We start from the raw sequence: 56302 nt of genomic DNA on the forward strand, positions 1-56302 counted from the left end.
GGCAACGAGGGGGCGGGGCATGGGGAGGGAAGGAAAAACGGGAAGTGGTGGGCGCAAACCTGCACCAGGCACCGGGATTTGGGCCCGCCCGCAGGCTGGCGGGCCGCCCGGCAACCTTATGCCGCCGCGCGCAGTTTCTTCCATCCCGCCCCGCTGCCGCCCTGGCAAACAGGCAAGTAGCCGCAACCGGCTCACGGGCACCTTTCGCTTTCCGCATGATTATCGAACGAAAAACCTTCTCCTACAGGGATAAAGTACTCATTGAAAAGGTGCTCATAAGCACCCCTTACAGGTACGAGGCTATTTTCCACAACGAAGGCTGCTTTATCCAGATTAGGGGCGCGGGCACCAAGCTGCTTTCGCCCGCCGACAACCTGCTGATAGAAAACCAGGAAGCAGTGCTCATGAAGTGCGGAACCTACTTTTTGGATTTTATTCATAAGATAGCGGGCGATACCATGGAGGTTTTGGCCATCCATTTATACCCCGATATTCTCCGGCAGATATACAGTACCGAGTTACCCGCCCTCCTTGAGAAAAGGGCCTACATGGGCCAGAGCACCATTATTGCCAATGAAATCATTATTTCCCGGTATGTCGAATCCCTGGAATTTTACTTCCAGAACCCGGCGCTGGTCAACGACGATTTGCTGGAGTTAAAAATCAAGGAGCTGGTGCTGCTTTTGGTGCAGACCAAAAATGCCGCCTCTATTCTGGAGCTGGTAACCGACCTGTACTCTTCCCGCACCCTCAACCTGAAAAACATCATCGACCTGCACAAGCACTCCAACCTGAGCCTCGAAGAGCTGGCCGCGTTGTGCCACCTCAGCCTATCGGCTTTTAAGCGGGCATTTAAAAAAATGTACGCGGACAACCCTACGCATTACTTCATCCGTGAAAAGCTGAAAAAGGCCAAGGAGCTGCTCACCCTCTCCGACTTAGCAATTGGTGAAATCGCCTACGAAGCCGGCTTTAATGACCCGCTCTATTTTACCAGATTATTTAAGAAAAGAGAAGGCATTACGCCCACCGCTTTCCGGGCCACGCACGCGCTGCCCTCGCTGGAGGGCAATGCTGCGGGGGCACCCTAACGCTGCCGGAACCGGCCGGCGGCCCCTGGCGCGGCCCGGCCACGCGTGACCCGAATGTCCATAACGTAGAACGCATTATCCAGTTGGCCGCTTGGGGCCGCTGGTACCTTTGGGTTAAGAAAGACGCCACCAAAAAGCTCCCCGATTGGGGCGGCGCTTATTCCTGCTTAACCCAAAGACCATGAGCACTTTCCCCATTCATACCCTCGAAACGGCCCCCGAAAAGAGCAAGCCGTTTTTGGAAACCTCCCTGAAGTCGTTCGGTATGATACCCGGCCTGCACGCAGCGCTGGCCGAAGCCCCCGGCCTGCTGGAAGCCTACCAGATGTTGCACAAGCTGTTCACCGAATCGTCGTTCGACAACGACGAGCAGACGGTGGTGTGGCAAACCATCAACGTGGAGCACGCGTGCCACTACTGCGTGCCGGCCCACACCGGCATTGCCCACATGATGAAGGTGGACCCCGCCATTACGGAGGCCCTGCGCAACCGCACGGCGCTGCCCACCAAAAAGCTCCAGGCTTTGCACGATTTCACGTTGCTGATGGTCCGCAACCGGGGCCGCGTTTCCGAGCAGGAGCTGCAAGCCTTCTACGCGGCTGGCTACGCCCAGCGCCAGGTGCTGGACATCATCCTGGGCCTGTCGCAGAAGGTAATCAGCAACTACACCAACCACGTGGCTGAAACGCCAGTGGATGAAGCTTTTAAGAAGTACGCCTGGCAGCCGGCAACGGCCTGAAGCTGCGCTGGACAAACCAGCAAGTTGCCAAGCACCGCCCCGACTGCGTGGTTGTGCAGAGCGAGTCGGCCGAGTTTACCCACGAGCTGCGGGCCGAGCGCACGCCCGAGGTGCAGCTGGACAATAAGCTGCGCTTCCTCTCCCTGGATTTGCTCTATGCCCACCACCCCGACGGCGAAGTGTGCGCCTACCTGCATAAAAACGGCCTGAGCCAGCAGGAGTACGACTGGTTTATGGCCGGCGAGCCGCCGGGCTACCAGATTATGGGCAACGACTACTACGGCCGCAACGAGCGCATGATTCTGCCCGATAGTGAGGTAGTGACGGCCACCGATGTGCTGGGTTGGTTCAACATCACCCACGAGTACTACCTGCGCTACCGCAAGCCGGTCATGCGCACCGAAACCAACGTGCTTGACCCCAATGAGGCCCCCGTTTGGCTTTGGAAGCAGTGGGCAAATGTTTGCAGATGCGTAATGTCGGTGTACCCGTGCTGGGCTTAACGTGGTATTCGCTTATCGACCAGGTGGACTGGAACATCGGCCTGGCCCGCAAGGAGGGCACCGTGAACGGCTGCGGCCTCTTCGACCCGGACCGCAACCCCCGGCCCGTGGCGGAGGCCTACCGCAAGCTGCTACGCGAGTACGGCAACATCACCATTGTGCCCCACGGCGAGCTGTTTGAGCAAACCAGCCGCCCAGCCACGCTCAAGGTAGACATGTAGCCGGCCGTAGTTGCTACTGCTCTTCCCAACTTACCGATGAGCACGACCACCGTAGCCCAGCTGCTTGACCAGCACCAAGCCTGCGGCCGCTATTTTGACGTGGACGGCGTACGCGCCTTCGCCCTCGACTACGGGCAAGGCGAGCCCGTGCTCTGCCTCCACGGCGTGCCCACTTCTGCCTGCCTGTTTCGCAAAATGCTGCGCAGCCTCGAAGCCCAGGGCCTGCGCGGCATTTCTGTGGACCTGCCGGGCCTGGGCCTCACGGGCCGCCCGGCAGACTTCGACTACACCTTCCGGGGCTTTGCCCGTTTTCTGCACCGCGCCACCGAGGCCCTGGGTCTGCAGCAGGGCTACCACCTGGTAGTGCACGATATCGGCGGGGCCATCGGGCTGGCTTTGGCCGCCGACCATCCGCTCGCCCCCTGCGGGGCAGGCCGAAAGCAGGGTTGTCGGGGGCAGTAGGTTGCCACTGAGGAGCAGGTGCCTACGCGGGCAGCAGGCGACTGGAGCCGGGCCGGGCAACTGGCGAACAGGGCCGGCAGTCGCGGTCTCACTGGTGCCCTTGCCGCCGCCACCCGGTTTTTTTTGGTCTTTTTAGGCCCGGGCCCCAACCAGCGCGTTTTTTTTCCTCGTAGGTTGTAAGGTTGGTAGTCGGGGCGGCGACAATCGGACCAGGGCTACCGCCGCCGGCTGGCGGGGCCAACTTATTTCGCACCCGCCCGTTTGGGCACCTACTCTTTTGGCCCTACTTCCCACCACCCGCATTGCCGTTCTGCTCTTCACCCGCTCGGCGGGCGAGGAAGGAGCGCGCAAGCGATTCTTGAGCCACGGCACCCGTGCCGACAACGCGGCGGTGGCCGCCCGCCTCATCGAGCACGCCACCGCCACGGCCCGCCGGGCCGGCGTCGATTTTGTGTGCGTAGACTCGGCCCAGCAGGCCGGGGCCACGTTTGGCGAGCGGCTGGCCGGGGCCGTGCGGGCCACCTTCGCGCTGGGCTACGAGCACCTGCTCATTATTGGCAACGACTGCCCGCAGCTTACCGCGGCTTGCCTGCGGCGGGCCGTGGCGGCGGTGCAGGCCACCGGCGCAGTGCTGGGGCCCGCCACCGATGGCGGCGTGTATCTGCTGGGCCTGTCGCGGGCCTTGTTTGAAAGTGCGGCCTGGCTGGCGCTGCCCTGGCAAACCCAGCACCTGGGCGCGGCCCTGCGCCGGCAGCTGCGGCGGCTGGGCGCAGTGGTGCACCAGCTGCCCGCCCTGGCCGACATCGACGATGCGGCCGGCCTGGCGCGGGTGCTGCGGCAGCCCCTTGCCCGGCCGCTGCGGCGCGGCCTGCACCGGCTGCGCACCACCCGGCGGCGCGGGGCGCGCCCCGCCGGGCCACGGGCCAGCCAGCGGGGCCACCTGGCCGCCCGCCCCCACCGAGGGCCGCCGGCCCGCTGAAACTTCCGATGATTTGCCGGTCCGGGGTCGGGCGGGGCTGCTTATGGGCGGCCGCGCCCGACCCTGACCGGCCCACGCGTTTCGTTTCAGCTTGCTTGCAGCCATTTTTATGAATAGATTTTTCCCGTTTATAGCCCTTTTGGTGGGCTTGTTATTGCCCACTTTGCCGGCCTGGGCGCAGGTCGATTTGGTGGTGTCAGTGCAGGATATTGCCCGCCGGCCGGTGGTGGGCTTGCCGGTGCACCTCGACAATGCCGCCATCGGCTTCAGTACCGAGCAGCCCACCGATGCCCAGGGCAAGGCCCGCTTCCGGGGCCTGAGCACGGCCGGCAGCTACGCCGTGAGCACCACCGTGAGCGACAAGTACCAGGCCGTGCGCGAAGCCAGCCTGGTGCTGCGCGCCAACTCCAGCCCCAGCGTGACGCTGGTGCTGCCCAATATCAGCACCCAGGAGCTGGCCGGCGTGGTGGTGCGCGCCCCCAACAACGCCACCACCATCAACACCCAGAACGCGGAGGTGTCGTCGGAACTCTCGGCCCGCGAGCTGCGCGAGATTCCGATTGAGGCCCGCGACATCACCCGCGCCCTCTACCGCCTGCCCAACGTGACGCTGGCCACCGGCTTCTTCTCCGAAGCGCCCAACGTGAGTATTAATGGGGCCAATGGCTTGTATACCAATTACTTGATTGACGGCCTCGATAACAACGAGAATTTCCTGGGCGGGCAGCGCTTCGCCATTCCGGTGGGCTTTGCTCAGGGCGTGAGCGTGCTCACCAACAACTTCTCGACCGAGTTTGGCAACTCGGCCAACGGCATCGTGAACGTGACCACCAAGTCGGGTTCCAACAACCTCTCGGCCGAGGCGTTTTACCTCACCCGGCCCGGCCCGGGCATTGATGGCAAAACCGCGTTTCCGCAGCGCGACCTCTCGGGCAACCAGGTGCAGAACGGCTTTCAGCGCCAGCAGTTTGGCTTTGCCGTGGGCGGGGCGCTGGTGAAGGACAAGACGTTTTTTTACCTGAACGCCGAGCAGACGTTCGACCGCAAGGACAACGCCCTCACCTCGCCCGCGCTGGGCGTGGCCGCCACGGTGCGGGGCCAAAACCGCTTCACCTACCTCTCGGGCAAGCTCGACCAGCGCTGGACGGACCGGTTCCGGTCGTCGCTGCGGGCCAACGTGGGCATCGTGAACATTGCGCGCCAGGGCGGTGGCCTCGACGGCGGCGTGGCTTTCCCCTCCACGGGCAATAAGCAGGACCGCAACTCGGTGGAAATTGCCAGCCAGAACATTTACGTGGGCCGCAACTTCACTTCGGAAACCGATTTGCAGTACGCCACTTTCCGCTGGAACTACGCCGGGGCCGACAACCCTAACAGCCCCGACGTGACCGTGCAAGACCCTGCCGGCCAACCCATTGCCGTACTCGGCCACCCCGGCTACCTCTTCGACTCGCACCAGCGCACCTGGCAGGCCCAGCAGAAATTTACGCTCGTGCAGGGCCGCAATACCTTCAAGGCGGGCCTGGGCCTCATCAGCACCGCGCACCTGCTGTACGGCGGCGGCAACCCCAACGGCAGCTACACCGTGCGGCTGAACCCGACGCAGCTGGCGGCGCTGGCCGCCCGCAACCTGGGCCCCGGCCTGAGTATCAACGACGTGCCGGCCGATGCCCAGGTGCTCAACTACAGCGTGGAACTGCGCCCGGCCTCCTTCGGCACCACCCAGAACCTGTACAATATCTACCTCGAAGACCAGGTGGCCGTGACCGACCGCCTGAACGTGACCCTGGGCCTGCGCTACGACTACGACAACCTCTCGAAGGGTGGGGCCGAGCACGGCGACCGCAACAACGTGGCGCCCCGCGCCAACTTCAACTACCGGCTCACCGAGCGCAGCGCCCTGCGCGGCGGCTACGGCCTGTTCTACGACAAGATTCTGTACACCGTGTACAGCGATGCGTTGCAGCAGAACACGACCTCGGCCGACTACAAAGCCCAGCTGCGCGAGCTGGTGCGCGTGGGCGCGCTGCCCGGCAGCACCAACGTGGACCGCATCACCTTCGATGGCAACCTGAGCGGCAGCGCTGCCAACGTGGCCTACCTGCAAGGCCCCTCGGCCAGCACCCTGCAAGGCCAGCGCGCCAGCGTGCCCAGCCTGGAGCGCCGCATTCTGAACCCCAACGGCTACCAGAACCCCTACTCGTACCAGAGCACGCTGGGCTACCAGTACCAGGTCAATCGTAAAACGCTGTTATACGTGGACTTGATGTATAATCGCTCCTACGACCTGTTTCGGCTGCGCAACGTGAATGCCGTGTCGGACTACGCCCAGACCGACCCCAACAACGTGACCGTGCGCACCGCCGCCCAGGCCAACGCCACCCGGCCGGTGCCCATTCTGGCCGATGGCAGCGCCCTTATTGGGGGGCAGCGCGTGCCGGGCGTGGCCACCAACGTGGTCGAAACCGAGTCGGCGGGCCGCTCGCGCTACGCGGCCGCCAGCTTCAACATCCAGCACGATGCCGGGGACGAGAAGTTTGGCTACCGCCTGGTTTACACGCTTTCGAACCTGAAAAACGACACCGAGGACGTGAACTTCCGCGCCGCCGACGCCAACAACTACGGCCCCGAGTTTGCCAACTCCATCAACGACCGCACCAACGTTATCAATGCCATCGGCAGTTACTATCCCATTAAGAACCTGCGCTTTACGCTGGCGGCGCTACTGCAAAGTGGTCAGCCCGTGAACCGCGTAACGGGGACTTACCTGGTGCCCGGTACCACCAACGTATTCACCAACGACCTGAACGGCGACGGCAGCTCGTTTAGCAGCGCCTACCTCGGCAACGCCGACCGCTACCCCGGCGAAAGCCGCAACTCCGACCGCCTGCCCTGGTCCAAGACCTTCGACGTGGCGGCGCAGTACACGCTGCACTTTGGGGAGAAAACCAGCCGCGTGGAACTGACCGCCGACGTGTTTAACGTGCTCAACACCCAGAACCTGAGCGGCTACGCCAACAACGCCACCCAGAGCAACCAGATTCAGACCGGCCCGGCCGGCTCGGGTATCATCCGGCGCAACGCGAGTGCGCCGCGTCAGTTCCAGTTTGGCCTGCGCTACGCGCTGTAAACGTTGCTGGCACGTCATGCGGAGCGAAGCGGAGCATCTCTACCGCTTCGTTGCAACAGTTCGGGCGAAGCGACAGAAGTGCTTCGACTACGCTTCGCTCCGCATGACGACCTTTTAGACGCACACTTTTCTATGAAAAAAATATTCTTCCTGCTTTTGTCCGCTGCCACCTTGCTTGCCGGGTGCGGTACCGCCCCGAACGAAGCGCGCACGCCGCAGCAAACCCTGGCGCAAAGCTGGCCGCAGATTGAAAACAAGGGTAAAAACCAGCCCGTGACGCTGGTGATGTGGCAGGGCGACCCGCTCATCAACCAGTACATGAACACCTACGTGAAGCCCGAGGTGCAGCGCCGCTACGGTATTGAGCTGCAGCTGGTGGCCGGGCAGGGCGCGCAACTGGTGCAAACGCTGGCCGCCGAGCAGCAGGCCAACCAGCCCAGCGAGGCCGACATGGTGTGGATAAACGGCGAAACCTTTTACCAGCTGCGGCAGGTAGATGCGCTGCTGGGCCCCTTCGTGGAGAAGCTGCCCAACGCCCGGCTGCTGGATTTGCAGAACCCCTTCATTAACACCGACTTCCAGCAGCCCATTGCTGGTATGGAGTGCCCCTGGGGCAACGTGCAGTTCAACATTATCTACGATTCGGCGCGGGTGGCGCAGCCGCCCCGCTCGTTTGCCGAGCTGCCGGCCTACCTCAAGGCCCACCCCGGCCAGTTCACCATCCCCAACGAGTTTACGGGCATGACCCTGCTCAAATCGTGGATGATAGCCTTGTCGGGCAACCCGGCACTATTCCGGGGCAAGTTTGACGAGGCCGTGTATAAAAAGTGGTCGGGCGAGCTGTGGCGGGTCATCAATACCAGCAAGCCCTACTTCTGGAAGCAGGGCCAGACGTTTCCCGAGCAGTTGGCCCTGCTGCACCAGCTTTTTGCCAACGGCGAGGTGGCCTTCACGTTCTCCAACAACGACGCAGAAGTGGATAACAAGGTGAACCAGAAGGTGTTTCCGGCCACGGCCCGCGCCTACGTGCCCCTGCCGGGCACTATTCAGAACGCCCACTACCTGGGCGTGGTGCGGGGCGCCCAGCACCCCGAGGCCGCCCTGCTGGTCATCAATTTCCTGATTTCGCCCGAGGCGCAGCTCAAGAAGATGGACCCCAACGTGTGGGGCGACCACACGGTGCTGAACCTGGCGGCCCTGCCGGCAAGCCAGCGGCAGCAGTTCGAGCGGCTGCCCTCGCGGCGCTACGCCCCGCGGCGCGCCGCCATTCAGGGCCGCGCCCTGCCCGAGCCCGACCCGGAGTACATGACCCGCCTGTTCAAGGATTTTCGTACCTATATCATTGAAAGCCATGCCGTTCCGGCTTCCTAAGCTGCTGCTGGGCAGCTACGGCCTACTGGTGGTGGGCCTGCCGCTGGCGGGGCTGGCCTACGCCCTGCTGGGCAGCGTGGGGCTGGCCGGGCCGCTGGCGGCGGGCTGCACGGGCCGCTACTGGCTGGCGCTGGGCCACGACACGAGCCTGCTCTACGCCGCCCTGTACAGCGCGGCCGTGGCGGGCGCGGTGCTACTGCTGTCGGTGGGCCTGGCGCTGGCCCTGGTGCTGGGCGCGCAGGCCTCGCTGCGGCGGGGGCCGCTGCTGGGCCTGCTCTACGTGCCCCTGCTGATGCCCACGCTGGTGATGGCCTTCTACCTGTTTCAGCTGCTGAGCCGGGCCGGCTGGCTGGCCCGCGTGAGCTACCAGGCGGGGCTCACTGGCCGGCTGGAGGACTTCCCGGAGCTGGTGCAGGACGCGGCTGGCGTGGGCATTGTGTTGGCGCAGGTGCTGCTCACGTTTCCGTTTCTGGCCCTGCTTTTTCAGGCCATCTACCAGGAAAGCCGCCTCGACGACTACTACCAGCTCACGCGCACGCTGGGGGCCAGCGCGGGGCAGTTTCGGCGGCGGGTGGCCCTGCCGCTGCTGCTGCGCCGGGCCGCCCCCACGCTGCTGCTGAGCGCGGTAGCCACCCTGGGGGCCTATGATATTCCGCTGCTGCTGGGCCGCCCCTACCCCCAAATGCTGTCCGTGTACCTCACCACCCGTTTGCAGCGCTTCGACTTGCGCGAACTGCCGGCCGCCTACCTGGCCGGCTTCGTGGTGGCGGGCGGGCTGCTGGTTTTGCTGGTGCTGGCCCTGCGCACTATCCGTCGCCATGCGCTCTAACCTCCTTTTGGGCACGCTGGCCGTGCTGTTCTTCGTGCCTTTTGTGCTGCTGGCGCTGCTGGCGGTGGGCGAGGGCTGGCGGTTTCCGGCGGCGCTGCCCCCGGCCTACTCGCTGGCGGCCGTGCGCGGCCTGCTGGGGCCGGGCACCGACCTGCTGGCCGGCCTGGGCCGCAGCCTGCTGCTGGCCGGTACGGTGGCCGTGGTGGCCACGGCCGGGGGCTTTGGGCTGGCGCGGGCCATTGCCCGCTCGGCCTGGGCGCGGCACTGGGAGGTGGCCAGCTACCTGCCCTACGCCCTGCCGCCGGTGCTGCTGGCGGTGCTCATTCAGCCGTTTATTATTCGCCTGCACCTGTCGGGCTCGGTGGGCGGGGTGCTGCTGGGGCTGCTGCTGATGGCCCTGCCCTTTGCCACGCTGCTGCTGCGCAGCTTCTGGACGCGGCAGGCCACCGAGTACGAGCAGCTGGCCCGCACGCTGGGCTGCACGCCGGGGCAGGCGCTGCGCCAAGTGCTGCTGCCGCTGGCGTGGCCCCTGCTGCGCACAGCGCTGTTTCAAACATTTTTGCTGGCCTGGTTTGACTTTGGCCTGACTAATGTGCTGAGCGTGGGCAAGGTGCGTACGCTTACGGTGCAGGTGTTTGCCTACGTGGGCGAGGCCAATGCGCCCCTGGCGGCCGTGGCCAGCCTGCTGCTGCTGCTGCCCCCGGCGCTGCTGCTGCGCCTCAACCGCGCCGCGCTGCTGCGCAAAAATCCGTAGCCTTCTTTCCCCTCTTTCCGCTGCCATGCTCCACGCCCTGCTTATCTCCAACGGCCTTCAGGGGCTCGAAAAGTACTACGTTTCCAATGCGCAGGTGCAGTACACTACCTGCCTCGTTACCAAGGACTTCAGCCCCGACCTGCTGCCCTACGACCTGCTGGTGGTGCCCAACGGCTCCGACCACGTGGCCCTGCTCAAAATCAAGGATAACGTTCGCGCGTTTCTGGCGGCGGGCCGGGCGCTGGTGTGCTGCGACGGCTTCTTTACGGCCTGGGTGCCCGGCAACCAGTGGGTGATGGACAACGCGCGCCGCAGCCAGGACGTGCGCTATTCCTGCGGCACCGACCGCCACGGCCTGCTCGCGGGCCTCAACCTCGACGAGCTCAACTTCTCGCACGGCATGAGCGGCTGGTGGGCCTGCGGCTACATCCAGGCCGCGCCGGGCGCCGAGGTGCTGCTGCACGATACCTGGCAGCGCCCCATTGTGGTGCTCGACGAGGTGAGCACGCCCGGCCGCCTGCTGCTCACGGCCAGCGGCCCGCTGGCCGATGTAAGCTACGCCGGCCAGCCCGACAGGGCCCCGGTGGCTTTGTACCGCAATTTCATTCACCTGCTTTCCACCTCTACCGTTCCCGCTCATGGCTAAGATAGGCTTGATTTTCAACGGCGTATGGTCGCACTACGCGCTGGCCACCGCGCCCAAGTACCGCGACTTGTACCGCCTGCTCTACATCCACGACCTCGACGCCGAAGCCGTGCGCGGCCTCGACGCGCTGGCCATTCCGTTTCAGTCTAACCAGGCGGTGCTGACCGAAAAGCAGGCCGTTATCTACGACTTTCTGGCGGCGGGCAAAAAGGTATTTCTCGAAGGCGACTCCTCCACGGCCTGGCTCGATGCGCAGTGGGAAGACCGGCCCGTGAACAACTACTGGTGGGTGGCCGACCCCACCAACCCGCCCGTGGCCACCACCAACTTTGGCCACCCCGTGTACCAGGGCCTCACGCCGCGCCAGGCCTGCTGGCACACCCACGGCGTATATACCCGGGTGCCGGCCGCGGCCGAAATCATTCAGGCCAATGCCGCCGGGGAGGTCATTACCTGGCAAACCCACCAGCACGGCGGCACCCTGCTGGCCACCACCCTCGACCCCCTTGTGGAGCACGGCGTGCAGCAGATTACCCACCTCGACCACTACGTAGACCGCCTCACCGAGTGGCTGAGTGGCGTGTGCCCCGCGCCCGCCCGCCTCACCATCGACGCCGCGGCCTACGGGGCCGGGGCCCGGCTATGAGCCCGCGCCCGCCAGTGCGGGCCGGGCGCTTTTTGTTCTGTTTTGTTTGCGGGGCACCCGCCCGGGCCACGCCCCGGCGGCTTCCCGCTACCCCTCCCTTATGCTGCTAACCGTCTCTCATCTTTCCAAAAGCTTTGGCAGCCAGCCGGTGCTGCGCGACATCAGCTGCGGGCTGGCGGCCGGGCAGGTGCTGGCCGTGCTGGGCCGCTCGGGCGGGGGCAAAACCACGCTGCTCAAAATACTGGCCGGCCTCGAAACCCCCGACGCCGGCATGGTGTTGCTCGACGGACACGACCTGCGGCCGGTGCCGCCCAACGAGCGCCAGCTGGTGTACCTCTACCAGGAGCCGCTGCTTTTTCCGCACCTCACGGTGTTCGAAAACGTGGCCTTCGGGCTGCGCATTCGCCAGGTGGCCAAGGCCGAAATAACCCAGCGCGTGGGTGAGATGCTGGCCGAGCTCGACTTGGGGGCCCACGCCCAGAAGGCGCCGCACCAGCTCTCGGGTGGGCAGCGGCAGCGGGTGTCGTTTGGGCGGGCCCTCATCATCCGGCCGCGCCTGCTGCTGCTCGATGAGCCCTTTGGCAACCTCGATGCCCAAACCCGGGCCGATATGCAGCAGCTTTTTTTGCGCGTGAGCCGCCAGCACCAGATTACCTCGCTCTTCGTGACCCACGACAGCCGCGAGGCCCTCACCGTGGGCACCCATTTTGGCTACCTCGACCGGGGTATTCTCACCAGCTTTCCCAGCGTGCGCGAGTTTGTGCAGGACCCGCGCACCAGCATTGCCGCCGAGCTTTCTTTTTGGGAGTCCATTCAGCAAACGGCGCTTCGAGAAAAAATATGAACGTTCTGCTGCGACAGGCGCAGCAGAACGGCTTGATTAGTCGTTAAAAACCAACTAATGAAAACCGATTTCAACCACTGCGAGTCTGTGTACTGGGTGTTTACCCAGCTCTGCAACGACAAGTGCGACCATTGCTACAACAATTCCGGGCCGCAGGGCACGCGCATCAGCGCCCAGGATTGCCTGCGCATTGTGCGCAACCTGCCCGACCAGGTCGACCGCCTCATCCTCTCCGGCGGCGAGCCCATTGCCGACCGCGTGAAGCTCTACCTCATCCTCGATGCCATTCAGGAGAAGTACCAGGGCCGCACCCAGGTAATGCTGCAAACCAACGGCGACCTGCTGACCCCCGAAATCCTCGATTTGCTGATTGAGAAGGGCGTCACCCGCTTCGACATTGCCAGCATCGACCGCTACCACAAGGCGGCCGGCGCCCGCCTCATGACCCTGGCCGACCTCTTCGAGAGCCGCGGCGTGAACGGCGACGACCACGACCCACTCATCGAAAAAGACCACATGCTGGTGGCCAGCCACCGCCTGAGCTGGGGCTACTGGGGCGCGTCGGAAGACATGTGGCTGGGCGGCAACTGGGCCCGGGGCCGCGCCCTCGAAAAGGACATCTGGCTGCGCGACCCCAGCCATAATTTCTGCGCCATCCTGTCCGGGGCCCGGGGCTTTTTGGGCGGCACCGAGCTGCCCCAGGAAATCAGCATTCAGCTTTGGAAAATCAATCCCTGCTGCCCCGGCACCAAATTTCCGCTCGGCGATGCCCGCCAGGAAAAGGTGGCCGACGTGCTGCTGCGCGCCTCCCAATCCGAAATCATGCAGCGCCTCAACGAGGGCGACCCCTGGAAGATGGGCGAGTCCATCGGCGTAACGGAAGCCCACGCCCTGGCCCGGGGCCAGGACCTCCAAAACGTGTGCCGCTGGTGCGACGAGTTTTTCGAGCAGCACTTCGAGGGGCCCATGCTGCCGCTGGCCAAGCTTGCCCCGGTAGGGGCGGCGTAGGTCATTGCCGCCAGGCTGGTTTTTCTCAAACAAGCAGCCGGCAGCCAGGCAGCCTTATCGCCCTCCGCGAGGCGCTTGCGGAGGATGCAATTATTCTATTTAAGTACTTTAACCTCCTTATTATTATGGCATTACCTGTGTTCTCCTCTCCCTTGCTGCGCCGCTTCGACCGGTGGGCGGGGCCGGTGTTGGCCGTGGCCGCCCTGGGCCTGCTACTGCTCGAAACCCGCCGGCCCCTGCGCCGCCGCACGCTCCCCCGGCCGCGGCGGTGGCTGCGCAACTCGCTCATTGCCGCGCCCTCGCTGCCGGCCATGCGCCTCACGCTGCTGCCGGCCATGGTGGGCCTGGCCCAGGCCTGGGCCCCGCGCCAGCCGCTGCTGGCCCGCCTGCCCGAGCCCCTGCGCCTGGCGGCCGAAGTGCTGCTGCTCGATTACCTGGGCTACACCTGGCACCGCCTGCTGCACGCCCCGCTGCTGTGGCGGCTGCACCGCGTGCACCACTCCGACCTCGACATGGACCTGACCACGGCCTGGCGCTTTCACTTTGGCGAGATGCTGGCCAGCATTCCGTGGCGCGCCGGCGTGCCGGCGGTGCTGGGCGTGCGGCCCGCCACGGTGCTGGGCTTCGAAGCTGTGTTTGAGGCCTGCACGGCCTTTCACCACAGCAACTGGCAGCTGCCTTTTGCCGTGGAGCACCAGCTGGTGCGCGTGCTGGTGACGCCGCGCGCCCACGGCATTCACCACTCGCAGGTGCAGCGCGAAACCGACAGCAACTTCGGCGTCGTGCTCACCCTCTGGGACCGGCTGCACCGCACCCTGCGCCTGAACGTGCCCCAGCAGGCCCTCACCATCGGCGTGCCCGCCTACCCCACCGCCGCCGACCTGCCCGCCCGCCGCCTGCTGGCCCTGCCCCTGGAGCCGCTACGGCCCTGGGCCCGCCCCGATGGCTTAGTGCCCGGCCGCCCCGAGCTGGCCGGCCCGCTGCACGAGCTGGTGCCGTAGGGCCGGCGGCCCTACGGATTTTCGGGGGTGGCCGGCCCGCCAGTAAAGAGGGAGGGGTGTAAGTATAAAATATTGATAGACAATAGTTTATGCTTACACCCCTCCCTCTTTTTAGAAGCTTACTGGAAGTGCTTAGCGTGCTTTATCTCCGAAGTTGTTTCTGCGCAAGACTTAAGTATTTGTTGGTGAATAACTTATGCTAGCATGATTAACTCCGCAATATGGAAAGAGTCAACATACCATTACGAAGTGAGTCGGCTAACTTATAGCAATTTGGTGAACCGAATAACCCAGCGGCGCCCTTTTTCCTTCCTCGGGGCGCCCGCGGCCGACTGCCGGGGCACCACTCGACTTTGCGGCCTGCAAAAACAGCCAGTTCGACCGCCTGGCCGACCTTATTCGGGCCAACGTGGACATGAGCAAGGTTTACGCCGACCTGCACCGCTAAAGCGGTTTTCCAGTCGGCGCATAGGCCCCGGCTGCGCCGGCGGACCGGGGCACGACCAGCCAGGCGGCACCTGCTCGGGTCGGCCGGCTTTTTAACCCCAGTCACCGAATTCAAAATGCTCCACGGCGGCGTCGCCTGGCGGTTAGCCTGGCAGTTTGATAATCGGCACAGCAGCCCCAATGCCAGCTACCCCGGGACCACCCTGGTCCGCCTCAACCGCGCCGTGTGCGCGGTGCTGGTGGCCGGTATTATCGGGCTATTATGGCGGCGCGCCCGGCGTGGCGAGCACCAGCAATTGCTCCGCAAACGCCGGGTTTTCGCCCCAGTACAGGTGCACGTAGGAGGCCCACACGTTGCCCTGCCGGTAGAGCTGCACGGGCACCGCCGCGCCCTTGGCGTTGGTGATGGCGGCCGGCGCGGGCGTCAGGCCGTGGTCGGTGAGGCTCGAATAATGAAACTCGTGCCCTTTGATAGTCAGACCATTATACGCTACCGACCGGTAGCCGAGCGTCATTTGGGCCGGGGCCATGGAGGTGGTACAGGGCAGCACGCCCGCCATGGCAAAGGCCTGGCCCTGCGCATCGAGCAGCTGCTGACCCAGGTACATCAGGCCGCCGCACTCGGCGTACGTGGCCCCACCCCCGGCGCAGTACGCGGCAATGCTGGCGCGCATGGGGGCGTTGGCGCTCAGCGCCCCGGCAAAGAGCTCGGGGTAGCCGCCGGGCAGGTACAAAAAATCGGTGCCCGCGGGCAGCGCGGCATCGGCCAGCGGGCTGAAATACGTGATTTCCCCGAGCGCCGCCAGGGCCACTAAATTTTGGTGATAGGTGAAGGTGAACGCCGCATCGCGGGCCACGGCCAGGCGGCGGCGCGGGGCGGGGCCAACTGGGGCGGGCAGTAGCAGCGGCGCAGCGACTGGCGCGGCCGTGCGCGTGGCGGCCAGCAGGCGGTCGAGGTCCACGGTGTGGGGCAGGGCATCGGCCAGGGCCTCCACAATGGCTTCGTACTGGATAGCCGTATCAATCGACAAGCCCAGGTGGCGCGAGGGAATAATAAATTCCTGATTGTTAGGCAAATAACCTAGCGGCTCCACGCCCACATCTTCGCAGGCCTCGCGCAAGAAATGGTAGTGCGTGGCTGTGTTTACGAAGTTAAAAATGGCCCCGACCAGCCGGATGCCGGGGTAAAAATTCTTGAACCCAAACAGCAGCGGGGCCACCGAATAGGCCATCGCCCTGGCATCGACCACCAGGATAACCGGGATGCCCAGCTGCTCGGCCACGTCGGCGGCGCTGCCGCGCATGCGGTCGGCCCCGTCGAAGAGGCCCATCACGCCCTCCACCACCGCCACATCGGCGGGGGCGGTGTAGTGCGCGTACGTGGCCTGCGCGTGCCCCACCGAGGCCATAAACAGGTCGAGGTTGAGGCTGGGGCGGCCCGCCGCCTGCGTATGGTGGTGGGTATCCAGGTAGTCGGGCCCGCACTTGAAGGGCTGCACCACCAGGCCGCGCCGGGCCAGGGCCCGCAGCAAACCCAGCGTGAGGGTGGTTTTGCCGCTGCCGCTGCTGGGCGCAGCCAGCAGAAACTGGGGCTTTTCGGAAGGAATAGGGAGCATGGGAAACGCGAAGGGCGCGACCTCTGCCGGCCGCACCGGGGCCGGGCCAGCCGACGCAGCCCGCGCCCTGCCCGGCCCGTGCGCCCGTTTTTTATGTAGAAATCGAGATGCCTTTTTACGTGATTTCGGGCGGCCCCGGGGCTGGCAAAACTACGCTGCTGGCGGCTTTGCGCCGGGCGAGCTTCGCGGGGGCCGATGAGGTAGCGCGCCAGCTCACTCGGGAGCAGGTAGCGCTGGGCAGCGGGCTGGCGCCGTGGCTCGATTTGGCGGGCTTTGCTGAGCTGGCGCGGGCGCGCACGGTGGCAAACTTACCCGGGCCTCCGTGGCGGAGCGCGGGGCCTTGGTGCGGGCGGTGGTCGGCCGGCAGGGCGATGGGGGCCAGCGGCGGCGCGGCCGGCAATAGTGCCTACCTTCGCCCCAGCAAATGGTAGTCGTTTCCGCGGTGCGGGGCGGCTTTAATAGGGAATCCGGTGTGAATCCGGGACAGTCTCCGCTGCTGTAACCCCCCTCACTAAACCGACTGATAATCAGGCGCCACTGTTTCCTGCGGGAATGGGAAGGCCATCAGCCGGCGGGGAAGTCAGAAGACCTGCCACCTGCTTCATACAGTCCCAGCTTTCGGCAGAAAGGCTCGTCGCACCATGCTCCACTCCCCGCTACCCCCCGGCCGTGCCGGTGGTGTACCCTCGCTTTTCTTATTCCGCCGCGGCCTCGTGCTGGCGGCCCTGCTGCTGGCCGCGCTGGCGGGCCAGGGCCAAACCGCCGCGCCGCGCGCCCGGCCGGCCCCAGTGGCCGCGCCCCGCGCCAGCACGCCGCTGCGGGCCAGCGCCGCCATCCCCAGGGGGCGCACCACGGTCAATTTCGCCAAAGGCTTTACCATCAGCTATATAAAGGGTGGCAAAGTGGTGACCATCCTGAGTCCGGTTGAGCAAAAAACTACCGCTACCCGCTACCTGCTGGTGCCCCGCGGGGCGGCGCGCCCGGCGGGCTACGCCGGTGCCATCGTGCTGGAGACGCCCATTCGCACGCTGGTGGGGCTATCGTCGATGCACGTGGCGCTGGTCGATTTTCTGGGGGCCGCCGATGTGCTGGTGGGCCTCGGCAACCTCCAGTACGCCTCGGCCCCGCGGGTGCGGCAGCGCATTGCGGCCGGCAAAATTATGGAAGCCGGCCAGGGCAAAGAGCTTAACAATGAGCAGCTTATTGCCCAGCACCCCGACCTGGTGATGGCCACCGGCTGGCCCGGCGAGGGCCTCACGCGCTACCAGACGCTGCAAGCGGCCGGGGTGCCCGTGATGCTCAACTCGGAGTGGGTCGAGTCGACGCCGCTGGGCCGCGCCGAGTGGGTGAAGGTGCTGGCCGCGCTGCTCAACAAGGAGGACCTGGTCAACCAGAAGTTTGGCCAGGTGGCGCGCGAGTACCAGCGGCTGGCGGCCCTGGGCCACCGGGCGGCCCACAAGCCGACCGTGGTAGTGGGCCTGCCCTTCAAGGATGTGTGGTACGTGCCCGATGCCGACAGCTACATGGCGCAGTTTCTGCGCGACGCGGGCGCCACCTACCAATGGAACAAAACCAAGTCGCCGCAGGGCAGCCTGGCGCTGTCGTTCGAAACGGTGGCCCCGGTAGCCCTCACCGCCGACTACTGGCTGCACACGGGCACCGCCACCACCAAGGCCGAAATACTGGCCCAGGATGGCCGTTACGCGGCCTTTGCGCCCTTCAAAAATGGCCACCTATACAACAACAACCGCCGCACCAACGCCCAGGGCTCCAACGACTACTGGGAATCGGGGGCGGTGCGGCCCGACCTGCTGCTCTCCGACTTAATCCGGATTTTGCACCCTGAGCTGGTCCCTACCTGGCAGCTCTACTATTACCAACCCGTTAAATGAGGCCTGTGCAACCTGAGGCCCCCGCCCTTGCCCCGGTAGCGGGCGCGCGCCGCCCGGCCACCTGGCTGGTGGCCCTGGCCGCGCTGGTGCTGCTGGGCTTCGTGCTCGATATTGCCCTGGGGCCGGTGCGCATTCCGGTGGCGGCGGTGGTGAAGATTCTGCTGGGCCAGCCCACTGGCAATCCGGCCTGGACGTTTATTGTGCGCGAAATTCGCCTGCCCAAGGCCCTCACGGCCCTGGTAGTGGGTAGTGGGCTGGCCGTGAGCGGCTTGCAGATGCAAACGCTGTTTCGCAACCCGCTGGCGGGGCCCTCGGTGCTGGGCCTCACGGCGGGCGCGGGCCTGGGCGTGGCCGCCGTGATGCTGGCCGGCGGCGGCGTGGCCAACGGCTTTGCCATTCGGGCGCTGGGGCTGGGCGGCAGCTGGGGCCTAGTGCTGGCGGCCACCGCCGGCGCGGCGCTGGTGATGGGGCTGGTGCTGGCCCTCTCGGCGCGGGTGCGCGACAACGTGGTGCTCCTCATTGTGGGCCTGATGATTGCGAGCGTTACCGGGGCCATCGTCAGCCTGTGGCAATACTTCAGCGCCCCCGAGCAGATTCAGGAATACCTGCTCTGGACGTTTGGCTCGCTGGGCGGCGTGGTGGGCAGCCACCTGGCGGTGCTGGCGGCCGTGGTGGGCGTGGGCCTGGTGCTGGCTTTTGCCTCGGCTAAGCCCTTGAATGCCTTGCTTTTGGGTGAGAACTACGCGCGCAGCATGGGCCTGGTGGTGGGGCGCTCGCGCACGCTCATCATTGCCAGCACGAGCTTGCTGGCGGGGGCCATTACGGCGTTTTGCGGGCCCATTGGCTTCGTGGGCATTGCCGTGCCGCACCTCACGCGGGCCCTGCTGCGCACCGCCGACCACCGCCTGCTGCTGCCCGGCACCTGCCTGGCCGGGGCCGCCCTCACGCTGGCCTGCGACTGCGTGGCGCAGCTGCCCGGCAGCCAGACCTCGCTGCCGCTCAGCGTGGTAACCTCGCTGCTGGGCGCGCCGGTGGTGCTGTGGGTGGTGCTGCGCCGCCAGAATATCCGCTCGTCTTTCTCCTGATGCTGCTCCCTCCTCCCGCGCCCCTGCTGGTGGCTACCGACCTGGTGGTAGGCTACTTTGCCGCCAAAAAGCAGCCCCGCCCCGTGGCCGGGCCGTTGCAGCTGGCCCTGGCCCCCGGCGAGCTGGTGTGCCTGCTGGGGCCCAACGGGGCCGGCAAATCAACGCTGCTGCGCACGCTGGCCGGCTTGCAGCCCGCTCTGGGCGGCCAGTTGGCGGTGGGCGGGCAGCCGCTGGCCGCGCTGAGCGCGCCCGAGCGGGCGCGCCAGCTCAGCATTGTGCTCACCGACCGCCTCGACGCCGGCAACCTCACCGTGCGCGAGCTGGTGCGCCTGGGCCGCCACCCGCACACCGGCTGGCTGGGCGGCCTCTCGGCCCACGACGAGGCGCAGGTGCAGGCAGCGCTGGTGGCCACCGGCACCGCGGCGTTTGGCCCGCGCCCGGTGGGCGAGCTCAGCGATGGGGAACGCCAGAAAGTGCTGCTGGCCCGTGCCCTGGCCCAGGATACGCCCGTGGTGCTGCTCGACGAGCCCACCGCCCACCTCGACCTGCCCAACCGCGTGGCCCTCATGCGCTTGCTGCACCGCCTGGCCCGCCAAACCGGCAAGGCCATCCTGCTCTCGACCCACGAGCTGGACCTGGCCTTGCAGGCCGCCGACCGCATTTGGCTGCTGCCCGCCGTGGGCGCGCTGCGCACCGGCACGCCCGAGGACTTGGTACTTAGTGGCACCTTTGCGGCGGCGTTTGTGCACGAGGGGCTGGCCTTTGACGCGGCTACCGGCACCTTCGCCCTGCACGCGCCCACCGGCCCGGCCGTGCAGCTGCTGGGCAGCGGGGCCGCCGCATTCTGGACGCGCCGGGCGCTGGAGCGCGAGGGCTTCGTGCCCACCACCGCCGAGGCCAGCCTCTGCGTGCGGGTGCCCCACGCCACCCAAACCGCCTGGCTGAGCCAGGCCGCCGGCCAGCCGCCCCAGGCCCACAACTCGGTGGAAACCCTGCTGCGGGCGCTGAGCCAATTAAAAGACAGTTAGCTACTTACAAACAATATTCGACTCTCTTCGCGCCCCCTCACCGGTACGCGCTACTTACCGCCCGGCGGGGCACCCCGCCGCGCCGCGGCGGGCGCCGCCTGGTGGGCCCGATGGCCACCGATGCCGCAGGCCCCGCCATTGTGGCCTACGTCAACCGCTTGCCGTACCTGTTTTTACGGGCGCGCGTGCCGAGACAAACCAGGCCGGCGTAGCCGAGAATAAGTGGTAACTAACCTAATACAAGCACTTTAAGAACGCCTACGACGCTACCACCCCCCCCCGCCCCTACTGCCTGATGCCCTGGAATATTACCGCCCCCGATACGGCGATGGCCGCCGCCATTGACCACAAAATAGCCACCAAAACCAAGCCCCTCGGCTCGCTGGGCCAGCTCGAAACCCTGGCCCGGCAGGTGGCCCTGGTGCAGCAAACCCTGACGCCCACGCTGCGCCAGCCGCACGTGCTGGTTTTTGCCGCCGACCACGGCATTGCCCAGGCCGGCGTGAGCCAGTACCCGCCCGAGGTAACGCACCAGATGGTGCGCAACTTTGCCGGCGGCGGGGCGGCCATCAACGTCTTCTGCCGCCAGAACGGCCTGGGCCTCACCATTGTGGATGCGGGCGTGCGCGGCAGCTTTGCCGACCTGCCCGCCGTGCGCAACGAGAAAATAGCCGAGGGCACCCACAACTTTGCGCAGGCCCCGGCCATGAGCGCCGCCCAGTGCGCCGACGCCCTGCACCGCGGCGCCCGGCTGGCCGACGAGCAACACACCGCCGGCTGCAACGTGCTGGGCCTGGGCGAGATGGGCATCGGCAACACCTCGGCGGCGGCCGTGCTTATGCACCTGCTCACGGGCCGGCCGCTGGCCGAGTGCGTGGGCCGCGGCACCGGCCTCGACGCGGCCGGCCTGGCCCGCAAGCTGGCTACCCTCACGCAGGCCGTGGCCGCCCACCCGCCAGTGGGGCCCGACCCGCTGGCGGTGCTGGCCACCTTCGGCGGCTTCGAGATTGCGCAACTGTGCGGGGCCATGCTGCGCGCCGCCGAGCGGCGGATGCTACTGCTCATTGATGGCTTCATTGCGTCGGCGGCGCTGCTGGTGGCGGCCCGGCTGGCCCCGGCGGTGCTGGCCTACTGCGTGTTCAGCCACGAGTCGGGCGAGCGGGGGCACCGCCTGCTGCTGGCCGAGCTGGGCGGGCAGCCGCTGCTGCGCCTGGGCCTGCGCCTGGGCGAAGGCACAGGCTGCGCGCTGGCCTATCCGCTGGTGCAGGCGGCCGTCGGGTTCCTCACCGAAATGGCGTCCTTTGAGAGCGCCGGCGTGCGCGACGACTCTCTTATTTAGGCTTTTTGGTGGTTTTTATGGTTTCCTGGCTGCGCGCCCACCTTCGATTGCTGCTGCTGGCCACGCAGTTTTATACCCGGCTGCCGGTGCCCGCGTGGGTAGGCTATTCTGATGAAATGCTTAACAAGGCCACGGTTTATTTCCCGCTGGTGGGCTGGCTGGTGGGCGGCGTGGCGGCGGGCGTTTTTGCGGGGGCCAGCTTCCTGTTTCGCAATGCCGAGGTGGCGCTGCTGCTGAGCATGGTGGCCAGTATTCTGCTCACCGGCGCTTTTCACGAAGACGGCTTTGCCGATGTGTGCGACGGGTTTGGGGGCGGCTGGACGGCGGCTAAAATCCTGGCCATCATGAAGGATAGCCGCCTGGGCACCTACGGCGTTACCGGCCTGGGGCTGCTGCTGGCGGGCAAGCTGCTGGCCCTGCGCGGGCTGCCCCCGGCCGCCGTGGTGCCCGCCCTGCTGCTGGCCCACCCGCTCAGCCGGGCCACGGCGCTTACTTGCATTTACAGCCACCGCTACGCCCGCGCCAACGAGGACAGCAAGGCCAAGCCCGTGGCCAAAAAAATGAGCGCCCCCGAGCTGGCCGCCGGCCTGCTGCTGGGTGCGCTGCCCCTGCTAGCCTACGCGGCCTGGCAGCGTAGCCCCGCGCTGCTGCTGGTGCTGCTACCGCTGGCGGCCGTAAAAACGCTGCTGGCCCGCTACTTTCAGCGCTGGGTTGGCGGCTACACCGGCGACTGCCTGGGGGCCATTCAGCAGGTGGCCGAAGTGAGTATCTACCTTTTTCTACTGGCTGGTTTCGCATGGAAATTTATCTGATTCGCCACACCGCCGTGCAGGCCCCCGGCATTTGCTACGGCCACCACGATGTGCCCCTCGCGGCTACGTTTGCCGCCGAAGCGGCCCAGCTGCTTCCCAAGCTGCCGCCCGCGCCCTACCGCGTAGTCAGCAGCCCCGCCCAGCGCTGCGTGGCCCTGGCCAAAACTGTGGCCTCCGCGCCAACCCTGGATGAGCGCCTGCGCGAAATGAACTTTGGGGCCTGGGAAAACCGCCTCTGGGCCGAGCTGCCCCCCGCCGAAACCACGCCCTGGATGGCCGACTACGTGACCCTGGCCCCGCCCAATGGCGAAACTTTTGGGGCCGTGCAGCAGCGGGCCGCCGCGTTTTTAGCCGAGCTGGCGGCCACTGCCCCCACCGGGCCCACGCTGGTTTTCACGCACGGCGGCACCATTCGGGCGCTGGTGTGCCACTGCCTGGAAATTCCGCTGCGCAACGCTTTTCAGCTGCAAATTGATTACGCTTCGGTAACCAGGCTACAATTTCAGTACGGGCGCTGGCAATTGATAACACTCAATAAATGAAGTAGTTAACTTAGGCAGGCACCTTGTTTCCGGGGGCGGCTTCCGGGGGCGGAGCAGAACCCAAAACTGCCCGGACTCACCCAACCACGCTGGGCAGAGGCCGGCAAGCTTCGGCCATAAAAAAAAGGCGGAGCATAAGCTCCGCCTTTTTTAGTGCTGCGCCGGCCGCCGTAGTTTATTGCGGCAGCGTGAGCAGGTAGCCAATGGTGAAGTTGGCATCCCAATCGAACACAAACTGCTGGCAACCAGTAGCTTTGGCAATAGATTTGTAGATATTGAGCCCGGCCTTTGACTTGGCATTATCCAGCTGGTAGGTGTCGGCCGCTTTCAGCACGGTGTAGCGCTCCTTGCCGCTGCGCACCTTCTTGGCCATCTCAAACGGCACGCCCCCAATAATGAAGCAGGTTTGGCGCAGGGCGGCGGGCACCTGCTCGGCTTTGGCCTTCACGTCGGTGGCCACCGTGGCATCGGCCGTGCCGTTGCCGAAGTACTTGGCCCCGTAGGTTTCGACCGACGTGGGCGCACCGCCGGCCAGCCACGAAATCTTGGTGTTGCCCGAGCCAATATCCGTCACAAACGCCTTGCCGGCGTAGGCGGGCGGCAGCACCGACCGCAGCCCCAGCACACCTTCCTTTTCGGGCGTCACGGTGTTCACCACGTAGTTCAGGCTCTTCAGGGCCTTGATGATGATGGCCGTGCCCGCGGCCTTCTGGGCCCCGGAGCTCACCACGAAATGAATGTCGCGGCCGCCCACGCCGTAGTCCAGCATCTGGCCGATGTAGGCTTTCAGGCCCTTGCGCACATCGTCGTCGGAGGCCATGTTTTCCAGCACCAGGCTATTGCCAAAGTCGGCTTTTTCCAGCTTCCAGCGGCGGTCTTTGTCAATGCGCACGATAAACGAGTTGAAGCCGCTGGCGCCCAGCTCTACCACGCCCTTGAGCTTGCCGTTGACGGGGGCGGGCGCTTCGTAGGCAAAAGCCGCCGCCGCACTACCCTTGCCGAAAGGCGTACTCCCGGTTTCGGCGTCTGTTTCGCCAGCCGTATCCATTTCCGTGTCCGTTTCGGTGCCAGGTGCCGGGCGGGTGGTAGTAACCACTGCCGGCGCGAGGCGGGAGCCAGCGAAATAGCGGAAGCCAAAATACACGGCGGCTACCACAATAAGCGTAATGATTAGCCGGCCGGCCAGGGTGATGCGTTGCATAGAAAAAAAGTAAGGTGAAGGAGAAGAAAGAGGTAGTGCCGGGGCGGGGGCAACGCCCGGCTGAAGAGCTAATTAAGCAGGTCCTGGTAGCCCGCATCTTTGGCCGGAAAGCGCTCGGCCCCGCGGGCACTCAGCGTGGTGGCCTGGGGTGGGGTGTCGAGGCTCACCAGCTTAAACTCGCCCTGGTTATAGGCCTGTAGCATGGCCTCGCCTTTGTCGGAAAGAATGCCGTTTTGCACATCTACCGAATTGATAAAATCCATCGACATATCCATGGCGCGCTTCATTTCGCCCAGCTTCTGGCTCATATCGTCCTGGATGTACTCCAGCGACTCATCAAAGTAAAACTTCTTGTCGGGGTCGCCCTTAAAAATGCTCACCGCCGTGCGCAGTGCGCTGGAGCTCTCCTTCACAATCTTGTATTCGACCTCCTTGAGGCGCACCTTGATTTCGGTTTCCTTGATGATGTAATCGGCGCTCCGATTGACCTTTTCCATAAAGGCGAGTACCATTTTGATGTTGCGCTGCAGGGGCAGCAGCTTCTCGTTCATCTGCTGCAAGCCCGCGCCCTCGATGGTAGCCAGCTGCGCGGCTTCCTTCATACCGGGCCGGTCGGCCAGGCTGGTAGCCTTGTTGGCCTCGGCAAATTTCTGCTTGATTTCGTCGTTGTTCTCGTTGATTTTTTTATTGAGCTTCACCATCTGCCCGGCCAGAGTGTCAATCTGGCCCTGCATTTTCTGGCGCTTCTGCTTGAGGTCTTCAATGTAGATTTTGAGAATGGCAATGGGGTCGAGCTGAATAACGAGCCCGGTAATTTTGCGCATCAGCGTCTTAAACAAGAAAAAGAGCCCGGTGCGGATGTCGCGGCTCGTGGCCAGAAACACCAGCAGCGCCAGCCCCCCCAGCAGGAAAGCCAGGTGCAGGGTGTTGGTAGCCACTTCGATAAGGAATTTCACTACCTCGTTGAAGTAGAACAGGCCCGCGCCGACCAGGGCCGCCAGCACCACCAGGCCCAGCACCCCCTCGGGGCGCGCCCAAAAGGAGCGGCGCTCGGCATCGGTGGCGACGCCGAGCTGCGTGAAATCAGGAGTTGCCATACGGAGAAGATGAAGAAGGAATGAGGAAGCCAAGATAGGCTTTGGGTACTAGTATTGGTGGCCCGGTGGGCCGTTGCGCGGCCTCACTGCAAGTACTGCGTGATTTTGGTGAGGTCGTCCTGAATACGCTGCGTGAAGTGCGCGTACGTAGCCTCGTAATTGAGCCGGTTTTGGTTGAGCCGGCCGCTTTGCTCGGTTACCTCCCCCCCGATGGCCGCCAGGCGGCCATTATTGGCGGCCAGCTTTTGCTCTGTTTCGGCCAGCTGCCGGGCCAGGGCCTCGTTGTCGGCCTGGAGTTGCTGCTGCTCTTTTTGCAGCCCCCCCACCCGCTCGGCAATGGCCGTTTCCACGCTTTTGCCAAAAGCGTCGCGGTCGGCCCCCAGCACCGTGAGGTAGTGCTGGCCGGTGGTGGCAAGCGCGGCCACCTGCGGCGCCCCGCCCATGGCCTTGTAGCTGGCCCAGGCCGCCTGAAACTGCTTCTCTTCAGTTAGCCCCAGTCCCGCCAGGCTGCGCAGCGTTTCGCTGAATTCGAAATAGTCGGGGCCGGGCGGGTTGTTGTGAGCCAGCACGCCGGCCAGGTGCTCGGCAAACTTGGCATCCGGGGCCGGCCCCGCGGCGGCCGGCGGCGCACTTGGGGCGGGAGGCCCGGCACCCGCCGGCACCCTGGGCCCGTTGCCGGGGGGCGGGGGTGAATTGGCAGGTTCAGCGTCTTTAATGAAAAAGCTGAGAATCTTATGGCCGAGATTATCTGGTTCAGGCATAGCGTCGGGAGCAAGGTAGCGGGCGCAATGTTACAAAGTTGCACGGATATAGAAGGCGCTTGGCCCTTGCCCGCTCGCGCCACCTGGCCGGCCCCGCGCCGGTACCGGCTGGTACCGGGTAGCCCGCAGCGGCAAGGAAAGGCGGGCCGTTCAGCGTTCTGCCGATGGTTTGCCCGCTCGATTGGTATCCGGAATTGGTTGGTAAGTTCCACGGGGCCAGCGCCGGCCGCGGGCTTGCCGCAGTTGCTGCATGGCGCCTTAGGCCACGACCAGTGGCAAGGCGGTGGCCTCGCCCTACTGCCGTGGCCAGCCAACGGCCCGCTTTACTTGCGCCACTGCGCAACAGCGGGCAGACTTGCTCCCAGCTTAAGAAAAACTCAAAAACAGGTGCTGCCCAACACAGCGAAGCATCTCTGCCACCTCACCCAAGCCGGTAAGCGAAGCGGCAGAGATGCTCCGCTGCGTTGGGCAAAACGGCCTTTTGCCTGACTTCCAGCTCAGAAGTAAGCAGGTAAATAACTGGTACATTGGCCCTTAGTTCAGGTGAAAGTTCTGCATATTTTTAGGTACCAGGGGGTGGCGGGAGGTGAGCAGGGCGTGCTGAATGGCCAGCATAAACACCAGTAGCAGCGCGATGGTGAAGTTGCTGAGCAGCTGGGAGCTGCCCTCCGTTGCCAGCGAGCTTTGCGAGAGCTGCTGGCCCACGCGCTGCTGAATCTGATTGAGCTGGCTCAGCTCGGCGTGCAGGCGCTGGCTTTGGCGCGCCGCTTCGGCCACCTGCGCCGCCGGCAGGGGCGCATCCGTAGCCAGCAGCCGCGCTTCGAGGGCGTTGTAGCGGTGCAGCTGCGCCCGGAATGATTGCAGCACCTGCTTTTCTTCCCCCACCAAGTAGGTGGCCTGGTGCTGCTCGATGATGGCACTAAGCTGTTGGTTGTGAGCAGCTACCTGACTGCGCGTGCGCTGCCGGCCGGCCGTCGGCGCGCCGCTATACAGCGCTAGCAGCTGCTGCTTGGTGTAGAGCAGGTCGTTGAGCTCGAACAAGCCCGTGGCGGGTAAAAGCCGGTCTTGGTACAGCGATGAAACCGAGGTGGTCACCTTGTTCATTAGCTGCCTTTCTACCACGCTACTGCCCAGGATAACGAGCATTACCAGTAGAAACAGCCTGATAGGCTTGGCTTTATCGTGGATGCGGGACAGCATGTTCATGGCGCAGGGAGTGAAGAGTGACTACAAATCCGGGCAGGCTTAACTGGTTGAAAATAAGGGGAAAAAACGAGATTCAAGCGCTGAGCGGTTTCTTCCGGTCGGGTACGGCGCGCAGCCTTACCGGGGCCGGATACCGGCCAGCCATTGCCGGGCGGCGGCCAAGTGCAGAGCCAAAAACCCGATGCCCCCAAATACGAATTCCACGCCGCAGCCCACCTCCTTTTCGCCGTGCCGCGCCTGCTCTATCGGCCGCAGCACGGCTTGCAGACAGGCCCCATCGACCCGGTCGGGCGCGGGAAAGTGGGCGTGCAGCACTGCCGGCACCTGCTGCGGCGCTACCTGCGCGAACCGGTAGGCCAGCCACTCGGCAAAATCGGCCGCGTAGGCCGGGCACGCCAGGGCCCTGGGTAGCCCTGGTGGCTGCTGGGCGGCCGCCGTTCTCCCAGGGCTACCGGGCGGCTCATTTTGTTAAGTTATTCATAAGCAAGTACTTATGCTGATGCGATATCGTGCCGGATACGTGGCCCCGCAGCTGGGCGCATCCGCCGAAGGCGGCCTCCTGCTGCGCGTAGCAGTGCCAGAGCCACTTGGGCGCGCCTTTGGGCGGCGTGTACGCAGGTAGTACGTAGTGCCCGAAAAGGTAGCTGGCGCAACCGAACACGCGGCCCGGCGGCACCCCAGGGCGGCACCCTAGGGCCAGCAGCAGGCCCGTGGGCTGGCCCCCACAATCAGCGCTTCGGCGGCGGGCATGGGCGGGGGATGAGGTACGGCCGCCGGCTCCAAAGCACGGCGGGGGCCGCCGCGCCGCACCTGACAAACGTCATGCGCCAGCGTGAATTTCGTCAGGGGGCCGCCACCAGCTGGTGCGGAACCTTCGTGGCCTTCTTACCGCTAGGCCGGCGGGCGGCTGCCCGCGGGCCCATAACCTCCTGATTTTGCTATGTTTCCTCCCCTCAAATGCGGCAGCCTGCTCGATGGTGCCCACCCGGCCGCGGGCCCCCAAAAAGCCCTGGTGCTGCTCAAAAAAGACGGCCAGCACATCATCTTCAAAACCTTCGAGGCGGGCGAAACCATGCCCACCCACCACCACGATGCCGGCGATGTGCTGGTGGTGGTGCTGGCCGGCGAGCTGACCATCACGCAGGAAGAAGCGCAGGTGGACGTGCAGGCCGGCGACTACGTCATTTTCCCGGCGGGGGCGCCGCACGCGCTGGCCTGCCGGCAGGCCGCCCGCATTCTCATTTACCGCTAGGCCGGCGGGGTGTGCGCCGCGCGCTCCTTCCGCGCCGCCCCCCGCGGCTGCTCCCCACGCTCAATGGCTCCTTCACTTTTTGCTTCTGATGAGAAATCTTCCTTTTAAGCTTTATGGCCGGCCCTTGCTGCTGGCCCTGCTGCTCGGCCTGCCGGCCGGCCTGCGGGCGCAGGCCACCACCCCGGCCGAGGGCCCGATGCTGACGCAGCCGGCCGTGCTGGGCATGATGGCCCTGCTGCTCATTATTGTGCTGGGGGCGGCGGGCCTGCTGGTGAGCCGGGTGGCCGCGCTGATTCGCGGCAGCCAAAAGCCCTCGACCGAAAACGAGGCCGGGCGCTTCGACGAAACCGTTACTAACCTGACTGACAAGCAGCTGGCTGCCATTCTGGAGCGGCGCCAGGGCCGCGAGTTTGCCCTGAGCGGGGCCGAGCTGAGCGGGGGCAGCCCCGCCCACGACACCCAGGGCCTGGTGCAGCACGTGGCTCTCAACGTGCATTCGCAGTGGTTTCATGAGAAGCGGCGCACCGCCCCCTTCACCGACCTCGACCCCCGGCTGACGGTGCTCATTTCGGCGTTTTTGCTGTGCGCGGCCTTCTGGCTGGTGCTGGGCACCACGGTGGGCTGGTACGCGGGCGTCAAGTTTGTGAGCCCCGACGTGGACCACGTGGCGGCGCTCTCGTTTGGGCGGCTGCGGCCCATTCACACCAATATGGTGTTCTGGGGCTGGACGTCGCTGGCCATGATTGGGCTGGGCTATTTTGTGGTGCCCCGCACCAACAATACCCCACTCTTCAGCCTGAAGTGGGGCTGGTGGTCGCTGGGGCTGATAAACGCCAGCGTTATCCTGGGTACGGCCTGCCTGCTGGCGGGCATCAACAACGGCGGCGGCGAGTACCGCGAGTACATCTGGCCGGTGGCCCTGCTGTTTGCCGTGGGCGTTATCGTGGCGTTTGCCAACTTTTACCAGACCGTGGCCCACCGCACCACCGAGGAGTTTTACATCTCGAACTGGTACATTCTGGGGGCCACCATCTGGGGTATCGTGCTCACGGTGATTGCCTACCTGCCGTGGTACCAGAACGGCCTGGGCGAAACCATTACGCAGGGCTACTACATGCACATGGGCGTGGGCATGTGGTTTATGACCTTCACGCTGGGGCTGATGTACTACTTCCTGCCCATGTCCCTGAACAAGCCCATTTACTCCTACTCGCTGGGGGTGCTGGCCTTCTGGACGCAGCTGCTGTTTTACTCGCTCATTGGCACGCACCACTACATTTTCAGCCCCCTGCCGTGGTGGCTGCAAACGGTGGCCATCGTGTTCAGCGTGGGCATGATTATTCCGGTGCTGGCGGGCACCATCAACTTTCTGATGACCTTCCGGGGCAGCCGCAAGCGGGTGGGCGATTCCTACTCGCTGCCCTTCCTGCTGATGGGGGTGCTGTTCTACTTCGTGGGCTCGTTTCAGGGGTCATTGCAGGCGCTGCGCTACACCAACCTGGTGTGGCACTTCACCGATTTCAACGTGGCCCACTCGCACGTTACCATGTACGGCATCGTGTCGTTCATGCTCTGGGGCTGCATCTACACGCTGGCGCCCAAGCTGCGCGGCCGCGAGCCGCGGCAGGCGCTGGTGGGCGTGCACTTCTGGTTTGCGCTGGTGGGGCTGCTGGCCTACGTGATGGCCCTCATGATTGGCGGCACCCTCAAGGGCATGAGCTGGATGGCCGGCGAGCCCTTCATGCAGTCAGTGGTGCTGATGGCCCCCTACTGGCTGTGGCGGGCCATTGGCGGCACGTTTATGCTGCTGGCCCACTTCGTGTTTTTCTATAACCTCGTCGATATGCTGCTGGGCGGCAAAGCCGTGCCGCAGGTTGCGCCCGCGCAAGATTCCCTGGCGCAAAATCCTCTAAAACAAGCTGTTCCCCAAGCCCATGATGTCCTGGAACGTATATAGCAACCACCGCCTGTTTGTGGGCATCGTGTTCGGGGTGTTCGTTTTCCTGAGCGTGCTCATTGCCGTGCAGCCGGCGGCCCGCATTCAGCGCGAAAACGCCCCCCTGCCCACCGCCGTGGCCCTCACCACGGAGCAGCAGGCCGGCCTGCGCGTATTCATCGGCGAGGGCTGCGTGGCCTGCCACACCCAGCAGGTGCGCAACATCGACATGGATAAGATGTGGGGCGGCCGCCCGGCCGTGGCGGCCGACTACGCCTGGCGCCAGCGCCTCGACGTGTGGCGGGCCACGCCCTCCACCCTGGGCTCGGAGCGCACCGGCCCCGACCTGACGGAAGTGGGCGTGCGCCAGCCCAGCGACCTCTGGCACCTGCTGCACCTCTACCAGCCCCGCAGCGTGGTAAAGGAGTCCATTATGCCGGCCTTTCCGTGGCTGTTTCGCGACAGTGTGGCTGGCACCCCGGCCGGGCTGGCGCTGTACATCCCGGCCGCCTACCGCGAGCCGGGCGCGCATACCGTTGTGCCCACGCGCCGCGCCCAGCAGCTGGTGGCCTACCTCATGTCGCTGAAGCAGGCCGCGCTGCCCACCGGGCAGGTGGCGCCCGCTTTCCTGTATGTGAAGCCGCCCAAGGCCGCCGTGGCCGCGGGCCTGGTGGCCAGCGACGCGGCGCCCGCTATTGATGGCGGAGCCCTGTACGCCACCAATTGCCAGGCCTGCCACCAGGCCACGGGCGAGGGCCTGAAGGGGGCGTTTCCGCCGCTCAAAGGCAGCCCGGTGGTGAACAACGCCGACGCCACGCTCATGGTCAACATCATTTTGCAGGGCTACGACGCGCGCGCCGAATACGGCGTGATGCCGCCCTTCGGCAGCCGGCTCACCGATGCCGAAATCGCGGCCATCGTCAGCCACGAGCGCAGCAGCTGGGGCAATAGTGCGGCACCCGTTACGGCCGATTTTGTGAAGAAACTGCGGGCGCTGGTGAAGCCAGTGGCGGCGCTTTAACCTGCTAATAATCTGATAATGAGAAAGAACCTGTTTGCCCTTCTGGCAGCCCTGCTGCTCGCGCTGCCGGCGCTGGCCTGCCCGCTGTGCGCAAAAAACCAGCCCAAGGGCTTTGCCAACATTACCCACGGCGCCGGGCCGGGCGGGCCGTTCGACTACGTGATGCTCTACGGGTCGATTGCCGTGGTGGTACTCACGTTCGGGGTCTTTTTCCGCCACCTCTTCCGGCCCGACAACCGCCGCAACCAGGCCCGCCGCGCGCTGCTCACGTTCAACTAACTGCTGCCATGACTACTCCCGATGCCGATGCCGGCACCCAGCAGGTGCTGCTGTTTCTCGACGACAACCCCGTGCCGTTTGCCCGCTACGCGCCGCCGGTCAAGTTCGACCTCGACACCACCAAGCTGGTCGATGGCCCGCACGAGCTGCGCGTGGTGGCCCGCTCCTCCAACGGGCAGGAGGGCGTGCAGCTCATCCCGTTTGTGGTGCGCAACGGCCCGGCCATTACCGTGCTGGGCCTGAGCGCCCACGACACGGTGTCGGACACGGTGCCCCTCACCGTGTCGGCCTACGGCAGCGAGCGCACCGATTCGTTCGTTATTACGGCCTCCGAAACGCCGCAGGGCGTGCCGGCCTGGGTGTGGGCCAGCGTGCTGGTTTTCATCGGCTGGGGCGCCTATTACCTGCTCACGGCCCTGGCGCAGCCCGCCGGCTAGCCGCGGGCTTTCGGGCGCTGCCCGCTACTTTTCGCCAATGGAGACTTCTGCCAAACCCGACATTTGTACGCCAGACGACATCCGCGGGCTCATCGACGCCTTCTACGCGCAGGTGGGCCGCGACGAGCTACTGGGCCCCGTTTTTGCCGCCCGCATTCCCGCCGGCCACTGGCCCGCGCACCTCGACACGATGACGCGCTTCTGGACGGCCGCCCTGCTGGGCCAGGCCGCCGGCTACCGCGGCAACCCCGGGGCCAAACACCTCGACCTGCCCATCGAGCCGGCGCACTTCACCCGCTGGCTGCGCCTGTTCGGGCAAACGGTAGATGCGCTGTTCGCCGGCGACAACGCCACGGAAATCAAGGTGCGGGCCCACAGAATGGGCGAGTTGTTTCAGGCCAAAATAGCCATGACCCGCGCCAACAGGAACCTCTCTATTATGTGAATAAGAAGGGGTATAATCGCCCGCCTTTTTATTAACCAGCTAATTAATTGTTAATCAAATAGCTAGTTAATAAAAAGGGGTGGCGGCATCATCCTTGCCGAACCCTGGCGCCGCCCGCCGGTAGCGGGGGCCTGCGCGCAAGCCCCCGCTACCCCGGCTAAAGCCATCCACATCGCTGTGCTCAGCGGCCTCAGCGCGGGGCTTGTGCCCTTTGATACGGACAATCTAGAGCGGGTTGCACAGCAGTGCACTCTTTTGGCATCAATTAAAAATTTGACAGCCAGATTTTTAATTTTTAATTCATTCCGAGAGAGTATACCAACTTGTAAACGGCTTTAGGACAAGCAGTTAGCGGAAATATTTTACGGTGCCTATACCTAAGCCTGCTATGGCGCACCCGGCCGCAAACCAGACTCCTGGCTGTACCTCTATCCGGCAGCCCCTGACTTGACTAACAAAGCAGTTGTGATGCAATGGACTGATGCTGAGCTTTTCTGGATTGTCAAAAATGGCATTAGAGACACCGGCATGCCTGGCCTTGGGCCAACGCATGGAGATGAAGAAATGTGGGGGGTTGCCGCTTTCGTCAGGCAATTGCCAGATAGGTCTCCCCAGGACTATTTTTTGCTGAGAAAATGGTTCAAAGAAAATGGCGAAGGGAACGCAGAGCTAGCAGAATATCAAGCGCGCAAATCCAAAAAACAAGCAGCTGTTTTTCCGGATAAAATACTTCTCGAAAGTTATTCTTTCAGAGGGGCAGCCCGACCCGCTAAGCCAGCGGGGCGCTGCGGTAGCGGAATGCCAACCCGGCGCGGGCGTTGCCAGGAATTGCCCCCGCCCACACCAGCCCCCACCAAACCGGGCCTGGTTGAAGGCTTAGTCCCACCCGCACATTTGCCGGGTTGCTGGGCAGGCAGGAATTTCGAAAAGCCGTTTATGGGGCATTTTGGGCGGGCTGCTGGGCTCGGTGGGCCTGGCCTGCGGGTCAAAAACCAGCTCGGCTACAAAATAGTGAAGTGAATTGGGGCCACTGAGTTTGTGGAAAGCCACGAAACCGCGGGCAAGGGCCACGGCGGCAAAAGCGAGGACGCTCAATACTTCGACTTGCTCCCCAACACTTGAGCCGAGCCACTTGCCCAGGCCCTCAAACCCCCACGTTTTTTATAGCGGATAAATTTGTCCGTTATAAAATCCATCCCTACCTTTGTCCCACCATGGCAATGTTCTCCAAAGCGTGCGAGTACGGGATTCGGGCCTCGATTTACATCGGGCAGCAGTCGGCTGACCAGGGCCGACGGGTGGGCCTGCGCGACATTGCCGCGGAGATAGATTCGCCGGAGGCCTTTACGGCCAAGGTGTTGCAGCTGCTGGTGCGCGCCGGGCTGGTTACCTCGGTAAAGGGCCCCACCGGCGGCTTCGAGCTCACGGCCGAACAGCTGCGCACCGTTACGCTACGGCAGATTGTGCTGGCCATCGATGGCGGCGAGATGCTGCAGGGCTGCGCCCTGGGGCTGCGCCAGTGCTCGGCCCAGCAGCCCTGCCCCCTGCACTACCAGTTTCTGGCCATCCGCGACCAGCTCAATGAGGTGTTGCGTACCCACACCGTTGGCGAGCTGGCCGGCAAGGTGCACGATGGCCTGGGCTTTTTAAGACAATTCAGCTAATCCCCTTTTTTTATTCAAATACCGGATAAATTTATCCGGTAATCAATTTTTTCCTTTATGACTACCGAGCAGAAAGCCCTTGTGGCGGCTACCGTGAGCACGTTGCGGGCGCACGGCGTGGCCCTGACCACCCACTTCTACCGCCGCCTCTTCGAGCACAACCCCGAGCTGAAGAACGTCTTCAACATGGGCAACCAGCAAAACGGCAAGCAGCAAACGGCCCTGGCGCTGGCCGTGCTGGCCTACGCCGAAAACATCGAGGACCCCTCGGTGCTGGTGCACGCGGTAACCAAAATTGGCCACAAGCACGTCAGCCTCGATATTCGGCCCGAGCACTACGCCATTGTGGGCCGGCACCTCATTGCCAGCATCGGCGAGGTGCTGGGCGAGGCGGCCACGCCCGCCCTGCTCGACGCCTGGGCCACCGCCTACGGCGAACTGGCCGGCCTGATGAGCGGCCTCGAAAGCGGCCTTTACCAAAACGCGGCCAACCAGGCAGGCGGCTGGACGGGCTGGCGGCCCTTCACGGTGCGGCAGAAAGTGGCTGAGTCGGACGAAATCACTTCCTTCTACCTCTACCCCACCGACGGCGGCCGGGTGGCCGATTTTCAGCCCGGCCAGTACGTGAGCCTGCGCCTGTTTTTGCCCGAGCTCAACCTGTTTCAACCCCGGCAGTACAGCCTGTCGAGCGCCCCCAACGGCGCGTACTACCGCATTTCGGTGAAGAAGGAAGCCGGCAATCCGCAGCATCCTAATGGCATGATTAGCAATTACTTGCATGACTTCGTGGCCGAAGGTGGCGTTGTGGAGCTGGCCGCCCCGGCCGGCGACTTTACCCTGGCTACCGGCAAGCCTACGCCAGTAGTGCTGGTGAGCGGCGGCGTGGGCCAAACCCCGCTGCTGAGCATGCTCGAACACCTCGTGGGCACCGACAGCCGCCGCGAAGTGGTGTGGGTGCACGGCAGCCGCAACCCGCAGGTGCACGCCTTCCGCGAGCCGGTGGCGCAGCTGGCGGCCCGCCACGCGCAGGTGCAGCAGCACATTTTTTACGATACCCTGGCCCCTGGCCCCGAGCAGGCGGGCCACTACGCGGGCATCGTGGATTTGGCCAGCCTGCACGGCGGCAGCCTGCTGCCCGAGGCCGACTACTACATCTGCGGCCCCGCGCCCTTCATCCGCAAGCAGGTGCTGGACCTGGCCGCGCTGGGCGTACCCCGCGAAGCCGTTCACTATGAGGAGTTTGGCCCGGCCACGCTGAGCGTGTAGGCTAAAAACACCCCGCCCTTGCTACAAGCCCGAACCGGGGGAGGAAACTCACTGGTTCGGGCTTTGGCGGGTTTGGGGCAGGATGAGGTAGGTGATTATCCTGGTTTTTACGGTGCTGTGCCGGTGGCGCGCCCTCCGCGCGCGCCCCGCGCTACGCCAGCAGCTCGGCGCACTGCCGGGCTATCTCCAGCTCCTCATCGGTCGGAATGACCAGGATGCGGGCCCGGCTAGCTGGCCCGCTGAGGTCGCGCAGGCCGGGGGTGCGCGCCTGGTTTTTGGCCTCGTCCAGCTGCAAGCCCAGAAACTCCATATGCTGGCAAACGCGGGTGCGCACCAAGGCATCGTTTTCGCCTACGCCGGCCGTGAAAACGATGGCATCCAGGCCGTTGAGCACCGCCGCATAGGCCCCAATGTATTGCCGGATGCGGTAGGCGTAGAGGTCGTAGGCCAACGCGGCGCGGGCATCGCCAGCCGCCAGCGCCGCACTAATGTCGCGCATGTCGTTGGAGCCGGTGAGGCCCATCATGCCGCTTTCCTTGTTGAGCAGGGTGCCCACCTGCTCGGGGGTGTAGCCCAGCGGCCCCAGCAGGTGCAGCAGCACCGAGGGGTCGAGGTCGCCGGAGCGGGTGCCCATCACCAGGCCCGCTAAGGGGCTGAACCCCATGCTGGTATCGAGGCTGCGGCCGCCGCGCACGGCTGCCATGCTGCACCCGTTGCCCAGGTGAATGGTGATGAGCCGGGCGTCGGGCTGGCCCAAATGCGCGGCGGCGCGCGCTGCCACGTACTGGTGGCTGGTGCCGTGAAAACCGTATTTGCGAATGCGCTGCTCGGTGTAGAGCGCCGTGGGCAGGGCGTAGCGAAAGGCGTACTCGGGCAACGTTTGGTGAAAGGCCGTGTCGAACACCGCCACTTGCCGGGCCTGCGGAAAAACCCGTTCGGCCACCTCAATACCCAGGTAATTGGCCGGGTTGTGCAGCGGGGCCAGCCCAAACAGCCGCTTGATTTCGGCCTTCACCGCCGCGTCGATGCGAGTGGCCGCCGTAAACGACTCGCCGCCGTGCACCACGCGGTGGCCCACCACATCAATCTCCGCGGGGCTGGCAATGATGCCCCCGCTGAGCAGGCGCACCACTTCGTGCAGGCCGGCTTCGTGGTCGGGCAGCACCAGGGTGCGGTGCTGCTCGCGGGGCGGCGCATCGGGCGCTTGCAGGTCGAAAACCTTGTGGGTAATAGTGGCCTGCCCGGAGCCAATGCGCTCGACCAGGCCACTGCAAGCCGGCCGCTCATTTGGCCAGCGAAACAACTGGTACTTAATGGAGCTGCTGCCCGAATTGAGAACGAAAATATTCACCCTGCTTGGGTTAAAAATTAGGAATTATGACTTACTACGGGGTCGATGAATAGTGCGGGCTTTTAGGCCGCGCTGCTACCTCGGCGCCTTCTCAAGTACAGCGCTGCGTAACAGTAGTTAAGCACTCGTTGATGAATAGCTTATGTTAAAAAAAGAACGTCATGCTTCCCTGCGTGGACGCCAGATAAGCATGACGTTCTTTCATAGCAAACTACTTAGCGACGGGTACTTAGCAGGCCTTGCTGGCAGTACTATTTTTGTTGATGGCGGCAATTTGTAGTATCTCCTCCCATCTTGTAAGCAGCAAGTCTGTATAAACTTCTTTGTCAAGGCCGTAGGAACCGAGAGCAAACCCGTCGTTCCACTCAACCAACGTTGTTTGGCCCGTATCCAGAACGCCAAAGTCGATACCATAGGCGGAGACTCGGTCTGCAGAATCCTCGAACTCAGTAATGGCTTGCTCCACAACAGCCATATCTAACTTCAGGCTTTCGTTTCCGGCATAAAGCTTTACTCCAACTATTTCGGAATTATTCACAAATACCCGGTATTCTGAAAGCCATCTAACTAAGGCAGAGCAGTATAAATCAGTATTTTTTGAAAAAACACTGAGCTGGAATAAATCATATTCTGACTTGATAACAAATCCGGTGAATAACTTTGTTTTGGATTTAGGCTTCACAAAAATTCCCGAAACATCTTTGAAGCTATTTTGAGAAACCAAGTCACGAATCGTTGTCACCCAAATATGCCTGCCATAGTACTTTTCTAAACTTTTGGGGTAAGAGTCATTAGAGCAAATGAACCCAAGTTTTTTTAATACGGGTATGATAACAGCATTATCTCCTACTACAAAAGTATCCTCGTCAACTACTAGTTGGTTTCTTAAAATCCTTTTGGCAGTGAATACCTCGTATCGAATTCCGCGAGCCTCTAATACTTCCATCACACCTTTATGCTCTGGTTCCACTTTATTACTGCCGTATTCGTGGATGTAAGCTCTCTTAATCATCGGTAGAAGTTTAGTGCGGCTTACAGTACGGCGGAAGGGCGAATGTCGAAACGCCAAGATGCTTCTCGGCGCCAAGTACCAAGACCTGGTCACCGCGCCAGGCAGGATGCATTACTCATCGTGCTTCGTCACAAGGCTGGTATAGTCGATTGCAGCTGCTTTTTCTAGCCAATGGGTACGGAGAACGCGTACTATCAGCTTGTAGCAGGCTATTGCTGCTGGCTTTGAATGGCCGTAATCACCACGGTATTAAATACATCGTCTACCGTGCAGCCGCGGCTCAGGTCGTTTACCGGCTTGTTGAGACCTTGCAGCACCGGGCCGATGGCCAGGGCCCCGGTTTCGCGCTGCACGGCTTTGTAGGTGTTGTTGCCGGTGTTCAAATCGGGGAAGATGAGCACGCTGGCCTGGCCGGCCACTTCCGAGTCGGGCAGCTTCTGGCGGCCCACCAGCGGGTCGACGGCGGCATCGTACTGGATGGGACCTTCCACCTTCAGGTCGGGCCGCTTTTGGCGCACCAGCGCGGTGGCCTGGCGCACCTTGTCCACATCGGCCCCCGCCCCAGAATTGCCCGAGGAGTAGGACAGCATGGCAATGCGCGGCTCAATGCCGAAGGCCCGGCTGCTTTCGGCCGAGGAGATGGCGATTTCGGCCAGCTGCTCGGCCGTGGGGTTGGGGTTCACGGCACAGTCGCCGAATACGGCCACGCGGTCGGGCAGGCACATGAAAAACACCGACGACACCACCGACACGCCCGGCTTGGTCTTGATGAACTGCAAAGCCGGCCGGATGGTGTGCTGCGTGGTGTGCACCGCCCCCGACACCATGCCGTCGGCGTGGCCCTGGTACACCATCATCGAGCCGAAGTACGACACGTCGCGCAGCAGGTCGCGGGCCATGTCGTGGTTCACACCCTTGTCCTTGCGCAGCTCGTAGAACGTTTCCACGTACGCCGCATAATGCTCCGATTTTACCGGGTCGATGATGCGCAGATGGCCGGCGGGCAGGCTGATACCCAGGCGCTTGGCCGAGGCCGCCACCTCGTCGGGGTCGCCCAGAATGGTGAGGTCCACAATGTCTTGGTGCAGCAGCTGCGCGGCGGCCCGCAGAATGCGGTCGTCGTTGCCCTCGGGCAGCACAATGTGGCGGCGCGAGCGCCTGGCCCATTGCAGCAGCCGGTACTGAAACATGTGCGGCGTGAGGCCTTCCGACTGGAAGCTGACCAGCTTTTCCTCCAGCGCCCGCACATCCACGTGGCGCTCGAAGGTGCTGATGGCCAGCTGAATTTTCTTGGGATTATCGGCCGAGATGCGCGAGCGGATGGCCCCCACGCGGGTGGTGGTTTCGAACGTGCCGGTGGGCACGGCCAGGATGGGCACCACGTTGGGCAGGCCTTCGAGCAGGCGCACGATGGGCGCGTCGGGCGCGGCCCCGGCCGTGAGCACAATGCCCGCCACCCGCGGGTAGCTGGCCGATAGGTTGGCCTGCAAGGCGCACACGATGATATCGCCCCGGTCGCCGGGCGTCACAATCAATACATTGTCCTTGAGATAGTTAAGAAAATTGGGCACCTGCATGGCCCCGATAACGTAGTTATCGACCTGGTTGCCGAGGCCGCTTTCCCCAAACAGCAGCTGGCCGCCCAGCTCCGCCTGAATTTCGCGCATGGTGGGGTGCAGCAGGTTGGGGTCGTCGGGGATAACGGCCAGCAGCACGTCGGCCGGCAGCTGGGTGCGCAGCAGGGCCTGCACATCGGCTACCTGCGCGGGCAGCACGCGGTTGGCCACCGCCAGCAGCACGGGCACCTCGCGGGCCTCGAAGTTGCGCAGCAGCGTGAGCACCGCGCTCACGAGCTGCGCCGTGCTTTTGCCCTCACCCGACACCACCAGGATAACGGGCACGCCCAGGTTTTTGGCGATGGACACGTTGGCATCGAACTCGAACGCCGTGCCCGCCCCCACAAAGTCACTGCCTTCCACCACCGTGAAATCGCAGCTTTCCTCCCACTGCTTGAACTTGTGGATGATGGCATCGATGAGCTCGCCCTGCGCGCCGGCTTCCAGCAGGCGCAGGGCGGCGGGCCGGGTGTAGGCGTAGGTGGCGGCGGCGGGCAGCGGCAGCTTGAAGTAGCTGCCGATGGCCTCAATGTGCGGGTCGGGCTGCTCGGCGGGGTCGTGGTTGATGATGGGCTTGAAGTAGCCCACCTTGCGGGCCTGCCCCAGCAGCAGGTTCACCAGCCCCAGCGCCACCAGCGACTTACCGCTGTAGGGCTCGGCGGTGGCAATAAAAACAGCTTTGGTCATAACGTAGCTAACGGGAGAAGGGCGGCCGGTGTTGAGTGAGCCGCACTGGTGGTGGGGGTATTTGCCCGGCCGGGCCAGCCCTACCGCCCCTGTTGCCGCCAGGGCGAAGAGCCCGCTGTCTTTCGAACGGCTTGCCCCAACGCTCGGCGGGCCGCCTGCACTTGCCTTGCGGCGCGGGGGCTAGGCAACCATGCCCAAGAGCAAAAACAGCAGGAAACCGACGAAAAAGGCCAGCGTGAGCAGCGGGGTTTCGGTTTCCTCGTGGGCCTCGGTCAGCAGCTCCTCCGTAACGAGAAACAGCAGCGCGGCCAGGCCAAAGGAGAGCACTATTTCGAGCAGGTTGCCGCTGGCCCCGCGCAGCAAGGTGGTGCCAATGCCCGCCCCCATTAGCAGCATGAGCGAAGTGCCGGCCACAATGGCCACGGCGCGGCCCCGGCCGTGGCCGCCCTGGCGCAGCTCTACGGCCGTGGCCAGGCCCAGCGACAGCAGCTCCAGGGTGAGGGCGATGGCCAGCAAGGTGCCTTCTTTGGCCCCCGCGGCAAACCCAATGCCGAGCAGCAGGCCGTCGATAAAAATATCGATGCCGATGGCCACCAGCAGGCCCCACGGCAGGGGCGCAGCGCTGGTGCGAAAGGAGCTGGGCACGGGTGCGGCGGCTTCCTGCTTTTCCAGGCGCTGGGTGAAGTAGCGCAGGCCCAGCATCACGGCCACCCCCAGGCCAAAGCCCAGCGCAACCTCATACGGGGCGTGGTGCTGCACAATGTCGGGCAGCAGCTCGACGGCCACCACTGAGAAGATAACGCCCGCCGCGAAGTGCAGAATGGCACTGCGCAGCCGGGGCCCCGGAGCCCGCCAAACGGCCAGCGCGGCCCCGGCAATCATCACCGCGGCCGGCAGCAGGGCAAAGCCCAGCATGGTGGGCCAGGGTGGGGAAACGGCGGTGGCACTAGTGAGCAGCATCAGGCAGTAGGCAGTTGAGTTGGCTTGTTTTTAGGCAGGGTATTGCCTGCATACGGCCAGGTTGCGGGCGGGGCTCGCCGGTGGCTGAGCTGTTGCGTAAACTCACCCACTGGGGCGCGGTCGCTTTGGCATCTGGCACCAGGCGGCTAGCATCCCAGGGCAGGAGCGGCAACAGCCTTGGAAAGCCGCGAGGACCCTCCCAGCCTTCCCAAAAGCAAGTTTTGCTGTGGCACGCGCCTTGGCGGCGAGCTTCGGGCAACTGCGCGCCCGGCCCCTGCCGGGCGCAAAGGGCGACGCTGACTAGCGCCGCCCTTTGCGCTTACGCTACTCTATAACCGCAAATGTTAGCGTTGCGGTGGCAGCTATTCCGGTACGCTGCGTAATTGGCATGGTCATTCCCAAAGTCTTGTCAGTCAGCTCGATACTCGTATACGTATCCGCGTAATTTGGGTCGGTCACGGTTGGTTTAGTGTCGTTATCACTAAAGGCCCACAGGCCAAGGGTTGTCTGCGGGTCGAGGGGTGAGCACTTGGCTGGGCCTTCATTCTAGGCGTAAGTACCTGGCGTGTTAAACTGGCGAAAATTGTCGTGCGAGCAAGGCCTCATTTGGTCATAAATAGTGGCGTTTGGGTAAATTGGGTAAGAAAGCACGTCGCTGGTCAGCTACCATTTTTTGCCCACCAGCAAGCGGGTGCGCGTGGGGGGTTCCGGGTCTTGCTTTTTGCCGGCGCCAACAAGCCTTAGCAAGAAAAGAGGGAGGACGACGCACATTTTTTTCATGAAAAATTTTTATTAGGTGCTTGAATATGGCAGGCCAGCAACTTTAGCATTTTCTTACCAAGGTGCAGAAACCCGCTGGGGGATTTGCACCCTGGTTAAAAGTTTGGTACGGTAGGTGACCCATCGGCCGCCCCAGCCGGGGCACCCACCGCACCCACGCCGCCGCCGGGGCGCAGCAGCCCAAAGCGGCCCGGCTACGGCTGAAGCTTGGGCAGCAGCCTGCCCCGGCCGCCCTCTTTTCTGAGCCGGGAAGAGCCGGCCGCACGGCGGAGCCTGAGGAGGAAATTACTGACTTAACTATTTGTTAGTCAATAAGTTATGTATAAAACAAATCACTGACTGGCAAGTAGATACGGAAGAATATCTGTAGGCTTGATTTCACCCGCGCACCCGCTCGGCTGCGTAGCGTCAATTATTTTCTCCCTAGCCGTTTCTACCCGACCACCTCCGGTTTGACAATCAGTTTATGAAGCACTATTATTTGATGAGCCTGCTGCTACTGGCCGGCCGGCTGGGGGCTGCGCAGGGCCTCGTGGCCGATACCACGGCCACGGTGAAGGTTTACGGCTACATCGACGGCTACTTTGGCCTCGATTTTCCGGCGGCGGCCGGCACGGTGCGCCCGGCTTTTATTTACTCGCACAACCGCCAGAACGAGTTCACGGTGAACCAGGCCCTAGTGGGCCTGCGCTACGACGACGGCGTGGTGCACGGGGCGCTGGGCCTGCAAGCCGGCACCTACCCCGAGGCCAACTACGCCGCCGAGCCGGCGGTGTTCCAGCATATTTACGAAGCCTACGCGGGCTTTCGGCCCTTCAAAAAAGCCTGGCTCGACCTGGGCATCTTCGGCTCGCACATTGGCTACGAGTCGGCTATTTCGAAGGACAATTGGACGCTGACCCACTCGCTGGCGGCCGAGGGCTCGCCCTACTACGAGGCCGGGGCCAAGCTCAGGTACGAAGTTTCGCCCCAGGTGACGGTAACGGGGCTGGTGCTCAACGGCTGGCAGAACATCCGGGACAACAACCGCGGCAAGGCGGTGGGCACCCAGGTGCAGTGGCGGCCGTCGGCGCGGTGGCTGTTCAATTCGAGCACGTTTTTGGGCAATGAGCAGCCCACGGACTCGGTGCGCCGCCAGCGCTTTTTTCACGATTTTTACCTGACTTACGCCGCCAGCTCCCGCCTGTCGGTGCTGGCCTTGTTTGATGTGGGCACCCAGCAGGCCCGCCGCGCCGCGCGGGGGGCCGATACCTGGCACACCGGCGCGCTCCTTGTGCGCTACCGCTTCAGCCCCCTGCCCCGCAACCGCTGGACGGCCGCCCTGCGCGCCGAGTACTACTACGCCAAAAATGGGGTAGTGGTGCGCGACGCCGGGCCGCGGGCCAGCGCCCCCGACTACTTCGTGCGGGGCGGCTCGCTCAACGTAGACTACGCCCCCGCCCGCCGCCTGCTGGTGCGCCTCGAAGGCAAGGTGCTGAACGCCCGCAACCCCTTGTTTGACAGCCCCAACCAGGCCCCGGCGCGCACCTACGGCAACCTCACCGGCACCGTTGCCCTCTCGCTGTAGGCGCGGCCAGTGGCCAGCCGGCCAGCTACCCTGCAGCACTGCCCTTGCCCTGCGCGTAGCCCCGCCCCCTGGCTACGAGCTGCACGATAGCGTGGCGCTACCGGGCTTATCGCGCGCCCATTCGGGCCGCTTGGCGGCCAGCTCCTCGTGAGCGGGGTGCTCGGCAAAGGGCGTTTTCAGGACCTCAAACAAGGTATTCAGCGGCGCCAGGTCACCGGTTTCGGCCGCCTCGATGGCCGTCTGCGCCAGGTAGTTGCGCAGCACATACTTGGGGTTGGCGGCCAGCATAGCGGCCCGCAGCTCGCTGGGGGGCGCGGGCTCTTGCCGCAGGCGCTGCGCGTAGCGGTCGAGCCAGGCCAGCAGCGCCTCGGCCGTGGTGCCGGGCTCGGGGTAGGCGGCCTGCGCCAGCAGCGCCCGGTAGGAGCCCGCGTGGTCGCCGGCGGCCACCAGCGCGGGGGCCAGGTGCGAAAGCTGGCGAAAAAAAATGGTCATGTCCACGCCCGCTTCGGCCAGGGCGGGGGGCAGGGCTTCGGTGAGGGCCTGGTCGGCGGCCGGGGCGCGGGCGGTGAGGCCAAGCTTGCGCAGCAGCAGCGCGTGCTGGGTGGCGGCCAGGGTATCGGCGTAGGTATCGAGGCCGGCACGCAGGGCCTGCGGGTCGGGCACCAGGGGGCCCAGGGCCTGGGCCAGGGCCATGAGGTTCCACATGCCCATGCGGGGCTGCTGGCCAAACGCGTAGCGCCGCCCGCCAAAGTCGGTGGTGTTGGGCGTCCAGCTGAGGTTATAGGGCTCCAGCCAGCCGTAGGGGCCGTAGTCGATGGTGAGACCCAGGATGGACATATTATCGGTGTTGAGCACGCCGTGCACGAAGCCCACCGTCATCCAGTGCGCCACCATTATGGCCGTGCGCCGCGCTATTTCCACAAACCAGCGCACGTAGGTTTCGGGCGTGGGCGGGCCCAGCTCGGGGTAGTGGTGGCGCAGCACGTAGTCGGCCAGGGCGCGCAGGTTGTCGATTTCGCCGCTGGCCGCCAGCAGCTGAAAATTGCCAAAGCGGATGAACGTAGGCGCTACCCGCGCCACCACGGCGCCCGGCTCGGGCGCGGCGTGGCCGTCGTAAAACATATCGCGCACCACCTCATCGCCGGTAGCTACCAGGCTGAGCGCCCGCGTAGTAGGCACGCCGAGGTAGTGCATGGCCTCGCTGCACAAAAACTCGCGCAGCGACGAGCGCAGTACCGCCCGCCCATCACCGCGGCGTGAGTACGGGGTGGGGCCCGCCCCCTTCAGCTGGATTTCCTGGCGCGCGCCATCCACGGCCACCACCTGGCCCAGCGCAATGGCCCGGCCATCGCCGAGCTGCCCGGCCCAGTTGCCAAACTGGTGCCCGCCGTAGCGCGCCGCAAACGGCTTCATGCTGGCCGTGACCAGGTTGCCGGCCAGCGCCGCCACGGCCGGGCCGCGCGCGGCCGGCGTAGCCAGCCCCAACAACGCACCCAGCGCCTCAGACCAGGCCAGCAGGTGGGGGTCGGCCACGGGCGTGGGGGCCACGCGCGAGTAGCAGTAGCCGGGCACCTGCCGGGGGCGGTTATCACCCGAGGCTTCGCCAGGCAGCTCGTCTACGAAGGGGTTCTCAAAAGCGGCCTGGTCGAATTGGGGAAGAGAGGGCATGGGGAAGATAAAAGAAGTTGTCAGATTGCCGTGAGGCGCCCGCGGAGGGCGATTAGCAGCAGCGCGTAACGGCACTGCGGAGGCAGGGCAAAGCAGCAGGCGAACTTATGCGTAACCCGCAACCCGCCGCCCTAGTGCCCCATTACCGCGCTCATTGGCACTGCTACGGGCCCGGGCTTGGGGCGCGGCCGCCGTTGCAGCACGTAGGCAAAGCCCGCGCCAGCCCCACCCCTACCAGCGCGGGCGTAATATAGCCAAAGCCCGCCGCCAGGGGCAGCCCACTCAAAAACGCACCCAGCGCATTGCCCATGTTGAAGGCCACCTGCGTGATGGAAGCCCCCAGCATTTCGGCACCTCTTGAGGTACGAGTCATCAGGATTTGGATGGGCGTGGCGATGGCCAGCGAGCAGCTGCCGGCCAAAAAGGAGAGCAGCAGCGACATAAGGCGGTCGAGTAAATCTGGACAGAATAGGGCCTTAACTTTCGAACGGCCTGAAAGACAGTCTCCAACTTCCTGAACGTCGGCGTTATGAGGCCACCTTCCGAACCGAAGCCCTGCGCTTGGCCAGTGGAAGCCGCTCAACCCAGGCCGCCGCGCGCGCTACACATCGACCCCCAAGCGAATTTATAGGTGGCAGCAGAAAGCGCTTACTCCCGTGGCAACTGCCCGTGGGGCAGAATTGGACCCTGCTATGGCAGCCGAGTTGCGTCAACTGCGGCCCGCCAATCGGCGGCAGGCTCAGGCTCTCCGTGACCGACACCCTAGGAGCCGCTACCGCTTTAGCGAGGCGCGGCGCGGCCAGTACCCCATACGCCTGCTCTGCCAAGTACTGGGCGTGCCAGCCAGTGGGCACTACGCCTGGCAACCAGCTCAACAACAGGCACTAAACAAGAAACCGCCCGCCTGGGAAGAGGCATTGGCTAAGGTCTTCGCGCACTACAAACGCCGCTATGGCACCCGCCGGCTGCGAGTGGCCCTGCGCCAAAAGGGCTACCAGGTGGCCCTACCTGTGCGCGTATCAGGATATGGCCAGCAAGCAGGTGCTGGGCTGGCCGGTGGGGGCCTCGATGCCGGAAGTGCTCCTTACCAGCGCCTTGCAGCGCGCTTTTTGGGCGCAACCGCCCACGCCCGGCTTGCTCGTCCACGCTGACCGGGGTGGGCAGTAGTGCGGCAACGCCTACCGGCAACGGCTCCACGACCACGGGGCCGGGCGCTCGCAGAGCCGCCGCGGCAATTGCTACGATAACGCCCAGGCCGAAAACCGGCTACAGGTTTTGAATGCCTGTGGTTGCGCCTCAAAACGGAGGTGCTCGAACTACGGGAGCGGTTCGTTTTTGCCGACTTAGCCGACGCCCGGGCCAGCGGGGCCAGCTATTTTGACTACTATAGTCACGAGCGTCTGCACGCTAGCATCGGCCATCAGATGGCGTATTCTACTCACCAACAGTATTTTAAATGTAATGCCCTAAATTGTCCAGCGTAACTAGACCACCTCCATCCTCCTACCGGAGTTTTCTGTTCCGAGTATAGTGGCACCCCTTATGGCAGCACGACAACGCCCGTTACTACTCCCCAATCGGGGCTTGGGTTGCAACAAGGTTTTCCACTTTGGGCACTGTTTGTAGATAGGCCCATATCGCGGCCGCTTCGGCCTCGCTCATGCGCGTAAACTTGGGCATGGGCTCACGCAGCGGGCCGTGGGGCGAGATGCCGGAGCGGGTGGCGTGGTCAAACTGCGCTTCGGTCCAGTCCCCGAGCCCAGTATTTTCGTCCATCGTCAGGTTGCGCGTTGTCACCGGGCGGCGCCCTCGGTCGAGCATCACGGTGCCGCCGCCGAGGTAGCCGGCCGAGTGCTCGGGGTGGAGCGCATCGTTGGTTTTCAAATCCCGCGAGTGGCAGTCGTAGCACTTGTAGCGGCCTACAACTAGGTAGCGGCCGTAGGCCACCGCGTCGGAAGCGGGCGGGGCCACGACCGGCCCAGTGGGTAACGGCGTGGGCTGCATAACGCTGTTGGTGAGGGCCTTGAGTAAGAAGGAAGGTTCCTGCGCGGGCGTGGCTACGGGCGTGGGCTTCACCCACGAATCGTTGGAGCGAAGAAAAGCCACGAGGCTGCTCACGTCCTCATCGGACATTTGCACGAAGCTGGGCATAACGACCCGGTAGCGACCATCGGGCCCCACCCCGGTACGCAGCAGCCCCACCAGCTGCCCGTCGGTCCAGCGACCGATGCCATGCACGGGGTCCTGCGTGATATTGGCCGCGTATATTTTGCCAAACTCCGCCGGCAAGCCGGGCATGGGCTGTCCACTAAGCGTGCCCGTGCTACGGTTGAGATGGCAGTCGGCGCAGATGGACACGGCCAGCTGCTGGCCCAGGGCCACCCGCGCGGGAGTGGCCACGACCACGGCCTGCCCAGCCGGCGGGGCGTAGTGGGGGATGCCGCGCAGCTCGATGCTGGCGGCCAACCCGGCCCCCAGCAGTAGCAGGCCGCCTAACCCGTAGGCTCCCACTCGCAGAAATTTATTCATGCGTTTTTCACGTGTATTCAGGGTGTTTTGGACAGCCAAAAAAAAGTAAACAGCCATGGCGAGCGCAGTGAAGCATTTCTACTGAGGCTGTAAATCGCTTGCTGCTACCGGCAGGGCGCTCAGAGAGGCAGGCGCAGCCTGGCGCGCTCTGAGCCAACCCCTAAACCCTAGCGCAGCGTGAGCCCGCCTAGCGAAATAACGTATTCGCCAGCCGCCGCGTCGTAGCGGATGGTGTAGGTGGTGGGGAAGTATTCACCCGTCTTCTCGTAGGTCTGCGGCTGCTTAATGGCGGCCGAGAAGTTGACCGTGGGCGTGAGCATGGCCTTGGTGAACATGGGCTCCAGGAAGGTGACGTGCCCATTGTAGGTACCGTAGATAAACGTGCTGCTGAAGCTGCCGCCGGGCTGGTATTCGGGGCTGCTGGGGTCAATCCAGTGGCGGCCCATCATGGGCACGGTGCGGCCGGGCACCCCGTTGGGCGGCGTGACGTAGCCGGCCGGCAGCCCGGCCGCCGCCGGGAAGATATCGCCCTTGGGGTCGTCGGACGTAATGGCCATTTGCGCGCTCATGGGCTGCATGTAGAAGTGCAGGTCGAAGTGCGGCACGCCGTACTGCGGGGCGGGGTCGTGGCCCATGGGGTTCCAGTCGAAAGAGAGGTGGTCGAAGGGCGTTTTGGCGGCGCTGGCGGGCAGCACCAAGTGGTACATAGTGCCCATTACCGGCTGGGCCGGCAGCCCGTTGAGGGCCGCAGCCGTCAGGCGCAGACCCATTTCAGTCGGGTTGCCGGCCGCGTCGGTGTTGATGTACGCGCGGCCCATGCCGCTGCCGATGGCAATGGACGCACCGTAGATGGTCGCCGGCTGCGGAGCATCGGCATCGTGGTGGCTACAAGCCGAAAGCGAGATACTGCCCAGCGCAAGCAGGCCGGGGGTGCAACGCCTAGCCAAGCGGGCAAATGGAGCGAAAGTTTTCATGAGTGAGAAAAGAGAAAAAGTGAAGAGACTATAAGTAGGGATTCTCTCAGAAAACGGAAAATACAGCAGGCCAAGACCCCAAAAGCAGCCTGCTATGTTTTCTGGATTCTGCGAGCACCCGACCAAGGCCAATAGCGCTACTCATTAGTAGCTAGCGACTTACATTTTAAGTTGGCCTGTGCCAGCCCGGCCCGACAGTTTTTGAGGCCTTTGCCTTGGTGTTGCTCAAATTGTCACCTCCACTTCCTGAACCATGCACGTCTGGGGCGGCTTAGTCAGGTAGAAGGTGGCTGGGTTGAAGGGGCTATCGGCGTTTAGCGACACGCCCGTAACCCGCTTGCCGTCCACCATCAAGTCCACTTGCATGACTTCCCCTTTGGCGGGCCACCAGTAGCTGACGGCGGAAACATCGTCGCATTGGACGCTCAGGTAGAGCCGCGTGCCTCTGGCAACGGGCCCCACGACGACGCTCGAATTTCGGGCATTACCAGTCCATAGCACCTTGTGGGCCCCGGCGGCCCGCAACGGCGTGTCGTGCAGGCTCGCCGAGGTTGGCACCCCCAGCCACGACGTATTATTTAAAAAATTAAGGGTTACTACCCCGGCAGCGGGCGTGGGGTCGTTCTGGCTGCTGCACCCAGTGAAGACCAGAAAAAGAGTGAGCAATAGAAGCTTGTTTTTCATGCGCGTAGGGCTTTTAGAATTTCGGGTAGTTTTCATAGGTGGGGGCAGCAAGTAGTGGGGTGAGCGGGTAGGTCGGGCTACGCTGCCGCTCAGAATTGGGGCGGTAGCCGGCACGCGCACCAGGCGCACACCTTCAGGCAGGGCGCGCGGCAGCGCACGGGACCTCGGGCCAGTAGCGGGCCCCGTAGTCTGGTGGGCCGCAACCCCCAGCGTTTGCCAACCGGCGGCAAGGAAGTGGCGATTGGTTTCATAGGGAAGCGGGGAGAAGAGAGGAAAGTCTATTGCCCGCCGCTGGGTACTGCCCATCGGGGTTGCGGGTAGTAAAGGTCCTGGCCCCTACTGTCGCATTCAACAAACCCTATACCCCCATTTGGGGGAGGGCCCGGCGCCGACGGTGGCGGCGGGGCCGGCCGTACTTTGTGCTATGAACTCGCTCAACCTGGCCCTCGTGGAAGACGACCCCGAAGTTCGCGGGCTGCTTGGTGGCTACCTGGGCCGGCAGCCCGGCCTGAACCTGGTGCTGGCGTGCGCTTCGGCCGAGCAGTTTTTGGCCGAGCTACCCGACGCACTGCCCCCCGACGTGGTGCTGCTCGACCTGGGCCTACCCGGCATGAGTGGGCTGGAGGCCCTGCCCCTCATCAAGCAGCGCCTGCCGCAGGCCGACGTCATCGTGCAGACCGTGTTCGAAGACCCCGACCGCATCTACCTGGCCCTGAGCCGGGGCGCGAGCGGCTACCTCCTCAAAAGCACACCCCTGGCCCAGCTGCCGCAGGCCATCCGGGAGGTCGCCAGCGGCGGCTCGACCCTCAGCCCCTCGGTGGCGCGGCGGGTGCTGGCGCACTTTAAACCGGGCCCCGTGCAGCACCCCACCCTCCTCTCCCCGCGTGAGCAGCAGGTATTTGAAGCCCTGGTGGACGGCCTGGCCGACAAGGAAATTGCCCAACGCCTCGACCTGGGCCTCGAAACGGTGCACACCTACGTCAAAAACGTGTACCACAAGCTGCACGTCAGCGGCCGCATCGAGCTGCTGAGCCGGGCCGCCCGCGGGCAACTGTAAATGAGAAGTTTAGAGCGGATTACACGGCATTGTACTCTTTTGGAAGTAATGATAAATTAAAAGTTAAAATTTTGACAGTCAAGTTTTTAGTTTATCGTTTTTAATTACTTCCAAAAGAATACACTAAATTGGAAACCGCTCTAAAGTCTTCCCTACCCCCTCACCCCAGGGTCACCAGCACGCAGTAGCCGGGGCGGCCGTCTTGGTGGGGGCCGGTACGCAGGTCGGCCCCCAGGGCCTTGGCGCGGTGGGCCATGTTGCGCAGGCCCATACCACTGGGGTGGGGTAGGCTGCTTGCGCTGCTTTGGCCATTGTCGCACACTTCCAGCACCAGCTTACCCTGGCGGCGGCCCAGCTGCACGCTGATTTCGGTGGCGGCCTGGGCGTGCCGGGCGGCGTTGGTAACCGCTTCTTTGAAAATGAGGAATAAGTGCTGGCGCGTGCTGGCCGGCAGCACGGTGGCTTCGCTGAGCCCGGCCTGCGTGAAGGTGGCGTGCAGGCCGGCCGCGGTGGCGGTTTGGTCGAGGTGCTCGCGCATGCGGTCCAGCAGTGCGGCCACGGAATCGGCCTGCGAATCGATGCCCCACACCACGTCGCGCATGGTCTGGACGGCCGCCCGGCTATTATAGAGCAGCCGGTCGAAGGCCTGGCGGGGGTCGAAGCGGCCCGCCAGGGCCTCGCCCGGCCCGGGCAGGTAATGCTCGCGCAGCACCTCGGCCAGCATGGTTACCCTGGTTAGCAAGGCCCCTACTTCATCGTGCAGGTTGGCGGCCAGCTCCACCCGCCGGTGCGCCTCGCGCAGCACGCTGCGCAGCCGCAGACGGTGCGTGCCGTAGCCAAGGGCCAGGAGCCCCCCGGCCACCAGCGCCCACAGCAGCGGCCACTGCCACCAGCTGGCTTCCACGTGCAGCGGCACGCGCAGGTGGTTGCCCGCCGGCTGGCCGCCCGCGGTTTCGGCCCGAATTTCGACTTCGTAATTCCCCGGGGCCAGGCCGCGCAGCACCAGCCGCCGCGGCGTGTTCAGCCAGGCCGTGGGCCGCGCTTCGGCCGCATAGTGCAGGCGGTAAGCGTAGCGGGCGAGGTCCGGGTCGAAATAATCCGTCAGGGCCAGGCGCAACTCCACGAAGGCATTGGGGCCGGCGGGTAGCGTGAACTGCTCGTGGTGGCCGGCAGGCAGGTACCGCACGGCTTCGGTAGCGCCGGCCGGGGTGCCCAGGGCGGTGAGCAGCAGCCGCGGCGGGCGGGGCAGGGCTATTGCCACGGCGCGCTCCGGCCGCACGCGGTACACGCCACTCACCCCCCCAAACCACAACGTGCCGTCGGCATCGGCGAAGGCCGACCGGCGGTTTAGTTCGGGGTCCTTAAACCCCTCAGTTTCGCCAAAAACCGACAGCTGGCCACTGGCCGGGGCGTAGCGCACCAGCCCGGCATAGGTGCCCACCCACAGGTGGCCCGCGCGGTCGGGCAGGATGGTCGCGATGCGGTGGCTCGGCAACCCCTCGGCCTCGCTCAGCTGGCGCACCACACCCGCGTGGGCATCCACCAGCAGCAGGCCCTGGTCGAGGGTGCCCACCCACACGCGGCCGGGGCCCGCCGCCGTCACGCAGGTGAGGGCATCAGTCGGCAGCCGGTGCCCGGCCGGGGCTTCTACCCCATAAGCCCGCAGCCGGGCCGGCTGGTCGGGGGGCAGCCAGAACAGGCCGCCAGTAGTGCTTATCCACAGGGCCCCGGTGGCCGGGTCTTCGGCCAGGCCCGTGATGTCGAGCTTGTGCAGGGGCCAGTCGGGCTGGTCATCCGCCACCCGCCGCAGGGAGGCCAAGTCGGCGCTGACGCGGAACAAGCCCGTTTGACCGCCCACCCAAAGCCGGCCGGCGTGGTCGTGGAGCAGCGCGAAAGCGCGGGCCGGGCCGGGGGTTTCGCGCCGCCAGGGCCGCAGCGGCCCCTGCGCTAAATTGCTAATCTGGCCCATTGTCAGGTCGAGGCGCAATACGCCCCACAGCTCGTCGGCCAGCACGGCGAAGTGACCCGTGGGGGGCGCGAAAATACCGCCGAATACGCCGTCATATTTCTCGTGCGTAGCCACCTGCCAGCTGCGGAACGGCCGCAGGGGAGCCGCGGGCGAGTCGGCCGCCTGCGTGAAGGAGCCACCGTAGGTAGACACGAAAAGCCGGCCGTCGGGCAGCCGGGCGATGAGCCGGGCGCTGCCCACTGCCTCCCCGCCGGCCCGCAGCACGGGCTCCACTACCCGCCGCACCGGCCGCTGCTTGTAGCACCCGCGCCAGTCGCGGGCGTAGCGCCACCAGATGCCCTGCGCATCGCGTTCGAGCCTGTAGCTGAGCGCCTGGTTGGCCACCCCGGTCACCGGCGTACTAGATAGGCGGGGGCACGCCCCGCGCAAGTCGCTGACGTGCAGCCACTGCCCCTGCACCAGGGCGTCGAGGGTGCTATCGGTCACGTAGGGCGAGTGGTACATCTGGGGCAGGAGCCGGGGCCACCGGCAGAGGGCCCGCAGGCGGTAGGCCGGGTCCAGCACAAACATCCCCTGGCGCCCAAAAAACCGCTGCGGCCGCGTGCCCGGCACCGGCAGGAGCTGCGCGGGCACCCGAAACTGCCGCTGCACTGTGCCGTTGGGGGCCAGGTAGTACAGCACGGGGCGGTCGCTGGCCAGCCAAACGCCGTCGCCTCCCGTTTCAGCCGTAAAGTAGAAGGCGGTTTCGGCCACCCGGCTTACCGGAAAAAGCGGGGCCTGCGGGCGCGTGGCGGCAAAAACGGCTATAGTTCCGGCCCCGTAGCCCACCCAGAGGCGGTCGCTGCGCGGGTGGTACAGCAGGGTCGCCACTTTCGGGCGTTCGTCGGGGCGCACCGGCAGCGGCACCAGCAGCAGGCGGCCGGTACCAGGGTCAAAACGCAGCAGGCCCGACTCGGCCCCTATCCACAGCCGGCCCACTTGGTCGAGGGCCAGCGCCGCCACCGCCGCCACTGCCAGGCGCGGCCCCTGGCGCACCAGGCTTTTCAGGGGTACTAGTTCGTTGCCGTCGTAGCGATACACCCCCTCGTCGGTGGCCACCCACCGGTACCCCGCGGCATCCGTCACCATCTGCTGAATCAGGAGCGGACTCAGCACGGGGTCGCGCTGCCAGCCGGGCCCGCCCGTCGCGCTGGCCAACGCACTATTGACGGTCAGCAGCAGGCCCATCAGCCAGCTTACTAACTTGCGTGCGCTGACCCTGGGCGGCAGGAATAGCGGCGTATTCACGTTGTCAGCTGGCACATGTTAACCTGCATTATAGTTGCTAATGCCTCATTAACAGCATATTATGCATAAAGGTTTTTTCATCTCATGGCCTATGGGGTTGCACAATAGCAGGCGCGGAAAACAACGCCAGAGCGGTCTCCAAGTCGGTGCATAGAATTTCACGCACCTTCTGTCAGGAAATCCTATTCGCTTGATTTGCGGGAACGGGTTGCGGCGGCGTGTGCCGCGCCGCAGGCCCGGATTTACCAGGTGGCCGCGCAATTCAGTGTTTCCATCTCCTTCGTGGACAAGCTTTTGCGCCGCCAGCGCACGAGCGGTTCGCTGGCTGGCGGCTTTGCCCGCGAGCGGTGGCCCGGTGCCGCGCCTAGAGCCGGCGGGCCGGGCCCTGTTGAGGGCCCGTCTGGTGGCGCAGCCCGCCGCCACACTAGCCGAACCAAGCACCGCCCGCCACGTACTCGTGCGGCCCGAGTACGTGGCGGGCGGTCGAGTGCCTCGGGTGGGGGCGCAAAAAAAAGCACCCACGCCGCCGGGCGTGTCGTAGCCTTGCGCCGCTTGTTTTTAGGAGCTATTCAGATAATACCCACGGTATTATCGTGCCGGTCGGGGCCGACGAAGTTGTCGAGCCGGAAGTGGGCGCGCTGCACCTGGGCCTGGCGCAAGTAGCAGCTCAGGGCCAGGCCATTCTTGGTAAATGGCGAAGGGAGAGTAGTGGGGCAAGGTAGCCACGCGCAGGACCCGCCGGTGGGCGGCGGCCTACAGGGTCAGGACCGCGCCCAGCAAATTGCAGGCATAATGGCCCTGAGCCCCGGGGGTGAGGTAGAGGCGGTCAAAGGGGCTGGCGCTGAGCGCAGTACTGGGCCTGGCGAGTCGTTGAGGGAGTGGGCCGCTTAGAAAGAGTTGCCGCACGAAATCGACCTGGCCAGAAGGCGGGCTCTTCGAAAGCGGCAAACGAGGGGAGCTAGGAGCGTACGCCGCTTGCGCCGCCGGCTTCCTGATAAAAGTCATGTTGGGGGCTTGACATTGCGCATGGCGGTTGCTGCCCGCCACCCGGTTCTTTGCCAGCACTGTTGCCCTGCTCTAAGCACCGCCTTATGACGCCTTCGCTGCTGATTCTCACCGACTTCTTTCGGGCCGCCAACCAGGCGCTCGACTACGCCACCAACCTGGCCGGGCCCCTCGGGGCCCGGCTGGTACTGCTGCGTGTGCGCCGCGACTCTGCTCTCGACCCGGCGCTGTTCAGCGGCTTGCTATCTGACCTGAACAAAGAAGTTACAGCACTGGCCCTAAGCCATATAACTAATAACCTGGCCGTGCCGGTGGTAGCTGAAACAGGCCAGGGCCGCGTGGCCTTTGCCGTGGCCGATGCCGTGAGCCGGCACCACCCGCTGCTGGTGGTGCTGGGCCGGCCCGACTACTCGGCCACGCCCGACGAGCTGGTGCAAACCACCGCCCTCGACATCCTGCGCACGGCGCCCTACCCCATGCTGGTGGTGCCGCACACGCTGGCCAGCCGCACGTTGCCCCGGCGCGTACTGCTGGCCGTCGATGGCGAAGACTTTACCCTGGGCCCGCACGCCGGGGCCGTGCGCTACCTGCTCACGGCCCTGGGCGCGGAGCTGACCGTGCTCCACGTGGCCACGGCCCCCGCCGCCGAGGTTGCGGAGGGCGAGATACTGGCGTCGGTGCGGCGCACGGGTTTGACCATCGATTTGCTGGCCCCGCTACGCTTCCGGCGCGCGGTGGCGGCCCACCCAGCCGGCGGCATTCTGCACGCCGCGCAGGCCGGTGATACCGACCTGCTGGTGGTGCTGGCGCGGCCCCGCAGCTTCTGGGGCAAGCTGTTTTGCCGCAGCGTAACGGCCGAGGTGCTGCTGCACAGCCCGGTGCCCGTGCTGGTGCTCCCCACCATCGCCTGACCCAATTTGCGGGGCCCAGTGCTGGCGCCTGGTTGAGCGGCCCAAACGAAGCGGTAGCGCGGCTGCACTGCGTGGATGCTGCCGGAGCATAACCGCCCCGGCACTTATTCTGTTCGCGGCTAAATATCTATCGGACAGCTTATTAATAATAATGATTGAGCGGCGTGCCGCCCGATGCCCACCCTCCCAAGCCTGCTACCTATGGAAACGACCCTCACCCACGCGCCGCCCACGGCCCTGGCCCTCGATACCCCGCTCGAACCGGAAGCCCTCCGCCGCCTCGATGCCTACTGGCGGGCGGCCAACTACCTCGCGGTGGGCCAGATATACCTGTACGACAACCCGTTGCTGCGCGAGCCGCTCACGCTGGCGCACCTCAAGCCGCTGCTGCCGGATAAGCTCGTGGCCCACAAGCAGTACATCTACCGCTACGGCCAGGACATGCCCGAAATCCGGGACTGGCAGTGGGTAGGCAAGGGGGAAGCGGGCGCGCGAAGTACTGCGTGAAAAGAGGCGTGCCGCCTGACCTTTTCGGTGGCCGCCCACCCCATAAAATATACGCAACTACCTGACCCAATGAATTATAACTTCCCCACCGTGGCCGCCAAGCTGACTACCTCGCCGGCGGGCCCCTACGCGGCCCCGGCCGGGCAATGCCTGGCCAAGCACGGCCCCAATCAACTGGCCGACACCCA

53 protein-coding genes and 1 riboswitch (1 of these 54 cut by a window edge) are annotated in these 56302 nt (G+C 64.5%); of the genes, 37 read left to right on the forward strand and 16 right to left on the reverse strand.

Features of this window, described 5'->3' with window-relative positions; genetic code table 11:
• Positions 1–215 precede the first annotated feature (215 nt).
• From QMK33_RS14925 to QMK33_RS14995, 15 genes are all read left to right on the forward strand, one after another.
• Positions 216–1091, forward strand: a complete 876-nt coding sequence (locus QMK33_RS14925; protein WP_283565404.1) for a helix-turn-helix domain-containing protein — start codon at positions 216–218, stop codon at positions 1089–1091.
• 181 nt (positions 1092–1272) lie between these two features.
• On the forward strand, positions 1273–1830 hold the full coding sequence (locus QMK33_RS14930) for a carboxymuconolactone decarboxylase family protein (protein WP_283565405.1): 558 nt from the start codon (positions 1273–1275) through the stop codon (positions 1828–1830).
• Positions 1831–1877: 47 nt separating this feature from the next.
• On the forward strand, positions 1878–2333 hold the full coding sequence (locus tag QMK33_RS14935) for a hypothetical protein (protein ID WP_283565406.1): 456 nt from the start codon (positions 1878–1880) through the stop codon (positions 2331–2333).
• On the forward strand, positions 2300–2554 hold the full coding sequence (locus tag QMK33_RS14940; RefSeq protein ID WP_283565407.1) for a hypothetical protein: 255 nt from the start codon (positions 2300–2302) through the stop codon (positions 2552–2554). Before QMK33_RS14935 ends, QMK33_RS14940 begins: the two co-directional genes overlap by 34 nt.
• Positions 2555–2590: 36 nt before the next feature.
• The gene (locus QMK33_RS14945) at positions 2591–3016 is read left to right on the forward strand and encodes an alpha/beta fold hydrolase (RefSeq protein WP_283565408.1); all 426 of its coding nucleotides are present in this window, start codon (positions 2591–2593) and stop codon (positions 3014–3016) included.
• A 277-nt stretch (positions 3017–3293) separates the two neighbouring features.
• Positions 3294–3995, forward strand: coding sequence for a TIGR04282 family arsenosugar biosynthesis glycosyltransferase (locus QMK33_RS14950; protein ID WP_283565409.1), 702 nt, complete (start codon positions 3294–3296; stop codon positions 3993–3995).
• A 109-nt stretch (positions 3996–4104) separates the two neighbouring features.
• Positions 4105–7125: a TonB-dependent receptor gene (locus tag QMK33_RS14955; protein WP_283565410.1), complete on the forward strand. Its 3021-nt coding sequence runs from the start codon at positions 4105–4107 to the stop codon at positions 7123–7125.
• 132 nt (positions 7126–7257) lie between these two features.
• Positions 7258–8496, forward strand: a complete 1239-nt coding sequence (locus QMK33_RS14960) for an ABC transporter substrate-binding protein (protein ID WP_283565411.1) — start codon at positions 7258–7260, stop codon at positions 8494–8496.
• A complete protein-coding gene (locus QMK33_RS14965; RefSeq protein WP_283565412.1) occupies positions 8477–9325 on the forward strand; it encodes an ABC transporter permease subunit in 849 nt (282 codons plus the stop codon). Before QMK33_RS14960 ends, QMK33_RS14965 begins: the two co-directional genes overlap by 20 nt.
• Positions 9315–10079: an ABC transporter permease gene (locus tag QMK33_RS14970; RefSeq protein WP_283565413.1), complete on the forward strand. Its 765-nt coding sequence runs from the start codon at positions 9315–9317 to the stop codon at positions 10077–10079. Before QMK33_RS14965 ends, QMK33_RS14970 begins: the two co-directional genes overlap by 11 nt.
• 25 nt (positions 10080–10104) lie before the next feature.
• Positions 10105–10725, forward strand: coding sequence for a hypothetical protein (locus QMK33_RS14975; protein WP_283565414.1), 621 nt, complete (start codon positions 10105–10107; stop codon positions 10723–10725).
• Positions 10718–11371: a hypothetical protein gene (locus QMK33_RS14980; RefSeq protein ID WP_283565415.1), complete on the forward strand. Its 654-nt coding sequence runs from the start codon at positions 10718–10720 to the stop codon at positions 11369–11371. The genes QMK33_RS14975 and QMK33_RS14980 overlap by 8 nt, the downstream gene beginning before the upstream one ends.
• A 100-nt stretch (positions 11372–11471) precedes the next feature.
• The gene (locus QMK33_RS14985; RefSeq protein ID WP_283565416.1) at positions 11472–12215 is read left to right on the forward strand and encodes an ABC transporter ATP-binding protein; all 744 of its coding nucleotides are present in this window, start codon (positions 11472–11474) and stop codon (positions 12213–12215) included.
• A gap of 57 nt (positions 12216–12272) precedes the next feature.
• Entirely contained in the window at positions 12273–13223 is a 951-nt protein-coding gene (locus QMK33_RS14990; RefSeq protein WP_283565417.1) for a radical SAM protein, read from the forward strand.
• 137 nt (positions 13224–13360) lie between these two features.
• Entirely contained in the window at positions 13361–14224 is an 864-nt protein-coding gene (locus QMK33_RS14995; RefSeq protein WP_283565418.1) for a sterol desaturase family protein, read from the forward strand.
• 707 nt (positions 14225–14931) lie between these two features.
• Here the strand turns inward: QMK33_RS14995 and QMK33_RS15000 are convergent.
• Positions 14932–16287: a cobyrinic acid a,c-diamide synthase CobB gene (locus QMK33_RS15000; protein WP_283565419.1), complete on the reverse strand. Its 1356-nt coding sequence runs from the start codon at positions 16285–16287 to the stop codon at positions 14932–14934.
• Between the two features lie 107 nt (positions 16288–16394).
• On the opposite strand from QMK33_RS15000, the gene QMK33_RS15005 reads away from it, so the two are divergent.
• From QMK33_RS15005 to cobC, 7 genes are all read left to right on the forward strand, one after another.
• Positions 16395–16718, forward strand: coding sequence for an AAA family ATPase (locus tag QMK33_RS15005; protein WP_283565420.1), 324 nt, complete (start codon positions 16395–16397; stop codon positions 16716–16718).
• Positions 16696–16898, forward strand: a riboswitch (cobalamin riboswitch). Its footprint overlaps the gene before it by 23 nt.
• A 30-nt stretch (positions 16899–16928) precedes the next feature.
• The gene (locus QMK33_RS15010; protein WP_283565421.1) at positions 16929–18179 is read left to right on the forward strand and encodes an ABC transporter substrate-binding protein; all 1251 of its coding nucleotides are present in this window, start codon (positions 16929–16931) and stop codon (positions 18177–18179) included.
• The gene (locus tag QMK33_RS15015) at positions 18176–19264 is read left to right on the forward strand and encodes a FecCD family ABC transporter permease (protein ID WP_283565422.1); all 1089 of its coding nucleotides are present in this window, start codon (positions 18176–18178) and stop codon (positions 19262–19264) included. Before QMK33_RS15010 ends, QMK33_RS15015 begins: the two co-directional genes overlap by 4 nt.
• The gene (locus QMK33_RS15020; protein ID WP_283565423.1) at positions 19264–20292 is read left to right on the forward strand and encodes an ABC transporter ATP-binding protein; all 1029 of its coding nucleotides are present in this window, start codon (positions 19264–19266) and stop codon (positions 20290–20292) included. Before QMK33_RS15015 ends, QMK33_RS15020 begins: the two co-directional genes overlap by 1 nt.
• Positions 20293–20587: 295 nt before the next feature.
• The gene (gene cobT / locus QMK33_RS15025) at positions 20588–21631 is read left to right on the forward strand and encodes a nicotinate-nucleotide--dimethylbenzimidazole phosphoribosyltransferase (protein WP_283565424.1); all 1044 of its coding nucleotides are present in this window, start codon (positions 20588–20590) and stop codon (positions 21629–21631) included.
• Positions 21632–21648: 17 nt separating this feature from the next.
• Positions 21649–22443, forward strand: coding sequence for an adenosylcobinamide-GDP ribazoletransferase (locus QMK33_RS15030; RefSeq protein WP_283565425.1), 795 nt, complete (start codon positions 21649–21651; stop codon positions 22441–22443).
• On the forward strand, positions 22428–22985 hold the full coding sequence (gene cobC / locus QMK33_RS15035; protein WP_283565426.1) for an alpha-ribazole phosphatase: 558 nt from the start codon (positions 22428–22430) through the stop codon (positions 22983–22985). Before QMK33_RS15030 ends, cobC begins: the two co-directional genes overlap by 16 nt.
• 175 nt (positions 22986–23160) lie before the next feature.
• On the opposite strand, the gene QMK33_RS15040 is transcribed toward cobC, so the two are convergent.
• The 5 genes from QMK33_RS15040 to QMK33_RS15060 all read right to left on the reverse strand — a co-directional run bounded on the left by QMK33_RS15040 (position 23161) and on the right by QMK33_RS15060 (position 27565).
• Positions 23161–24186, reverse strand: coding sequence for a hypothetical protein (locus tag QMK33_RS15040; protein WP_283565427.1), 1026 nt, complete (start codon positions 24184–24186; stop codon positions 23161–23163).
• A gap of 68 nt (positions 24187–24254) precedes the next feature.
• Positions 24255–25283 (reverse strand): hypothetical protein, encoded by a 1029-nt coding sequence (locus tag QMK33_RS15045; RefSeq protein WP_283565428.1) that lies wholly within the window; start codon positions 25281–25283, stop codon positions 24255–24257.
• Between the two features lie 83 nt (positions 25284–25366).
• A complete protein-coding gene (locus tag QMK33_RS15050) occupies positions 25367–26044 on the reverse strand; it encodes a hypothetical protein (protein WP_283565429.1) in 678 nt (225 codons plus the stop codon).
• Between the two features lie 534 nt (positions 26045–26578).
• Positions 26579–27250, reverse strand: a complete 672-nt coding sequence (locus QMK33_RS15055) for an MCP four helix bundle domain-containing protein (protein ID WP_283565430.1) — start codon at positions 27248–27250, stop codon at positions 26579–26581.
• A 117-nt stretch (positions 27251–27367) separates the two neighbouring features.
• On the reverse strand, positions 27368–27565 hold the full coding sequence (locus QMK33_RS15060; RefSeq protein WP_283565431.1) for a hypothetical protein: 198 nt from the start codon (positions 27563–27565) through the stop codon (positions 27368–27370).
• Positions 27566–28190: 625 nt separating this feature from the next.
• Here QMK33_RS15060 and QMK33_RS15065 point away from each other — a divergent pair.
• The 9 genes from QMK33_RS15065 (at position 28191) to hmpA (ending at position 35550) form a co-directional block, all read left to right on the forward strand.
• Positions 28191–28502, forward strand: a complete 312-nt coding sequence (locus QMK33_RS15065) for a cupin domain-containing protein (RefSeq protein WP_283565432.1) — start codon at positions 28191–28193, stop codon at positions 28500–28502.
• An 88-nt stretch (positions 28503–28590) separates the two neighbouring features.
• Positions 28591–30459 carry a cbb3-type cytochrome c oxidase subunit I gene (locus QMK33_RS15070; protein WP_283565433.1) on the forward strand — a complete coding sequence of 623 codons (1869 nt, stop codon included), beginning with the start codon at positions 28591–28593 and terminating at the stop codon, positions 30457–30459.
• On the forward strand, positions 30437–31459 hold the full coding sequence (locus tag QMK33_RS15075) for a cbb3-type cytochrome c oxidase subunit II (RefSeq protein WP_283565434.1): 1023 nt from the start codon (positions 30437–30439) through the stop codon (positions 31457–31459). Before QMK33_RS15070 ends, QMK33_RS15075 begins: the two co-directional genes overlap by 23 nt.
• An 18-nt stretch (positions 31460–31477) precedes the next feature.
• Complete coding sequence (locus QMK33_RS15080; RefSeq protein WP_283565435.1) at positions 31478–31738, forward strand: hypothetical protein; 261 nt, start codon at positions 31478–31480, stop codon at positions 31736–31738.
• A gap of 8 nt (positions 31739–31746) precedes the next feature.
• Positions 31747–32175: a cytochrome C gene (locus tag QMK33_RS15085; protein WP_283565436.1), complete on the forward strand. Its 429-nt coding sequence runs from the start codon at positions 31747–31749 to the stop codon at positions 32173–32175.
• A 37-nt stretch (positions 32176–32212) separates the two neighbouring features.
• Positions 32213–32620 (forward strand): group III truncated hemoglobin, encoded by a 408-nt coding sequence (locus tag QMK33_RS15090; RefSeq protein WP_283565438.1) that lies wholly within the window; start codon positions 32213–32215, stop codon positions 32618–32620.
• A 447-nt stretch (positions 32621–33067) separates the two neighbouring features.
• Positions 33068–33640 (forward strand): c-type cytochrome, encoded by a 573-nt coding sequence (locus tag QMK33_RS15095; protein WP_283565439.1) that lies wholly within the window; start codon positions 33068–33070, stop codon positions 33638–33640.
• 194 nt (positions 33641–33834) lie between these two features.
• Positions 33835–34284 carry an RrF2 family transcriptional regulator gene (locus QMK33_RS15100; RefSeq protein WP_349361754.1) on the forward strand — a complete coding sequence of 150 codons (450 nt, stop codon included), beginning with the start codon at positions 33835–33837 and terminating at the stop codon, positions 34282–34284.
• A gap of 57 nt (positions 34285–34341) precedes the next feature.
• Complete coding sequence (gene hmpA, locus QMK33_RS15105) at positions 34342–35550, forward strand: NO-inducible flavohemoprotein (protein WP_283565440.1); 1209 nt, start codon at positions 34342–34344, stop codon at positions 35548–35550.
• A gap of 151 nt (positions 35551–35701) precedes the next feature.
• Here hmpA and QMK33_RS15110 read toward each other — a convergent pair whose 3' ends face one another.
• The 4 genes from QMK33_RS15110 to QMK33_RS15125 form a co-directional block, all read right to left on the reverse strand.
• A complete protein-coding gene (locus QMK33_RS15110; RefSeq protein WP_283565441.1) occupies positions 35702–36901 on the reverse strand; it encodes an acetate/propionate family kinase in 1200 nt (399 codons plus the stop codon).
• Positions 36902–37130: 229 nt separating this feature from the next.
• The gene (locus QMK33_RS15115; RefSeq protein WP_283565442.1) at positions 37131–37913 is read right to left on the reverse strand and encodes an ATP-grasp domain-containing protein; all 783 of its coding nucleotides are present in this window, start codon (positions 37911–37913) and stop codon (positions 37131–37133) included.
• A 209-nt stretch (positions 37914–38122) separates the two neighbouring features.
• Complete coding sequence (gene pta / locus QMK33_RS15120; protein ID WP_283565443.1) at positions 38123–40216, reverse strand: phosphate acetyltransferase; 2094 nt, start codon at positions 40214–40216, stop codon at positions 38123–38125.
• A gap of 180 nt (positions 40217–40396) precedes the next feature.
• The gene (locus tag QMK33_RS15125; RefSeq protein WP_283565444.1) at positions 40397–41176 is read right to left on the reverse strand and encodes a ZIP family metal transporter; all 780 of its coding nucleotides are present in this window, start codon (positions 41174–41176) and stop codon (positions 40397–40399) included.
• 1246 nt (positions 41177–42422) lie between these two features.
• Between QMK33_RS15125 and QMK33_RS15130 the strand changes: the two genes are divergently transcribed.
• Entirely contained in the window at positions 42423–43523 is a 1101-nt protein-coding gene (locus tag QMK33_RS15130; RefSeq protein ID WP_283565445.1) for a porin, read from the forward strand.
• A 72-nt stretch (positions 43524–43595) separates the two neighbouring features.
• Here QMK33_RS15130 and QMK33_RS15135 read toward each other — a convergent pair whose 3' ends face one another.
• Complete coding sequence (locus QMK33_RS15135; RefSeq protein ID WP_283565446.1) at positions 43596–45191, reverse strand: protein adenylyltransferase SelO; 1596 nt, start codon at positions 45189–45191, stop codon at positions 43596–43598.
• Between the two features lie 163 nt (positions 45192–45354).
• Entirely contained in the window at positions 45355–45633 is a 279-nt protein-coding gene (locus QMK33_RS15140; RefSeq protein ID WP_283565447.1) for a hypothetical protein, read from the reverse strand.
• A 509-nt stretch (positions 45634–46142) separates the two neighbouring features.
• Here QMK33_RS15140 and QMK33_RS15145 point away from each other — a divergent pair.
• A complete protein-coding gene (locus QMK33_RS15145; protein WP_283565448.1) occupies positions 46143–46358 on the forward strand; it encodes a hypothetical protein in 216 nt (71 codons plus the stop codon).
• A gap of 399 nt (positions 46359–46757) precedes the next feature.
• Here the strand turns inward: QMK33_RS15145 and QMK33_RS15150 are convergent, their stop codons facing one another.
• From QMK33_RS15150 to QMK33_RS15160, 3 genes are all read right to left on the reverse strand, one after another.
• Complete coding sequence (locus QMK33_RS15150) at positions 46758–47720, reverse strand: c-type cytochrome (RefSeq protein ID WP_283565449.1); 963 nt, start codon at positions 47718–47720, stop codon at positions 46758–46760.
• Between the two features lie 167 nt (positions 47721–47887).
• Complete coding sequence (locus tag QMK33_RS15155; protein WP_283565450.1) at positions 47888–48694, reverse strand: DUF5602 domain-containing protein; 807 nt, start codon at positions 48692–48694, stop codon at positions 47888–47890.
• A 225-nt stretch (positions 48695–48919) separates the two neighbouring features.
• Entirely contained in the window at positions 48920–49378 is a 459-nt protein-coding gene (locus QMK33_RS15160; protein ID WP_283565451.1) for a hypothetical protein, read from the reverse strand.
• Positions 49379–49802: 424 nt separating this feature from the next.
• On the opposite strand from QMK33_RS15160, the gene QMK33_RS15165 reads away from it, so the two are divergent.
• On the forward strand, positions 49803–50435 hold the full coding sequence (locus QMK33_RS15165; protein WP_283565452.1) for a response regulator transcription factor: 633 nt from the start codon (positions 49803–49805) through the stop codon (positions 50433–50435).
• Positions 50436–50595: 160 nt separating this feature from the next.
• Here the strand turns inward: QMK33_RS15165 and QMK33_RS15170 are convergent, their stop codons facing one another.
• Positions 50596–53706 (reverse strand): sensor histidine kinase, encoded by a 3111-nt coding sequence (locus tag QMK33_RS15170; protein ID WP_283565453.1) that lies wholly within the window; start codon positions 53704–53706, stop codon positions 50596–50598.
• Between the two features lie 1076 nt (positions 53707–54782).
• Between QMK33_RS15170 and QMK33_RS15175 the strand changes: the two genes are divergently transcribed.
• The 3 genes from QMK33_RS15175 to QMK33_RS15185 form a co-directional block, all read left to right on the forward strand.
• Complete coding sequence (locus QMK33_RS15175; protein WP_283565454.1) at positions 54783–55607, forward strand: universal stress protein; 825 nt, start codon at positions 54783–54785, stop codon at positions 55605–55607.
• A 201-nt stretch (positions 55608–55808) separates the two neighbouring features.
• Entirely contained in the window at positions 55809–56114 is a 306-nt protein-coding gene (locus tag QMK33_RS15180) for a phosphoketolase family protein (RefSeq protein ID WP_283565455.1), read from the forward strand.
• Positions 56115–56183: 69 nt separating this feature from the next.
• On the forward strand, positions 56184–56302 hold the 5' portion of the coding sequence (locus QMK33_RS15185; RefSeq protein ID WP_283565456.1) for a hypothetical protein. Its footprint extends 25 nt past the window's final position; only the first 119 of its 144 coding nucleotides appear in the window; it begins with the start codon at positions 56184–56186; the stop codon falls past the right edge of the window.

Origin of the sequence: Hymenobacter sp. H14-R3 (genome assembly GCF_030063445.1) — a bacterium.
Taxonomy (GTDB): Bacteria; Bacteroidota; Bacteroidia; order Cytophagales; family Hymenobacteraceae; genus Hymenobacter.

Coding starts and splice junctions, on each gene's coding strand:
- QMK33_RS15010 (WP_283565421.1), top strand. CDS start 16,929: ATGCTCCACTCCCCGCTACCCCCCGGCCGTGCCGGTGGTGTACCCTCG.
- QMK33_RS15045 (WP_283565428.1), bottom strand. CDS start 25,283: ATGGCAACTCCTGATTTCACGCAGCTCGGCGTCGCCACCGATGCCGAG.
- QMK33_RS14925 (WP_283565404.1), top strand. CDS start 216: ATGATTATCGAACGAAAAACCTTCTCCTACAGGGATAAAGTACTCATT.
- QMK33_RS14975 (WP_283565414.1), top strand. CDS start 10,105: ATGCTCCACGCCCTGCTTATCTCCAACGGCCTTCAGGGGCTCGAAAAG.
- QMK33_RS15115 (WP_283565442.1), bottom strand. CDS start 37,913: ATGATTAAGAGAGCTTACATCCACGAATACGGCAGTAATAAAGTGGAA.
- QMK33_RS15055 (WP_283565430.1), bottom strand. CDS start 27,250: ATGAACATGCTGTCCCGCATCCACGATAAAGCCAAGCCTATCAGGCTG.
- QMK33_RS14990 (WP_283565417.1), top strand. CDS start 12,273: ATGAAAACCGATTTCAACCACTGCGAGTCTGTGTACTGGGTGTTTACC.
- QMK33_RS15130 (WP_283565445.1), top strand. CDS start 42,423: ATGAAGCACTATTATTTGATGAGCCTGCTGCTACTGGCCGGCCGGCTG.
- QMK33_RS15175 (WP_283565454.1), top strand. CDS start 54,783: ATGACGCCTTCGCTGCTGATTCTCACCGACTTCTTTCGGGCCGCCAAC.
- QMK33_RS15140 (WP_283565447.1), bottom strand. CDS start 45,633: ATGTCGCTGCTGCTCTCCTTTTTGGCCGGCAGCTGCTCGCTGGCCATC.
- QMK33_RS15030 (WP_283565425.1), top strand. CDS start 21,649: ATGGTTTCCTGGCTGCGCGCCCACCTTCGATTGCTGCTGCTGGCCACG.
- QMK33_RS14940 (WP_283565407.1), top strand. CDS start 2,300: ATGCGTAATGTCGGTGTACCCGTGCTGGGCTTAACGTGGTATTCGCTT.
- QMK33_RS15020 (WP_283565423.1), top strand. CDS start 19,264: ATGCTGCTCCCTCCTCCCGCGCCCCTGCTGGTGGCTACCGACCTGGTG.
- hmpA (WP_283565440.1), top strand. CDS start 34,342: ATGACTACCGAGCAGAAAGCCCTTGTGGCGGCTACCGTGAGCACGTTG.
- QMK33_RS15160 (WP_283565451.1), bottom strand. CDS start 49,378: ATGAAAAACAAGCTTCTATTGCTCACTCTTTTTCTGGTCTTCACTGGG.
- QMK33_RS15150 (WP_283565449.1), bottom strand. CDS start 47,720: ATGAATAAATTTCTGCGAGTGGGAGCCTACGGGTTAGGCGGCCTGCTA.
- QMK33_RS15080 (WP_283565435.1), top strand. CDS start 31,478: ATGAGAAAGAACCTGTTTGCCCTTCTGGCAGCCCTGCTGCTCGCGCTG.
- QMK33_RS15090 (WP_283565438.1), top strand. CDS start 32,213: ATGGAGACTTCTGCCAAACCCGACATTTGTACGCCAGACGACATCCGC.
- QMK33_RS15145 (WP_283565448.1), top strand. CDS start 46,143: ATGGCACCCGCCGGCTGCGAGTGGCCCTGCGCCAAAAGGGCTACCAGG.
- QMK33_RS15000 (WP_283565419.1), bottom strand. CDS start 16,287: ATGCTCCCTATTCCTTCCGAAAAGCCCCAGTTTCTGCTGGCTGCGCCC.
- QMK33_RS15015 (WP_283565422.1), top strand. CDS start 18,176: ATGAGGCCTGTGCAACCTGAGGCCCCCGCCCTTGCCCCGGTAGCGGGC.
- QMK33_RS15065 (WP_283565432.1), top strand. CDS start 28,191: ATGTTTCCTCCCCTCAAATGCGGCAGCCTGCTCGATGGTGCCCACCCG.
- QMK33_RS14955 (WP_283565410.1), top strand. CDS start 4,105: ATGAATAGATTTTTCCCGTTTATAGCCCTTTTGGTGGGCTTGTTATTG.
- QMK33_RS14960 (WP_283565411.1), top strand. CDS start 7,258: ATGAAAAAAATATTCTTCCTGCTTTTGTCCGCTGCCACCTTGCTTGCC.
- QMK33_RS14930 (WP_283565405.1), top strand. CDS start 1,273: ATGAGCACTTTCCCCATTCATACCCTCGAAACGGCCCCCGAAAAGAGC.
- QMK33_RS15180 (WP_283565455.1), top strand. CDS start 55,809: ATGGAAACGACCCTCACCCACGCGCCGCCCACGGCCCTGGCCCTCGAT.
- QMK33_RS14980 (WP_283565415.1), top strand. CDS start 10,718: ATGGCTAAGATAGGCTTGATTTTCAACGGCGTATGGTCGCACTACGCG.
- QMK33_RS15005 (WP_283565420.1), top strand. CDS start 16,395: ATGCCTTTTTACGTGATTTCGGGCGGCCCCGGGGCTGGCAAAACTACG.
- QMK33_RS14985 (WP_283565416.1), top strand. CDS start 11,472: ATGCTGCTAACCGTCTCTCATCTTTCCAAAAGCTTTGGCAGCCAGCCG.
- QMK33_RS15100 (WP_349361754.1), top strand. CDS start 33,835: ATGGCAATGTTCTCCAAAGCGTGCGAGTACGGGATTCGGGCCTCGATT.
- cobT (WP_283565424.1), top strand. CDS start 20,588: ATGCCCTGGAATATTACCGCCCCCGATACGGCGATGGCCGCCGCCATT.
- QMK33_RS15155 (WP_283565450.1), bottom strand. CDS start 48,694: ATGAAAACTTTCGCTCCATTTGCCCGCTTGGCTAGGCGTTGCACCCCC.
- QMK33_RS15165 (WP_283565452.1), top strand. CDS start 49,803: ATGAACTCGCTCAACCTGGCCCTCGTGGAAGACGACCCCGAAGTTCGC.
- QMK33_RS14965 (WP_283565412.1), top strand. CDS start 8,477: ATGCCGTTCCGGCTTCCTAAGCTGCTGCTGGGCAGCTACGGCCTACTG.
- QMK33_RS15070 (WP_283565433.1), top strand. CDS start 28,591: ATGAGAAATCTTCCTTTTAAGCTTTATGGCCGGCCCTTGCTGCTGGCC.
- QMK33_RS15135 (WP_283565446.1), bottom strand. CDS start 45,191: ATGCCCTCTCTTCCCCAATTCGACCAGGCCGCTTTTGAGAACCCCTTC.
- QMK33_RS15075 (WP_283565434.1), top strand. CDS start 30,437: ATGATGTCCTGGAACGTATATAGCAACCACCGCCTGTTTGTGGGCATC.
- cobC (WP_283565426.1), top strand. CDS start 22,428: ATGGAAATTTATCTGATTCGCCACACCGCCGTGCAGGCCCCCGGCATT.
- pta (WP_283565443.1), bottom strand. CDS start 40,216: ATGACCAAAGCTGTTTTTATTGCCACCGCCGAGCCCTACAGCGGTAAG.
- QMK33_RS15085 (WP_283565436.1), top strand. CDS start 31,747: ATGACTACTCCCGATGCCGATGCCGGCACCCAGCAGGTGCTGCTGTTT.
- QMK33_RS14945 (WP_283565408.1), top strand. CDS start 2,591: ATGAGCACGACCACCGTAGCCCAGCTGCTTGACCAGCACCAAGCCTGC.
- QMK33_RS14970 (WP_283565413.1), top strand. CDS start 9,315: ATGCGCTCTAACCTCCTTTTGGGCACGCTGGCCGTGCTGTTCTTCGTG.
- QMK33_RS15125 (WP_283565444.1), bottom strand. CDS start 41,176: ATGCTGCTCACTAGTGCCACCGCCGTTTCCCCACCCTGGCCCACCATG.
- QMK33_RS15050 (WP_283565429.1), bottom strand. CDS start 26,044: ATGCCTGAACCAGATAATCTCGGCCATAAGATTCTCAGCTTTTTCATT.
- QMK33_RS15040 (WP_283565427.1), bottom strand. CDS start 24,186: ATGCAACGCATCACCCTGGCCGGCCGGCTAATCATTACGCTTATTGTG.